Raw genomic sequence first — 55,406 nt, forward strand, 5'->3', positions numbered from 1 at the left:
CCAGCCGATGACGGCTCGCGACCACAGGTCAATCACCACCGCCAGGTAAAGCCAGCCTTCATCTGTACGCAAGTAGGTAATGTCACCCGCCCATTTCTGATTCGGCCCACAGGCGGTAAAGTCTTGTTTCAACAGGTTTTCTGACACCGGCAAACCATGCTCACGGTAACTGACCGGCCTGAACCGGCGCGAGGCCTTTGCGCGCAGCCCCTGACGACGTAGGCTAGCGGCGATGGTTTTGACGTTGTACGCTGGAAGCTCATCAGTAAGACGTGGCGCACCATACCGCTGTTTTGCGTCACTGAATGCCTTTCCAACGGCCTCATCGCAGACAAGACGGAACTGCTGACGCGGGGTTATCTGATGATGACGTAGACGCCAGGCATACCAGCCACTGCGGGCGACACGGAGCACCCGACACATGGCTTTGATGCTGAACTCAGCCTGATGTTTTTCGATAAAGACATACTTCATTTCAGGCGCTTCGCGAAGTATGTCGCGGCCTTTTGGAGAATAGCCAACTCTTCATCACGTTCGGCTAATTGGCGCTTTAAGCGGGCATTTTCAGTAGCAAGAGTCTGTTCACGCTCAGAAGCAGATAGGTTTTGCTGTTGCTTAGTACGCCAAGCGTAGATTTGCGATTCATACAGACCGAGTTCTCGCGCAGCGGCGGCCACCCCAATACGTTGGGCGAGCTTAAGTGCTTCGTCACGAAAGGCGGGCGTATGTTGTTTACGGGGCTTGTTTTTCGTTGTTGATGTTTTAGTCATGAGTCACCTCTGGGTTAAGAGTTTACTCACTTAGTGCCGTGTCCACTATTGCTGGGTAAGATCACATCGCTTGGAAAGAGCCAAAATCGTCTAGATCACTTAATAATTTTCGAATATAGGATTGTGCTTGAGGCAATCCTTCGCAAATTTTCTCGAGGCTTTTGAGTAGTTGGCGTTGCCGTTCGGCTCCACGTAATTTAACTAGAACTTTTTGTACTAAGAGCTGGTCTGTAACATCTGAAGATTCTATCTTAATATGTTCAATGTTAAATGCGTGATAACGAACGAATTCCTCTATGAGTCGGTAGCCAAATCCAAGCCCATACTGCTGCATTATTTCATGGATTTCTGTTAGTTTAGGTTCCGATATCGCACATGCAGTGCGAAGATTTGGATAACGAGTCGCTAGTAGTGTTAAGAAACCCGAAGTATCTACAGTAGACATATCGATTACAGATGCCCTATCCAATACCTTGTCACTAATTGGGTTAGTTGTTTCATCAACATTAATGGTACCAATTATGAAAAGATTTGTTGGCAACGGTAATTCCGCACGGATGCTAGTTCCTGTGCTGCCTTCCAGGGGGACATTATTAGAATGTAACTGAAGGCTCCCTCCAGTTTCCATGCAGGATAGTACATCGGAGAAATAATATTCTATTCGGGCTAAGTTCATCTCATCAAGTACAACAAATACTGGGGATTCACGATGTGCAGTCGCAACTAAAACTGCCTCAAGAAAGGTCGGCACAACATATCGGTTTGTCAGTACGTCGTAATAACCTGTTAGACCTGTAGGATCAGTCCATTCCGGTCGAATTGGGCATTCAAAGAGCAAAGGGTCAATATCTTCACTATTTTTTAGTCCATGAACAGCTCTTGCATATTTCAATGCAAGTTGTGTTTTCCCTGTGCCTGACAAACCAGAAAGTATTACGAAATGTTTATGATCGAGGAAGTTTAGTGCTGCATGAAAGCGCCTTACTTCTCCATTCGGATAGTGTCCTCCTAGAGTTTTAACAGAGTCCTCGATCTCGTTGATTGACACGGATGAAGGCATGCGGAGCATTGAAGGTTTCAATGCCACTACATCATGCCATACTGTTAGTTCGCGAATTTTTCCCCTACCTACAAGTGTACCGAGCCATCCGATAAATTCTCTTGCTAGTAAACTACGTCTAGCAGAAGCTGTAGGGGGATGCAGAGCAATAACAATCTCATCTATTGTTACAGCGGGTTCGTATTGAGAAAGATCAAAATTTAGACTGTTCCAGAAGCCAGCATTACGCATCCAGAGTTGCCCATCCTGTGCTAAGTAGAGCGACACTAAGTTGTTTCTGTCACTATATTTAAAAGTTTTATCTGATTCGCTTGAGTCTGATTCCTCCTGACTATCATCATCCTGCCCTTTACCTGTAGCTTTACAAGCTAATCCTAGGCGTTTCATATCGGCAAGACGGGTAAGAAAATTGGCTTTGTCTTTACGAACGAGAATTGCAAAATAAACCTCATCCTCTGGAGGAAACTTCATAACACTCGCAATAATGAAAGCTTCAGCATCATCTCGGACTGCTTGAAGGTTTGCCACTCCAATCTGCATTCCCCCTTCAACGATCTTTGCACTATTAGATACTCCGAAAAGCTTATTAGTGCGGGTAGCCTTTGTAGCTCCAAAGTGTTTTTGTACTTCACTTAGGAATTTTTGTTGTCGTTCTTCAAGACTCATCTGATGCACCTTTTTCTTTATTTTTAAGTGTTTTCATCATGTGCATAGCTAATGCCTTAGCTAGTAAAGGTGGAACAGCATTTCCAATCTGTTTGAATGCAGGGTTCATTGTACCGCTGAAACGGAACCCATCAGGGAACGACTGTAAACGAGCCGCTTCGCGTACGGAGATCGTTCGTGCTTGCTTGCTATCATAGTGAATGTGACTATAACCGTCTTTACCTAAGTGAGCCATAAGTGTTCGTGCTGGTTGGTTATCCCACATTTTGCGCCATTTGTTTGGAAATTTGCTAGCATCATAAGGCGGAACAATTGAGTCCCATAATGCTTTGTATTCGGCAGTTCCCTCTATGAGTTTTTTTCCATTGGTTTGCACAGCAGCTAAACGTTCTTTAAACATATTAACAGCATGTGCATAAGCTTCAGGATACTGATCACCCTGACTCATCCGGGAAAATAACTCATAATCTCGAGGTAAAAAACGAATTACATGATCTCTTATACCATCAGTGGGGGCTTCATGCCCTGGCCAATTTCGCATTAGATCAGCATATGCGGATGCTTTCTTGGTACTATAGTCGACAGGTGTATCGAAACGGCGAGCTCCACGTGAAATGGCCCCAGTTGCTAGTAATTCACGAGCATTAATTTCTGGTAAGTCACCTAATGCATCTTTTGCGGTAACCACTGAAGGTAGATCATCTAAAGCTGCGGGCGGTTCTATATATGAATGTGTTGCATCTAAGCGGCCGCGTAATGTTTTAAGGGCAACAGAGCGAGAGCCTTCATACCCTGGTGGTAGCACTAACCAGTTCGTCGGTTTTGGGAAAGAAACTTCACTAGAAATTTCTTTTCTATATGCAATCAAGAACATACGTTCACGCATCTGAGGAACACCATAAAACGCGGCGTTCAGTAATGTGTAGCCACAGATGTAGCCTTTTGCTTCTAAAACTTCGCAGGTCTCTTCTGCAATGTTTTGTCCGCCATGATTCAGTATATCGGGTACATTTTCCATGAGGACAGCTAATGGTTGGAAAGCATCAACATACTCTAAATATTTTTTATATAACTGAGCTCGAGGATCATGAATAAATGCCTCTGGATGCTCTTCTATTTCACGTAACTTAGAACGGCCAACACGGGCAAAAGCTTGGCATGGCGGGCCCCCTATAACTACATCAAATGCATCTGAAACAGTACCGAGCTCCAGTTGAGAACATAACTCAGTCGGTGAAGTTTTTGTAATATCGATAGGAGTACTATGTTCTTCAGCGCCATTGTGAAAATTTATGCCATGGGACTTTGCTGCTTCGGGATCAAACTCCACTGCTCCGCGAATTTCGAAACCAGCGGCTTCGAAGCCAAGGGATAGCCCACCACAGCCAGCAAAAAGGTCCAAAACACGAGGTTTTGCCGAAGTCTGCAGTCGTTCCAGCTTACGAAGGATGATGTCATTACTCATTGTGATTCTGAACCTTGTCGGATGGACCGAAGTAACAGTAGCTGTGATTTCCCATGATGTTCATTTAGAAAACATTGTACAGCCATGCGTATGATCCATGCAGACGAAACCTGGTTAGCCTCAGCTAGCGCTTGTACTTGTGAATGAACATCTTCAGATAGCATAACTGAGGTTCTGACAGATTTCTTGTCAGCGTTGATGGGGATGCGAGCCATGAATTAGTCTCCGTCAGTTTTTTTGTTGGCACCATTATGCATCACTATACATCATTTCACACCACGCATATATTCGACGCTACCTTTTTACTGTGTGCAGTGTTTTTTACCCTGGTAGTGTCTCTGGCACAACACGCAGTACCAGGATTTGGTTGCAATCGGTGCCGGTAGCCAGCCCATCGTTTTGCGCAATTCTGCATCCCTGATGCCACTGCCGCTCGTCTTCCTGCTTCTCCGCCGGCAATTAATCCCAACTGATGCTGCATATTTTGCAGTAATGTCGAAGACTGCTGTTGTGGGCCAGCAAAGGGAGCCAGCGATTCAGCAAAGATCTTGCGTGAACAGGATGGGTTACGACAGTACCAGTGCCGGACGGTAAAGATTAACCAGAGTGTCTGGCCTGAGCATGGAAGATGCTGTCTCCGTCGTCGACGGCAACTATGAACAGAGCTGCTGCGCTGAAGACATTCAGGGCATTGCGCTGTTTTACGCGTGGCACGGAGATGTAGGGTGAGCCCATCAGAGCTAATAATTTGTCGGCTGGATTGCCATCCACAAGGTAGCTGCAAAAGTGTCTTAAGTGAGGGCATCTCGTTATCCATAACTTAAAACAGCTTAGATCCTTGTTAACTAAAAAGTTTCATTGTTTTTCTTCCACCTAGGTTGCGGAAGACCCAGCTTTGCATTGTTGGTAACAACAAGGCGATACGCAGACGCTCGGCACTTCCAGCCCTAACCTGACGGCACTCTTCGATGACTTCAGCCCACTGCTGAGCAATACGTGGCGTTTCATTAACAGATGAATTGGCTCTTACTTTTGAGCTCGTTAGATTTAGGTTGGGACCTTGAGGATGAAAATCGGCGTCTCAAACGGATGTTTGCTGACCTCAGGGTACGATGTCAGTCGCTGTTATCTGCCCGAGCTTCGACGCACCACAAAAAGATGTCCCTGTTATAGGGAAAAAGATCGATTGCACCATTTTCAAGCCAATACTTTACTGACCGATAGGTTTTTTATGATGTAGAAACAGTCGACGGTACCAACGTGAATTCGCTCTGCTATAGTGCTAAATACTTTGGCAACCACATACTGGGAAGTTTAACCGAAATGGATAGGACACAACCATCTGAGAAGCTTTGCCTCCGCAACATCTATGAAGTTTTAGGGGAAGCGTTTTACATCCCCGCTTATCAGCGAGGGTATCGCTGGGGTGCTATCCAGGTGAAGGAACTACTGGATGATATTTGGGAGTTCAGTCAACTGGCTGGGGGTAACGACTCTACATTTTATTGTCTTCAGCCTGTGATTGTGGTTCGAGAGGAAGATCGTTGGCAGGTTGTGGACGGACAGCAAAGGTTAACTACGCTTTATCTTATTTTGTATTTTTTAGAGCAAGAGCACCTAAGACGGCCTTTGGCTGATGCTTACAAAAAAAACTTGTATACGTTGCATTATGAGACACGCCCTAAATGTGAAGCATTTTTACAGAGTATTCATGAGCAGTCCGATACTGACAATATTGATTTTTTTCATATGGCTCAGGCATACCAAGCTATTCAAAATTGGTTCTCTGAAAAAGATTATAATGACAATAACAAGTTGCTAGCGACGTTATTGGCCAAGTCGCCTGATGAACGCTCCGTAAAGGTGATTTGGTATGACTTAAGTGAAGAGTGCGCTAATAATGATTATGCCATTGATGTTTTTTCCCGTATTAATATTGGTAAGATTCCTCTGACCAATGCTGAGTTGGTTAAAGCACTATTTTTGCAACAAAACCACTTTTATAGTGACCAAGCGAGATTGAAGCAGTTGCAGATTGCAACTGAATGGGATGCTATAGAAAAGAGGCTGCAGGAGCCTGCATTCTGGTATTTTATCAGCGATTCAAGCAAGCGTTATTCAACTCGGATTGAATACATCTTCGATTTAATGAAGAGGAAAAAGTCTAGTGACGAGGCATTTTTCACATTCCATAAATTTCATGAAGATTTCAAAGCTGGTACGGTCGTTATTGAAAATCTTTGGCAAGGGGTTAAACGTTATTTCCTAACCTTTGATGAATGGTTTCATGACCGAGAGCTGTACCACTTGATCGGTTTCTTAGTGGATTGCGGTGAAAAAGTTGCTGAGTTAAAGGCTGAATCGGAACGTTTGGGTTCAACGAAAACGGATTTCAAAAACTATTTAAAAGATCGCATCCGCCGACAAGTTAATTGTGCCACTACATTGGAAGAGCTTGAGTATAGCGACTTACGCATCAAAAAGTTGCTCCTGTTATTCAATATTCAAACATTATTGTCTACTAAAGAAGCTGACATTCGTTTTCCTTTTGATCGTTATAAGCAAGAAAAATGGGATATTGAACATATTAGATCGCAAACCGGCTTGACTCCTACTGGTACTGCTCGCTTGGAATGGCTAACGGATATTAAAAATTATTTTAATGGAAGCCGTTTTAAAGATGCTTCATTGGAAAAGGAGAAAAAGTATGCTGTCAAGGCAGTTGAACTGTTAGCTCAGGATCGTATCGGTGATGATGAATTTGGCACATTCTACACTGAAGTTGTCAGTTACTTCGAGCAAGGTGAAGTATCTTGGGTAAACCAACTAGGCAACCTAGCTCTGTTAGACCATTCAACCAACCGAAGCTACAAAAATGCGCTGTTTACGATCAAACGTGAACGCATCATAGACAATGATAAGCATGGGATTTTTGTCCCTATTTGTACTAAGAACGTCTTTTTAAAATATTACAGTCAGTCTGTAACCGAGTTTATGCACTGGACAGAGTTGGATGCTAAGGATTATCTGATGGAAATATGTCGAGTCTTGAAGGAGTATTTACCTGAAGGAGAAGAAAATGAGTGATGAAAAAAACAATACAAGCTCGGGTGAACGACTCAGTTTTTATCAGTTGTTTGAACAAAAGAACATGAAGGTAGAGATCCCTATTATCCAACGGGATTATGCTCAAGGGAGAGGCGAAGCCCAAGAGGTTCGGGAAACTTTTCTGCAGGCTTTGCACGACTATCTGGAGAAGGGAGAACCTTTCAGGGATTTGGATTTTGTTTATGGAAGTGTGACTGATAATGTTAATGGTCGGGATTGCTTTATACCGTTGGACGGTCAGCAAAGATTGACGACACTTTTCTTACTACACTGGTATCTTGCACAAATTTCCGATCAGGTAGAGTCATTCCGGCAGGTATTGAGTACGGGAGGATGCTCCCACTTTACCTATGAAACGCGGAGCAGTTCGAGAGAGTTTTGTAATGCGTTGGTCACTAATGATATCGATTTCAGTACGTTATTAAGGGAGTACGGTGCCGAGTGTTTGAGTAAAACGATCAAAGACAAGGCGTGGTTTTATTTGTCATGGGAAAATGATCCTACTATTCGTTCAATGTTGACGATGCTGGATGCGATTCATCGCCAATTTTCTGAGAACACAGATTATTTTGACAAGCTGACAGATAGAGAATACCCAATCATTACATTTCGATTTCTGAATCTTGCTGAGTTTAAACTTACGGATGATCTCTACATAAAAATGAATGCTAGAGGAAAACCTCTGACGGATTTTGAAAATTTTAAGGCGAGACTGGAAAAAATAATTAAGTCATTTACCGGGGAATGGCCGGAGTATCGATTGTGTTTTAAGGATGCGCCTGTATCTTGCTATGAGTATTTCATTCATAAGATTGATACGGATTGGACGGATTTGTTCTGGTGCTACCGAAACGTTGCAACGAAAGATGACACGTTCGATGATGAACTGATGAACTTTATTGCCCTGAGTGTTGCCAACTTTCTGATGCTGAAGGATTCAAGAGGAAGTTATATTTTGCAGCAACGGCTATTTGGTTTAGGCGGTAGAGTCAATCAATTATCCCTGATGGAGTATGAGCAAAATGGGGATCTATCCCAACAACTAATCATTAATTTAATAGCACAATTGGATGTTTTGCAGGGTAATTCCACTTTATGCTCAGGTGTATCGAGGTATCTGGAAAAAAATAAGTACTACGATGAAGATGCTATATTCAAGAAAATTATCACCAACAACTCAAGCTTTGCAGAAAAACTGAGATTTCATGCTTTTTATGCCGGGGTGGGTAATGGTAAAATGGGCTCTGAATTATTGTCTTGGATGCGAGTCGTTTTCAACCTCACTGAGAACACTATTTTTAACACTATAGATGATTACCATAAGGCATTGCTGTCTATCAGTGAGTTGGCCAAAATGGATGGCAATATTTTGAATTTGCTAATTAATGATGTGCAAATAAAAGGTTTCCTTACTGTTCAAATATTTGAAGAGAGACTGAAAGCTCATCTAATTATGAAAACCTCTGAGTGGAGTACAGCTATTATTGAACTGGAATGTCATGAGTTTTTCAGGGGGCAGATTGGTTTTGCATTAAAATTTAGTGGAATTGTCGACTATTTTTATGAACAGGGTAATGTTGAATGGCAGGATGCTAATGAAAGCTACTTTCAGAAATTCAAATACTACGCCATGTGTGGTTCTGTAGTTTTTACTGAAATTGGACTCCGTAGAAGTATTATTAATTATGCTTGGGAAAGAGCTGTTCTTTCAAAAGGTGATTATCTCACAAGATCCAGTGCAAATCGATTTAATCTGCTCAGTACTCGTACATTTAACAATAACATGGCTCGTGACAATTCTTGGCGACGATTTATGAGGCTCTCTTTGCAGCCTAATGACTCGTGGAATCAGCAACAACAGTATGTCAAAGATGTGCTTGATGATCCCGCTTTTGATCCATCTGACTTAAGAGGGGGACTAGAAGCTATTTGTACTAAGGCGTTGACCGAATGCCCATTTGGTTGGCGTTTCATGTTGATTGCTAAGCCTAAACTAATAGGGCTTAGCAATCAGGGTTTTATTGTGAGGACTTCTGATGAAGTCATTCTGTTACACCAGTCTCAACGGAATCACTACCATAGCGAGCTTTACTCCAAATTCCTAGAGTTGGAGCTGAGAGATAGCAGAATAAATACTGCACCTTTCAAAAAAATAGAATATAAAAGTGTTCGTAGTGGTGAGGATATATCTTTTTTGGCCTTCAACGGCTTATTTTTAAATGAGCAGGAGTTTGAGTTAGAGATATCCTACAGTCGCAACCAATATTGCCTTTTGTTCTATCGCGATGGGTCATCCCCTTTTCCATATGAATTGCAGAGTACTCTGCGCTTTTGCGACTTTACTGTTCTTAATGAATTAGAGGGTTTTAATCAAGCCGATTGGGATTGTAACGATGATAATTATGTGTACTACTGCGGCACACCTCAACAGGCGTTTGCAAAGATATCTGAGCTTTGTACTCTACTAGTGGAATTAAGTGATGACTAGTAGAGTTATTATCAATGCAAGAAGGATATACCTCTAATCTGGATTATAGGAATTATTCTTTTATGACTTAATAGGAGGGCCTTTACCGGCTCTCCCGCAACCCTGAGAACTGTTTCATATAGCTTTAGTTGAAATATTGTAGGCCCTACTGGGCCTGAAAAGGTTATACAAGTTTGAGGGTTGGTTTCGCAGCAGGTGAAGAATACCCGCCACCCTCGACAGCCGCAACACCAAATAACAGGCTAGATAGCTCATCCAGCGGAATATTTAGTTTTTTGGCAATCACAGGCAATGTTACACCTTCAGCCTGAAGCATTGATAAAACTCTATCAATGATGAGCGATCTTTCCCTTTCGATTCCACCTGGCTCTCCATAACGGTAACCTCTGGCAGAAGCATCTCTCATGAGGCTGTTGTACTGCCACTCTGATAAACCACAAAGGTTCCGCATACGAACGATAAGCGCAATAGCTGAGACGAGCCAATTCGATTTAAGCTGTATAATCTTATCCAATGTTGGGACAGCCATTTTAACTGCAAGTACGTTCTCTTTTGGCATAAGGAATGCGGAAGCAAATGCATCAGCCTCTTTCTCAATGTCAGCTCCTTGCAATACACCATGGCGATGCATGACCAAATGCCCAAGTTCATGAGCTGCATCAAAACGACTTCTTTCACCTGTTTTTTTTGTATTCAGGAAAATGTAAGGAATACTGTCTTTCCAGAATGAAAATGCATCGATATCAGCTGTGTTCTCTGACAAGAAAAATACCTTAACGCCATTCTTTTCCAGGAGATGAACCATGTTAGGAACACTTTTCTTCCCAAGATGCCACTCTTCCCTCAGAGCTTCAGCCGCAGCCTCTGGAGCTGTGCCTCTCATGTCAGGGAGACAAGGAACTGGTAAATTGAATCTGGTGTTAAAATAAGTCGCAACAATAACCCCGAGGCCTCCAGCACCAATTGCTGCATGTTGATCGACAGCTTTAGTCCTACGTAACGAGCGAAATGACACCGTAGATGGATCTATACTTTCAAGGTCATCACCGAAGAAAAACGACTCTGGATAATGCAGTGCTTTTGAGTAAGCAGCTACAGTGGCTGGAGTGGGTTCATACAGACAATATGATTTTTCATATTCAATGATGATGCGTGAAGATAATCCAGTTACTTCGGCAAGCTCTTTCAGGGTTAACTTTCTCCGGATACGTGCCAGTTTTAGTCTGGAAGGATTAAACAGACGCCTGTTTTCTTTATCGTTTGTATTCATTTCATTTCATTTCATTTCATTTCAATAGAAATAGAAACATCATCCGTGAAATCTTCTTCTGGGAAGATGTCAGCGCCATCAAATGGTAGTGGATTGATAATTAACCTCTCGCTCCAGTAATTAACTTTCGCGAAACCATTCACCATCTTCATGCCTACGGGGAAAGAAATCTCACAGCGGATTTCTTGCTTGCCTGCATCGTAGTAGTAAAGCACGATATATGTTCTAGTGCTGTCAGCAGAAGAAACTGGCAGCAGAGCTAGGCCATCTGTTGAGTGCATAGGATGTTCTGACGGGAACATTTCAATCGTATCGGAGTTACTGCTCACGATACTCATTGTTGCTTCACCTTTCGCATTTTTAGTTTTCGGCCATCCATCAGCTAGCCCTGTATCTTTATCCCCTGATGTGATGATCAGATTGACGCCATGTGTCGGGTTGGATACGAGTTCCATGCGATTCTGACGTACCATTGTCCAACCGCAATCTTTGGAAATTAATACGCTGCGCATTGATGCGACCAACTCACTCCAGAATCGAAAACCACCATCAATAACAGGGTGTAGTTTGGTTGTGCGACGCCTCTCGTAAAGCGCTGAGGTTAGAGCATCAATAATGTCTTGTTCATCAATCCCCATTTTCGTCAAGCAAGCCTGGGAATCCTGCGGAGAAAAGGTCCTGCATTGTGGAACGCTCATAGATGGAACCCTTTAAAATAATCACTTCATGATTTTTACATAAAAATTATGATGAAATCAAGAAGTGAAATATCTAATTTTTTTCTTAGATGAAGATATCTTCCAAGGCAGAAATTCTTAGATAATTGGTTTTTCAGTACAGACTATAAGCGACACTTAGTTTCATTATGTACCAACTTTTTATAAAATGTAATAAAATACAAAGAGATGGCTGTGCACTGTTGGTGATAGTATTGGGTTTATTGGAGACGAAACTCTCGGCGAAAGGAGACTAGCAACTACAGTTCTTTTTTCTACTGCTTGTTTTCTTTCTGGCTTTGCTTGAGGGCGGCTTTATCATCAAGAGAAGGAACCTGCAAAAAGGCCTGTTTCCATTGCACTACCTGTGCAGGGTAAAGCCCCTTTTTACGGCAATATTCTGCGATTTCCGTTTCACTCAATGTGGCGGTTTCCACGATAACCACCAGCCGCGCTTCGGCAGGCCACTGTTCACTGTTTTTCTCTGCACCGGGCACCGGTTTCCCCTCTGTTTTAGCCTGATTACGCCAATTGTAGAGAGTAGCTTCCGATATCCCTTCCATCTGTGCAACAGCTGCGACGGTCATATTGTAAGGGGGCAGTAATTTTGCCAACACGCTGACTTTACGTTCTGAAGAAATTCGTTTCACTTGTCACTCCGTCGCCCTCTGGATCTATGTTTAGAAGGGGGTAACAACTATGCTGACACTGAGGGGAGCTTGTACTAGGTTATCTCAGTAAAGGGCTAAATTTAATGGAGCTTTATGTTGGGAATTTTAGAGAACCGCGTAAGGCTCAAGAAATTTAGTACAACTGACACCACATCGTCGCAAAGCCTACCAGTGTGGTGTCAGTTGATACTAATTTGCAACGTAAATGGTGATAACCTAAATCATATGCCAGTAGCTGTACGAGTACCACCACCGTGCAGAGTAACCCGCGGGCGACAGTTGACCTTGACGGTGCTCCGCGTGAAGGCCGCATCGGTTGCCCTGCTTGCCCACACGAAGGCTTCACCAGGTGCTAAGCGGCTCAAGTCTTCAGGCTCCAGGTGCCGCAGGGCGGAATTGGCCTTCTGGATGTGTTTCAGCCAGGCGGGCGAGTTGAAGCGGTGGAGATAGAGCTGTGTCGACAGCTCTATCAGTGCCACGGGAACGGACGGCGGGTCCTGTGATGCCACCAGAATACTGGTAGCCTTGTGGCGCATCTCACGAACAATTTCTACAAGGCCCGCTACCAGACCGTCATCGCTGATGTACTTGTGAGCTTCATCGAATACCACCAGCTTGCTGAAGGTCTCACCCTGCCAGGTGGCTTCAGCAAATATTTGCAGCATTACGACAAACAGACCCAACGCCTCGGCCTTCTCGATGTACTCGTCACGTAGGTCGACAATAATCAGTCGCCCTGGTCGTAACAGCGTCTGCAGACGCTGAGTGTCATCAATATACTCACTGGCAAAATTCAGGCGCTGTTGTGCCATTTTTTTCTTCTGCGTGCCAAGTTCGGACTCGTTCACGGCCTCACGTAATGTCTCAAGTGTGAGCTCACCACGCAGTGTGCGCATTAGACCGTTGATTTGACGCACATACAGACTTGGGTTGCCCACCGTACCCATTAAAAATTTCCAATGTGATGCATTGAGTTCAGCAGCAGAAAACGCGATGGGGAGAACGGGAATGTCTGGGTGTTCCTCCCGTCGCTGCGCCACCTTGCTGGCCGGTGTCAGAATCAGCACATCCTTCAGTGCTTGTGGTGTAGCCCGGTATTGCTCTCTCAGCCGCGCAATATCCGCCTCTACCGAGTTTGCTTGCCCCATGGAGGTAAACTCGGGAGCGTAATCCTGTGTTGTACTGTAGTGGAAGATAACCCCTGCCCGTGGGGCGGGCAGGGTATTGATATTGTCGATACTGGCCAGGGTCATCTCGATGAGCGAGCCCAGCGTATAGCTTTTACCACTTCCCTGCAGACCGAAAGCGCAGATGGTTTGAGGATGGTTCAGGTCCACACCGATGGTCTTGCCATTGGCTTCGCCGAGAATGCCGTATTGTGCTGACGGTGTTTGATTAATCCCCAAAACTGTATCTACCGTTGGCGGTGGCAGCGGGATAGGTTCAGCTTTGGGCTGTGTCAATGATAAAGGGGCGGAGGGCTTTTCAGGCATCACCGATGGTGGTCGCGGTGTTGTTATCGACCGTACCACCATTGCACTGCTAAAGGTACGCCACTGATTGGGTAGGTTCAGACTGGCGTAGGTGTCTGTCTGTGTCATGTTATCGAGTATCCGGTACAGTTTTTCCGGTGCTGCAGTGTCGCTCTGATAAAACATCATTAATCCTGGATAGGCGTAATCGTCCTGAAGGTCTCTTCGGCAGAAGGATTGCCCTGTTTTCTGAGTAACAGCCTGCCAGCAGGTACCGATATCCACGCCGATACGGGTCTGGAGGTCCACCTGCGCGGCGTTGAAAAAGCACAGCAACTGATAGCTGAATCCTTTGATAGGGCCGTGTTCAAGCTTCCAGGTATATCCTGCGCAATGGCGAAAGTGCGGATGGCTGTGCAGCATGGCCAACAACTGGCGTCGGTGTTGGCGAACCTGCTCCGGTGAAATGTTGTCTTTGACTGCTTGTGCGTAGCTCAGGTCAAGCCCCACCATCATCAGTGATTTGTATTGATGCAGTAGCGAATCAATCACGCGCCGCGCTTTTTGCCGATGGAATTCGTTTTTCATCAAGAACTGTTGTACTTGATACAGGTGCCTCACCGTCTCGATGCTTTCCCGAAAGTCGTAGAATAAGCGCTTCAGCCAATTAGCCTGCTCAGCGGTGTCCTGGTGATAAATGGCGCAGTTATCATTGTGCTGCAGGTAGCTATCGTGGCATCGCTTTGCCATCTGGATGAAGCGGTCCAGTGTGGGGTGAAGTCTACGGTAGGGTGGCAGATTTTCTGCCAACAGAGCGGCTTGTCCTGGGGTTGTTAACCTCAAATTGCATTTTAAGGCATTAGAGCAGGCTAATGAGTCGTGATTGGGAAAGGTGGTTAGCGACGTTTGCTGGACCAGGCGCTGGAGTGCCTGTAGTCGTCCGTAAATATTGTCCAGAGTGTCGTAGTCGTGGGTGGGTAATAGGGTTTCAGAGCCTGACTCCTGTGTTTGCAGTAGTGAGGTGGCGAGCTGCAAATGGGCATGGTACTTATCGGTTTTAAAATGTTTCTGATATTGATTATCCATAAAGGCGCTCATGATTTATGCCTGTAAGGGGCCTGTCAGGCAGATTTGTGGTGAATGTGCGCTGGGTACTTCATTGAGGGGTGGAGTATCCAGCAACACGAAGGGTGAAGAAGGTGTTTCTCATATCCGTGGTCATGGAGATAAAAATTAACTGGAATGCGGTAGTTGCTGCAGGTGGCGGTCGCCGGTTAATGCTCAGGACGAACGGGGACGCCCACGACGAACGGCTGAGGGTTGAGCCATCTCCCCCCGCCCAAAGGACCTGGCACCGTTTGGCAACGCCAGGCGGGCGTAGGTATCGACTTTGCACAGGTAGCGAACCGCGATGTTCAATCCCTGCCGCTTGGCTGTGTCGGTATAGTGAAGCAGGCCAATGCCCGGGAAGCGATAACGTGCCTTATCAGCATTACAGTTGTGGTAATGCCCAGCCCCTGCGGTAATGACATCACGCCAGTATTCGCCCAGCAACCGTGCCAGCGTCACGTCCTGCCGGACCCGGGCCCCGTCATAGAACACCAGGAGGTGATAGTGAAAGCCCCTGTAGCGTCCGTATTCAAGCTTCCAGACATACCCCACACAGGCCTGAAACAGGCGATGTGCCTGCAGGTTCTTGAAGAAACGCTGGCGATGCTGACGGGCCAATTCGGTGGTGATTGTCGTTTTGGTCTCGTTGCGATAAGACAGGTCAACCCGGACAATCAGCAATCTGGCGTGCTGTTCAAACAGGGCGTCAGTGTACCGAAGGGCACCGCACAGATTTTTACTGGCTGCACGTTGGTATTGGCGAGATTGACGCTTGTGTGACGGTGTCTTCAGCCCAGACCTGAATTGTCGAATAAAGGTATTCAAGCGCTCTGCCAACTGTGTTATCGCTTCTGGTGTGTTATCAGTCATGGCCAGATGCTGTTGAATGTTGTGCTGACTCGCCAGTTGATGGAATAACGTCAAGGTGGGGTGAGGCTCACGCCATTCATCGTTTAAAGCATTCAGTGATAGCAATCGCTTCAGAGCGAGTAATATCCGCTTTCCTGTTGCAGTAGGCTTTAATGATGCGTACTGGGCGGATGGAACGACATGTACGCTGAATTCATCTCGGTCTGATTTGGCGATGTATTGTGTTTCATTGAAGAGATAAAGTAGCTCCTCAAGATAATTGACATCGTGGGTGACGTGTATAGACGATGCCTCGTCTTCATTGATGCTGGTCGACAGTGTCAGGTATGTTTCATAATTCATGGTCATGTTTATATATCCCAAGAGTCATGAGTGGAAAGCAGAGTCATGAGCGACTCTGCGTTATTGCTGAAGTGGATGGTGGGTTGTGTATTAAAAAATATCACCAGTCACTCTGCGTTATAAGGTGACATGCTATTCTGACGACTGTCTGTATAGGCAGGCAGTGCAGATTAAATTTACAACCATTGGTGAGAGATTAGGGCTGATTTAATTCGCAAGGTGCTTCGCGCTCTGATTGAGTTTAACCCAAGTTTAATGACTTGACTCAGTCTGACGGTTTCACTCGTTCAAGGGTTAATTGGATGGGTTGAATAACTGAATAAATGTTAATCCAATAGTGCCAATGTAATTACCAATCCAATGGCATAACTCAATCAATATCAATTCAATAATATAGAATCCCTAAATAACCACACCATCACTTAGGGTCAATGGATATCCTTTAGCAATATCCTTTACCCTATGGCAAGAGAAAACAAAAAAGAATCAGCATGGTAAGTTAGTGTGCTTTCTTGCTGGAAATATTAACGAAAATCCGGAGTTGGAAAATACAGAAGGTGAGGTTGATGATTACAGGCCGACAGTAGGCAATTCTTGATAGTCTGGAGGAATATAGTCCGGACGTGATTCTCTTATTCTTTCTACTTCCCAGGCTAACACTTCACTTTTCAGCCAGCGTGAACGACGGCCAAATTTTATGGCAGGCGGAAAGCGCCCAAGAGCAATCAATTTATAAAACCATTTATCCGTCATGCCGGTATGGGCAACGATAAACGCCATATCGACAAACTGGTCATTCAACAGACTTTTGATAGGGGATGACATGTTATTTTTCTCCATGGTGATGAGTGAATGGAGAACGGACTGCGGCAACGTCAGTTGGCATTTTGATTTATGCCAGTGCGCCACAAAGTTCTCTATCACATCAGTCAGCCAAGTAAAAAATAACCTGAATTGCTTAATGGCCTGGTTGCGATTTCATTAAAAATGATAGGGTGGATATATGTACACCCATACAACCAGTACATTTCTGTTGAAATTTTATCAACTCATTTTCTGTTTATATCCCCATCATAACTCAAGCCTCACCCCCCTCTTGGTCACTTGTTTGAGCTGGTTCATGGAGAACTATGTTGCCTCCATTTTTCTGTAAAGCGAATTATTTAGAGTTTAGTTCATGTTTAAATGCATGTAATCAGCCATTCTTATGGGGTTTTTAAATGATAAAAACCACGATTTATCTACTAAAAATCATTACTTTTAATACATAAAAACCACTAAAAATCTCTGGATTATTTCATTTTTTAACAACTGAATCGACACGTGACCTTCTTTGATATAAAGTCATTTTGGGGATTGAGCATTGATTAACAGGTGGAAGCTATGACATTCAGTGAGATGAGGGGCCGAGCAAAGGTAGGTTTTCTTGAATATAAAAAAGAGTTTTTATTTAATGAAAACGCGGCTAATCGCATTGATGTACTTAAACGAGTTGCAGCAACATTTAACCACATGACATTGTCTAAGGTAATGTTTTCACTAAAAGAAAAATGCGTAGCTATGAATTTCGCTAAAATGGTAAGATCAATAGAAAGTATGGCGTTTTGTGTCGCCAATGAGATGTACAGAACATACAAAGATAAGTCTCTGGATAAACTCATAGAGTTAAATACAAAGTTAACAGAAGATGTTTTCCCGAAAAATAAAATGGCATGGTTAAAAAAAGACAAAGAGGCTTGCTATTACCTATGGGTACTCATTATAAATATAAAGTGGAAAGATATTCTGTCATCAAAGCCAGTGGATCTCTATAATAGTTATAATTACAAGGTTGGTGATGGAAATGAAATGGCAGCAATCGACTTGCTTGGGGTTCGCGATTTTTCACCAGATCACTTAAACCGCTATTTTTCATTGGTGAGATTTTTTGAAAAACTACCTTTCCCAAGTGAAATAGGCATCAACTATCTGGATTCTATTTTCGAGGATTATAAAAACACAAAAGAAGAGTGTCGACATAAAATAAATATAAAGAACCTGACAAAAAGCGATGAATTAATAGTCTTTTCACTTGATTATCTTAGAAAGAAAGGGACGGTGAAAAGAAATGGGTTAATGCCAATCACGCATCATGACAACCGGCCTGCATTAATCACGCATATCTATCTTGAGTGTCTAGAAAATGCCGATTTCCCTGGCAGGATGAATTTGCTATTAAAGGCTTGGTCGCAGCATAAAGCACGCAAAGCGCCAAAGAAAACTGTAAAAAAAGCACAGAATCATACGCTTCCCGTTCTCAGTGAATCTGATGCTAAATTACTTCGTGAAATAGCAATGAAATTTGATGTCAATGAAGAGGGCATTTTGAGTGAAGCAATAGGCTTCTATTATGACCAGATGATGAAGTTTTAACTGTTCGCGATAAAGCTATTTTTTAGGGAAGAGGTTTTTTATAGCTTGCTCATTTTTGAGTATGAAAAACCGCCTACAATCTGGTGGTGACATAGATGCTACCAAGATAAAACCAGGTCAAATACTGGTTCGCAATTATTTAATACCTGAGTGCTAAACCAACACATTTTCACACCTATATCACTGAAGGGAATTACGCCACAGTATTAACCGTAGCGTGTGTTTTCCACTCAATGAAACAGGTCCTATCATGCACGATGAGACATCATCCCCTCCGCCGATATCTCGCTGGCTGGAGGCTTTATACACCAAAGCCCTACAAGGTGGCCCTGGCATCAGTTCCGCCTATCAATTGGCAGAGCAGTACCGCAATACCTTCTCAACCCCACAAAGCGCCGCCCTGAGTCTGGTTCGCTGGGAATCAGCCAAAGCGGCTACCAGCGGATTTATGCTGGGTGTGGGAGGCATAGTAACACTTCCCATTACGCTACCTGCCAGCCTGGTTGGGCCACTGTTGCTACAGCTCAGGTTGATTGCTGCCATCGCTTTACTGGGTGGGCAGGATGTCCACGACTTGCATACCCGCCATCTGGTTTATCTCTGCCTCGGCGGCACTGTCGCTAAAGATGGCTTGCAGGCATATGGTACCTATCTGTTCCAACAGATTTCAGCACAGGCCCTTGAGCAGGTGACCGAAAAAACCGCCACACACCTGACCACTCGACTGGCTGGCCGTCTCCCGACTGCCCATGCGAGCCATCTCGTGCCACTGCTGAGTGGCGTGGTCAGCGGTAGCTTGGATTATCTGGCAGTACGGTCAGCGGGCGCATTGGCCTGCGCCGCCTTTTTGCACAAGGACTGAGCCACTTTTTCCTTACCTGCCGCGTCACACCCTGTCCAATTCAGCCCCTCGGTGTCAGGAAAATCACCGTTTTGACCGCCATACCCTGTCAGGCCCCTCCGTTACAGTAGTCGCCAGTTCACGATATACGGCCAACACAGGAGAAATACCATGGCGACCTACCGCATCGACCCCGACCTGACATTTTTAGGGCAGTGCTCTAACGACGACCTGAGCGCACTGGTCTCCGTGCTCACCCACGATACCAAAGACGGCAAAAAGCGCTGGTCAGAAAGCCTGACCAGCACCCCGGAATACACGCTGTTTTACCCCGACCACCAGAAGTATTGGACGGCCATCGGTGCCGAACTGCAGGCCTTTGGGGCCAACAGTCTGGCGACACTGACTCGACTCAACAAAGGCGTGCTCTACCGAGAGTTGCTGACGGATGCGTGTAAAAAGCTCAAGGTCAACTTCAGCAAGGAGAGCTCCATTGAAACGATAGAACTGAACATGCTGTTGAAAGTGATGGAGAAAAGCCTGGCAGAAATGACCGAAGAGGAACTGCAGCAGTTATCTCATGACATGCAGCTCAATCTGTCCAAGCCCACACCTCAACTGGTGTTGATGGCGCTACAGGCGGCCATTCGCACCTCCGGCATGGCTGCGCTGGAGCTGGCCACACTGCTGGCCATTAATATCATCAATACCTTGGGTGGAATTGCCACGATAGGGGCCTACTTTGTTGCACAACGTGCACTGACCGTACTGGCTGGCCCCATTGGCTTGACGCTCAGTTCTGCCTGGCTCATTGCCGACGTTACTGGCCCTGCCTACCGGGTCACCGTACCGGCTTGCATTATCGTGGCCTACCTACGCCAGAAACACCTCGCACAACAATAACCCGCGCCCCTGTACGGTCGTGCAGGGGAACCTTTCACTCAGGGAATCAATTATGTCCGCACAGGAACGTCGCCATGACAGGCTCGCCTACCGGTTGGCCTCCATCATCAGTCGGCTCTTCAATGGCGAATCCCTCTCCGTGGCTGCGTTGGCACGGGAGTTCAATGTCTCGTTACGTACACTGGACCGGGATTTCAACACACGTCTGGTCGGTCTGGATATGGATCACCGTGAGGGCTGCTATCGTTTGGCTGACTCGCAGCGCCCCTTTCGTACCGACAGGGACATCATCCAGTTTGCCAGCATTACTGACGTGAAGCAGTTCTTTCCCGCACTGGATAGAAAGCTGTTGTCCGTGTTGCTCAACAAAGAGCTAGACTCGCCCTACATCGTCTATAACGCGCCCCCCAAGCGGTTGCCATCGTTATTCGGCGGGTTTTATGTCATTACCCAGGCCATTGTGGAGAACCGCATTATCCGCTTTGTTTACGAAGGCCTGAAACACTCAGCCGCAGAACCCTACAAACTGATTTATTTTGCCGGGGACTGGTATCTGTGTGCTGCCATCAACAACATCATTCAGGTGTTTGACATGCATCACCTGAGCGATATCACGCTGACCATCAGCACGTTCGTCAAAAAGGAGGCTATCAATAACATCATTAGCGAAGAGAAGTTCATAACAGCATTACCGCATTTTCAATATATCAAGGCGTTGACCGCAACCGAATCGGGTCAATAGATATCACCTAAAGGTTAAAGAGAGCATCACCATGTCTGTATTTCGTCACCTTGCGACAGCCACAGGAATTATCGCGACCTTGTTTAGCGTCTACCAAGCTCAGGGGGCCATGGCTGAACAAATGCGTAAAGACGCCTGCTCGCCTTGGGCGGTGCGGGTCGGTCGGATTGGCGCTTTGTTTGTTACCTCGTTGCTGATGGGGGGATTGGTAGATGCACTCATCCAACGCGTGTTCCCTCAACGTGGGTAACTCACGCATCCCGATACAGGGAGACGATGTTTATTTCACTGACAATAAAACAGGTACCGGGTTTTCAACTGCCCCGGATAAACAACTATACACTTAGCTTATCAATGGAGAATATCATGCGTAAAATCAGCGTATTACTTATCGGCTTCTCATGGGTATTTTCGAGCGTAGCCACTGCCAAGGTCAATTTGGCAGAGGTTGAGCATTGGAATAATATTGGTAATCAGTATCAGACCTATTCGTATTTTGGTGATGTGAGTGACAAGCTTGTCGCTGAAAAGGGTGACAATGCTGTGATATGGCAGGATGCGGGTACCAGTTGTCCTGCCGGCAGTTTCTATCTGGTCAACAAAAGACTCAAAACCTATAAAGAAATCGATAGCGGCACCTGTGATGACAGGAACTTTGCCATCAAACTGGAAAATAATACCGTTACGTTCACCTCTGAAGGAAAAGTTACTGCCGTCTATCCGGTCTATTAAGCACTGGGAGATACTTATTCTGCTAACGCCCATGGTGGGCAGTAATAGTCCTCACCCATTGAATCTTTTGCGTTAACACCAGGGAAATATTTTCCACACATCAAACAGGCTCCTCCGGTTTTCCGGTGGGGCCTGTTTTGCTTTTATGCCTTTCATCTCAAGGAGTTTATTCAACCATGAACAATGTATCACCCACACCTCAACGCGTGACCGCCACTGTTGTGCCAAACCGCCAGCGCCTCCGTTTCTGGCCACAGCACTTTGGCAACATACCGCAATGGCTCATTCTGGAGCCGCACGCCTTTGGCTGGCTTGACCGCCTATGTACTGATTACAACGGGGGCTCCTGGCACTTTTATACGCTGAGCAATGGGGGGGCCTTTATGGCACCAGAAAGCGATGAGCGGTGGTCACTGTTTAACGACATGAATGGCAATGGTGCCGAAATGGGTGCTGAGGCTGCCGGTATTACCGCTTGCCTAATGACCTATAGCCACCACGCTTGCCGTACCGAAAGCGAGGCGATGACCGAACATTTCTACCGATTGCGTGAATACGCTCTCACTCACTCAGAGTGCAAAGCCATTTTCGCCCTGATTGACTGAGCAACAAGGGACTCTCACCATGAAAATCACCTTATCCCCCATAGTGGCTGAAATGTCACCTGGCGAACAACGGACCGTCCGACGCGCCCTGAATCTGCTGGCTAAACAGTTGCGGGAACCGGGCGTAGCGTTTACCTCCACCAGCGTGACCCGTGACTGGCTGCGCCTGCATCTGACTGGGCTTGAGCGTGAAGTCTTCGTTGTGCTGTGGCTCGATAATCAAAACCGACTACTGGCTCAGGAGACGCTGTTTACCGGCACCATCAACAGTACCACCGTCCACCCGCGCGAGTTGGTGAAGTCTGCTCTGAAGCACAATGCCGCTAAAGCCGTATTGGCCCACAATCATCCGTCCCAGTTGGCCGAGCCCAGCCAGGCTGACCGACAAATCACCGACAGGATAAAGGCTGCACTGGAATTGGTAGATGTGCGAGTGCTGGACCACCTAGTTGTCGGTGGCCTGGATATCGTCTCATTTGCCGAACGTGGCTGGTTGTGAGGAGGACAAGATGACAACAACCACACCGCTTTTACGCTTTGGTCTGCAATGCAGTTCGGCCCATATCACTGAAGATGACAACACCGTGCTGTATCGAGTCTCTCATTGCCACGATGAGTTTAGTGATGGTGAGTGGATCTCATTTTCGGGCACTGGCTATCTGATCCGTCTGGATGCGTGGACCCACCCGATATTGCAACTCAAACGCCTGGGGCTCTCCAAACCCTGCCGATATCTGGTCAGCACCCTGATGAAGCGACACCAACTGACCTACCTGCATATTGATGCACTGGGTGAACTGCTACCCGACTTTGCCACCTTCGGTTGGTAATGACTCACTACACCAAAACCAGCCTTATCTACTTTCTCATCCACGATACACCCCTGCTTCATTGCTGGGCCGTGTCTATTTCAAGGAAACTTAGCGATGACAAATATCGAACCTGATAGCCCCTCCCAGGGGGCAGATATCACCCCACCAGTCTGGGGGTTAAAACGTGCCATCACGCCACAGTTTGGGGCGCGTCTGGTACAGCAAGGCCACCAACTGCATTACCTGGGAGATCGTGCAGATGTCGTGGGGACGTTCAGCGATGCCGAGTTGCGTCATCTCGACCAACAATTCCCGCTCTGGCTTCAGCAGTTGGAGTCGATGCTGATGTCTGGTGAACTCAATCCCCGACAACAACATTGCGTCACACTTCATACAAACGGACTGACCTGCGAAGCCGATACGTTGGGCTCGTGCGGTTATGTGTACATAGCCATTTATCCAACACCGGCGGCAACCGCATAAAACGGCGTTACCTCACTCAGGCATTAACGTTTTCTCCCAACCTTCTATCAGGATAACAATCATGCAAACTGTATCGGTTACCCCGAAACGGGCGGCTCGGTCCTGCCCGTCACCTATCGCCATCTGGCAGGCGTTGCTGACCCATCTGTTGCAACAACACTATGGTCTGACACTGGAAGACACCGCCTTTAGTCACGATGGAGTCATTCAAGAAAACCTTGATGCGGGTATTTCTCTGGCGGATGCGCTGAATTGTATCGTGGAAAAATATGAACTGGTGCGTATTGACCGCACTGGTTTCAGTATCCGCGAACAATCACCGTTTATTACGCCTATTGATATTCTCCGGGCCAGACAGGCTACAGGCTTGATGAAACGCCGAGGTTACAAGGCCATCACCCATATCACCAACGGTAAAAACCAACGACAGGGGACACATCCGTGAAAATCGACTTGAATATTGAAGCCGACAGTATCCTCGTACTGGGACTGAACAGGGGGAGGATAGCCGTTGACGTGGATGGTATCGAGCTGGCTGCGTTGATTAAAGCGGTCAATAACCACGGTTATTCGTTGCAGAAAACCAGTGAACCCGAATACGCCAGTGTGGCATCGCCTTGCTCATTACCCCTTGCAGAAGGGCTACAAATCCTCATTGACTGGTTGCAGGACAATATTGATTGTGACTCAACGCTCATCTTTGATAACGATGAAAAGATGACCGACTCCAGCAAACTGTTGCCTTGTGTTGAACAGGCCTTGAACGTGGTTCTCAACCTTCAGTCCATGGCAAATTAGTCAACGTAACAACCGCCATAACGTATTCCCCCTAAACAAGCATCAACGCTGCCCACTGGGTGGCGTTTTGCTTTTTTATCTCTGTCTTAAATAAAGGAAGTAAAATCATGTCGACACTCACTCACACTGAACCCGAAGTGTTAACCGGCCATATCGAAGTTATCTGCTCCACCAACATTGAACGTATCGTTGTTGGGCGTAATGCCGCGCTGGCGCAAATTCAGGCCATTATCCACCAGCTTGAAGATATCTCGACCATGACCAGTAGTATTGGCGGTGGTGTTGCAAGAGACTGGGCTATGCGTCAAGACTTCCGCTGCGGTAGTTGGCTGATGGAGAAAGTAGAAACCGCCATGAAAGTCATTACCCGCAATCTTGACCGCGAGATATGGCGAGACCTGATGGGAAAATCGGGTATGCTCAGCTTGATGGATGCTCAGGCCCGTGACCAGTGGTATCGAAATCTGGAAGGGGATAACATTCCAGCCATCAGTGAAGAGAATATCTACAGTACCTTTGAGCAACTGCATAAAAATAAAGATGAAGTCTTTGAGCGTGGCGTCATCAACCTGTTCAAAGTATTATCCTGGAATTACAAAACCAATCATCCTTGTAAATTTGGCAAGAAAATTATTGTCAGCGGTTTGGTGTGTTACAACCAATGGGGATTTACGCTAAATCATAACTACCGGCGTGACCAATTGGCGGATTTGGAGAGGATGTTGTTCCTGTTGGAGGACAAGGCGATACCGGATAATCGGAGGGATGTCACCTCTCGGCTGTATGATCATATCAGTGCCAATCGGCAGAGGGCGGAGGTTTATGAAGATGAGTATTTTACAATCAAATACTTTATGAAGGGATCGGCGCATCTGACATTTAAGAAACCGGCGTTGATGGACAAGATGAACGATATCATTGCCAAGCATTACCCAGGCGTATTGCCGGAACGGATAGGCTAGCGGTGCATGTTAGGTTGTATTAGCTGTGACCTGATCTTACCCAGCAATAGTGGACACGGCACTAAGTGAGTAAACTCTTAACCTAGAGGTGACTCATGACTAAAACATCAACAACGAAAAACAAGCCCCGTAAACAACATACGCCCGCCTTTCGTGACGAAGCACTTAAGCTCGCCCAACGTATTGGGGTGGCCGCCGCTGCGCGAGAACTCGGTCTGTATGAATCGCAAATCTACGCTTGGCGTACTAAGCAACAGCAAAACCTATCTGCTTCTGAGCGTGAACAGACTCTTGCTACTGAAAATGCCCGCTTAAAGCGCCAATTAGCCGAACGTGATGAAGAGTTGGCTATTCTCCAAAAGGCCGCGACATACTTCGCGAAGCGCCTGAAATGAAGTATGTCTTTATCGAAAAACATCAGGCTGAGTTCAGCATCAAAGCCATGTGTCGGGTGCTCCGTGTCGCCCGCAGTGGCTGGTATGCCTGGCGTCTACGTCATCATCAGATAACCCCGCGTCAGCAGTTCCGTCTTGTCTGCGATGAGGCCGTTGGAAAGGCATTCAGTGACGCAAAACAGCGGTATGGTGCGCCACGTCTTACTGATGAGCTTCCAGCGTACAACGTCAAAACCATCGCCGCTAGCCTACGTCGTCAGGGGCTGCGCGCAAAGGCCTCGCGCCGGTTCAGGCCGGTCAGTTACCGTGAGCATGGTTTGCCGGTGTCAGAAAACCTGTTGAAACAAGACTTTACCGCCTGTGGGCCGAATCAGAAATGGGCGGGTGACATTACCTACTTGCGTACAGATGAAGGCTGGCTTTACCTGGCGGTGGTGATTGACCTGTGGTCGCGAGCCGTCATCGGCTGGTCGATGTCCTCGCGGATGACGGCACAACTGGCGTGCGATGCGTTGCAAATGGCGTTGTGGCGGCGTAAACGCCCGGAAAATGTCATTGTTCATACAGACAGAGGCAGCCAGTACTGTTCAGCGGATTACCAGGCCTTACTGAAACGCCATAATCTGCGTGGCAGTATGAGCGCAAAAGGCTGTTGTTACGACAATGCCTGTGTTGAAAGCTTCTTCCACTCACTAAAAGTGGAGTGTATCCACGGCGAGCACTTTGCCAGCCGGGAAATAATGCAAACAACCGTGTTTAATTATATCGAGTGCGATTACAATCGCTGGCGTCGCCACAGTGCCTGTGGTGGTCTTAGCCCGGAACAATTTGAAAACCAAAACCTCGCTTAGCCGTGTGTCCATTGTTCGTGGGTAAGATCAATGCGGTGACATATGTCAGAACTGTATATTCAGGCAGAAGGAAGTGAAATTTTTTGGAAAGTGTGGCCTATTCCTGAAACAATTCCTGCTGGCTCAATCAGGGAAGGTAATTCATACCTGTTTGAACTCCGAGGTTGTGAGAATGCATCAATTGCAGATCTCTTTATTGATGATATACCTATTGAAGCTTTAAGATCAAAGCACGCGGATAACGCACGTTGGCGTTGGCAGCCAGGGTTTCATGCAGGTCTTGTTGAAGCCATGTTACATATTCCTGACATAGGTTATTATCGTTTTGAAATAACTACAGATCCCGATCTGCGAAAACTTACACGCAATGATTTTGACACGATGGTGCGTGAAATATTGCAGGATACTTTTTCACTATTCTCACTAAGCGCATTTCGCAAAGGTATCGCGCACCAATCCGGAAACAAAGCCCCCCCTCTCGCTCGACTTGAGTTTCTGCGCTCACGCGTGGAAGAAATAACAGAGGCTATAGATGCAATTTCCCACTCACCTCGACATAGTTTATATGCAAAAGATGTATCAATCCCAGTACATCGTGTAATTCGCGCAACAGGTCCTGAAATTCTTAAATCCTTCCGTTCGGGCACGATACTGACGGAAACTATTACACCTTCAATATTACCAAAAATACTTAGAGGTCGTCTTCCGGCTAAGATTAAACAACGACAGCGTTGTAATAATATCGATATACCAGAACATAGACAAATTAAATCCTGTCTTAAATCATGGGCCGCATGGCTTTCCAATATTGCTGATATATTAGAAAAAACAATAACCGTTAACGCTCTCGAAAAAAATAAAAATATTAATAACTGGGCAATTCGCACTAAAAAAATAGCCCATAAACTCAATAATTCGGCAAACTCTCCATTCCTAATTGAAGTCAGTGAAGCACGGGCAGAATTGTGTATGTCATCATTATTTCGGAATGACCCGAAATATAACCGTTTCTATCGTCTATGGCAAGATATGAATCTTGGGTTAGCTGCATTGTTTGGTGATTTTTTACAAATGCCGCTAGCTAAAACTCACGAACTTTATGAGCTTTGGTGTTTCCTACGCTTATTAAATGCAGCTATAAAGGAATTCGGCCAAAAAGAAGTTGATCTTAGTAAGCTATTTACTCTAAGCAGCAACAACAATGTTACACTTAGTACCGGGGCTATTACTATCCCCATAGGTCCTGATAAGATAATTTGTTTTCAACGTCGATATAGAGAGTATTGGATTGAACCTAATGGAGAGGGGAGCTTTAGTCGAGTTATGATCCCTGATGTTGTTTTTTCTGGTACAGGTTTAGGAGGCCCAGAAAAAAAAATGATCATTCTCGATGCAAAGTATCGAATTGATGAAGGGCTAAATGATGCCCTGAGTTCAATCCATACATACCGGGATGCGCTTGTCCAAGAAGCGAATAATGGCAATATAGAGGAGATAGTTACCGCTGCATATCTACTGACTCCACATACTCCCGTTCTTGACAATAACTTTCAGAAAATGTCAGTGCCGGGTCGATTGTTTCATCCACAATACCGAGGAAAATTCCGATTTGGTGCGATTACATTACGGCCAGGAATGACATTAGATGAAGTGCAGGTTTGTCTGAATAATATTTTTTCGGATGCTACAATACCGGGCAGCGCATGGCCGGTATCATGAGCCTGCTGCAAACCGCCAAACAAAATAGTATCGAGCCTTTTACCTAGTTGCGCTTCGTTCTTACCCATCTTCCGACATGGAAAAATAGCCAACCAGACGAACTGCTACCCTTCGCAAAAAAAACCTTCGCCTGACCAGCGCCAACAGAATAAGCAATAAGGCTACTTACTAAAGGTGAGACCACGGATGCTTACATTGTTAACAATGCGAGTTCATCACTCTCTTACAAAGTAGCGAGGAAACAATTTATGTCGTATTCTCTTCCGCGCTAACGATATCTTGCTCCATTATTATACTATGCCATACTATTGCATGAAATAACGTTGTTATATATTGTATTGCATGCTTATTTACTAATGGAAAAAACAATTCAGCATCATCAATATCATCTAAATTTATATTACTATTATTAGAGTGAGAAAAATGGAAAAACCTATTCCTTAAGGTTATCAAGAAAGTGTGAAACATTGAGAATGGGATTGAAAATACATCAGGTTCACTGTGGTTTTCAGCGTATGCCTCTTGTTTTTTTAAAGGGAGTATTTTTTCCTTTAGTGCATTGAATACTCTTTTTTTATAATTTTCATCACCAATAATATTAATATCAAAGGAGCTATCTAGTAACTCATCATTTTTAAAGACGTCTTTAATGAAATTACTCAAGAACTTAAGCTCACCAGTATTATCAGATGAACCAGAGGAGAACCATTTCCTTAAATTATTAAACGTATTATGATAATTATCTGTCAAAGAGCTATAAATCATTGGAAATGCATACGATATACTTTCATATGCCCTATAAATATGTACAAATGCAAGTGTGTTGTTTTTTACTTGAACATTATAAACCGCACTGCATATTTCTTGATAAAATGACTTGTAGAAATTTCTATTTTTGAATTTATTAACTTTTATGAATGTGTTATAATGCTGAAGTCTCCCACCGTCCTCATAACCATTCAAAAACTCCAAGTGACTTTTAGTTATGCTATCATTTTCCTGTTGTATCGCTTCCGTGTTTCCCTCAATATTTTCGGTGGTGCAGGTTTCAATCTCATTTAAAGGGAAAAAATAATTAATTTCTAGATCAACTATTGTATCATATGCCTTCATTTTACATGTCCCTGAAAGCAGACGAAAAATCCTGATTAACTCTGGGGAACTCTCATCCAGTCTAAATATTGAACTGCAAGGTTCCGATATCTCAATAAGTTCAATTTTCATCCCCATGATTAGTTCGACTCCGTTTCTTCAATAAAATAACCCAAAATCTCATCATAATCATCACGGAGTATATCAGCTTTAGCAAAATATTTGTGGCTCAAGTTGCGTCTAAATTTCCCTAAATTAACTTTTGAAGGGTTGATACTAGCAAATGCTCTGTCAAAGGCTTCAATATGGTTTTTAAATTCCTCTACGGAAAGTTTTTCTATGTATGAATAGCCTTCGGAATACCCAACCGCAAAACCAATCATGTTATTACTAACCCCAAACCATTTTTTATTTGTAGGATCGGAAGCCATTTTATCCATAAACTTTACTACATCATCAAACTGAACCTCTTTTTCAATCACTTCATGGGACATTATTCTCCCTAAGATTATTTCATCCATTTTTTCACTAATTATTTTATTGTTTTCATTATTTACATTACCAGTAAAGAATGCTAAATATGCCTTGGCCACATCAGCCATATCATAACTTCCTTCTACTGAATTTTCTGCCTTTTTCTTTTCAGTTTGTATAGTGATATTAACGGTTTGATAATCCAACATTTCCTCTGTTAAAACTTCGATCTGATGTCTTGGAGACATTTGTTTTTGACCGTTATTGAGAGTAATCATTCGGTAAAGCAACATATCTTTTTTCTTGGATACTATAATGCTCAAATATAACTTTTGACATAAATCAATGTTTGGGTTCTCTTTAACACCATTCAATGTATTTAGCCTTTGAATACCGTCTAAAACATATCCTTTAGATATATTTTCATTTATGAATTTCTCTATTTTATCGATGTCTCGATCACTATATAAATCATTTCCTTGTTCAACAAAAGCTAATGTTAACGCAGGCATTAAGCATCCATTTACTAAATCCTTGCTTAACCTTTCATAGAATTTCTTATTCTGTAATTTTCTCTGCGAATCATATCTGTCTATCAGGGGGAACAGTTTTTCTATAGCAAGCTCATAATTAGCTTCTGCATTGAGAACCAGGCTTTTTATTACTCTATCGTAGCCAATTGATGTTATTTTTATCATGATTTATTTCCTTTTAATTAAAATCAATGAACTTATCAGTAAAATAACTTTTAAAAACACACACAAACTCAAGGTAAAAACATAAGTATTTTTTTGAAAAACAATTTTTGTATAATACGCTCATATCGGTCGTTAAATCCACAATTTTAACTATAAATACGATCGAGGTAACTGCATAACAATCTAATTGATTAAGGCATCATCTTCGGGATATTTAACATGTGCATTGTGTGACTGTGGGAGCAGGGTATGCGGCGTAACCGGCACTGGGAACGTCACACCATTGACTGAAAGATGTCCACAACCTCAGGCGTAGTGCCTTGTTGATGGCTTTCGCCCTCTCCAAGCGACGTTGACGAAACAATGGCAAAAAAACGTGAATCGATTAAAGCCAGCAAAGTCAGATCATCACTGACGTTGTTGGCTTGTTTTCACCTTTTTATCATCCAATAGCAGTAAAGATGGCTAGCCATCTTTACTGCTGATTTAACTCTATTATCTATTAAAACAACGTTCCAACCTCCCTCAACCACACTTGCTCCCTGCTCTAAATAACTTGTCACAATAGTGAGCCACTTTACGCCATACCTTAAACCGTAAGGGTTACAAGCTTCCAACCACAAGGCCGAGCACCGATGCAGAGTACGAGCGCACCATGACAACATGTTTGAAAATACACCAAAATCATCAACTATAGCGGTACTATGAAATGCTATTTGGACTGTCCATATAATCCGCATACCACTGCATCATCTCTCGTCGTTGATCCATATATTGAGCATGATTATAAGTCCCACGGATGCTGTTCTTCTCCACATGTGCAAGTTGCGCCTCTAACCATGTAGGGTACTATTCTCACTCATGCAAGATAGTACTCATGGTACAGCGAAAGCCATCGCCAATCATCGTCCGAACTTGGCAAAATCAAACGGACTAATCATCTTCTATCTATTCACATCCAAGAAGTCAGCCCACCATTGCAGCATTAGCTTGCGTTCATCCAGATGCTCAGCCTTATGGATATAAGTCTCCCACACAGAGTTGCGTTCCATATGGCTCATCTGCCGCTCAACGGCATCTTTCGACCATAAACCCGACTCGATCAATGAACTACAGGCCATGGTTCTGAAGCCGTGGCCACAGACTTCAACCTTGGTGTCATACCCCATCGGGCGTAACGTGTTATTTGATAGTTTTCTTACACACCGAGCGGCATTGACAGCAAAAAAATGACACTTACTAGAAACCAACAGCACCAGTATTATCACTGGTGCTGTTGGCTTTTTTACGTTCTATTACTGAGCTACAGATAGCATTAGTATTACGCTCCCGCTTTCCAGGTTATCGATGTAGTTTGCATACCACTGCAACATGTCCCTCCGTTGCTCCAAATACTGCGCATGGTTATACGTGCCACGAATGGTGTTCTTATCCACATGCGCAAGCTGTAACTCGATCCAAGCCGTGTTATAGCCCTGTTCATGCAGAATAGTACTCATCGTATGCCGGAAGCCGTGCCCTGTTGCCTTCCCGTGGTAACCAAGCCGTTTCAGTACCTGGTTGATACTCGCTTCGCTCATCGGTTTAGTGATGTCGTTGCGGCCCGGAAAAACCAAGTTGTAACGGCCAGTCACCGCTTGAATCTCACGAAGTGACGCCACAACTTGGTCGGATAAGGGGACCAAATGCGGACGACGCATCTTCATCCTTTCTACCGGCACTTCCCAAACTCGTTTATCAAAATCAAACTCTTTCCATTCGGCCTGGCGTAGTTCGACAGTACGAACACCCGTCAGCATCAAAATACGTGTCGCAAGTCGGGTTATAGGGCTACCAGAATACGCGGCAAGGGCTTGCAAGAAATTGGGGAGTTCGTCAGCTAACAAATGGGGATAATGGATGGATTTAGGCGCGGTCAAAGCGCTTGCCAATTCAGAAGCTGGGTTAGTCTCAGCTCTACCGGTAACAATCGCATAGCGAAATACCTGATTACAGGCTTGGCGAATTTTACGCAGTTTATCGAGCACCCCGCGTTTTTCGAGTTTTCTCAGCGAACTGAGTACCTCAAGCGGCTTGATTTCAGCAATGGGCCGTTTACCGATATCAGGAAAAATATCATTCTCGAACGCTTCCATTAGATCTTCGGCATAGCCTTTCGACCAGTTGGGTCGTTTATACTCATGCCACTCTAACGCAATGGCTTTAAAGGTGTTTTCTACATTGGCTTTTTTAGCCAGCTTTTCTGCTTTTTTCTCCTCTCCTGGATCACCGCCTAAAGCGACAACCTTACGTGCGTCCTCACGTTTCTGTCGAGCGTCAGCCAGAGAGATATCAGGGTAGACACCAATAGAAAGCTTTTTCTCTTTACCCAAAACACGGTACTTCAAACGCCAGTATTTCGCGCCGTTGGGTTTTACTAACAGGTACAGCCCTCCACCATCGGTAAGCTTGTACTCTTTCTCTTTTGGTTTAGCGGTCTCAATCTGTCGTGCATTTAGTGGCATAGGGGGCCCCTAATTTCCATTGAACGAGATGAGCCCCCTCAAAGGCCCCCAGTCACCTCTTGATTTGGGTATAACTGGGTTGACCTCGATAGAGCTCGTGACAGAAAAATTCAGTAGTATCAGGGAGTATAAAGGATAAAAAGAGAATTCAGTAGAGTCTGGTTTACTTCAAAATGGTACGCCCTACAGGATTCGAACCTGTGACCTACGGCTTAGAAGGCCGTTGCTCTATCCAACTGAGCTAAGGGCGCATTGAGAAATGGATGCGGCAACCGAGGTTGCGGGTTGGGATTATACGGTCAGTGGTTATTGAGTCAATGCCTTTTCATAACCTGACGGCAATAGGCGTGTTTTATGGTGATTTTTCGTGCATAACATTCTGATATAACCGATGTTCACTCAAGTTGCCGCCCTCCATCTTTGATTGTATAGAAAGGAAAATACCAGGGTTCTCTGGTTGGTTTTCGCACTAACGCCGATTCAAAGCCTGACAGCGCGCCTCTCTTCTGACAAAATAGGCCTATTCCCCCCGCTTTTGTTAAATGATGGATTTCCTCACTGATGTCAGCAAAGATTATTGATGGTAAAACGATTGCGCAGCAGGTTAGAAATGAAGTGGCTGCACAAGTTAAACAGCGCCTTGCCGCCGGCAAACGGGCTCCAGGCCTGGCGGTGGTGTTGGTGGGCGAGAACCCGGCTTCACAGATTTATGTCGCCAGCAAACGCAAAGCCTGTGAGGAAGTGGGCTTTATCTCGCGCTCATACGATCTCCCCGCGTCTACTACCGAGCCAGAGCTGTTGGCGCTGATCGATAAATTGAATGCTGATACTGAGATCGATGGCATTCTGGTGCAACTGCCGTTACCGGCAGGGATTGATAATGTAAAGGTGTTAGAGCGCATCCTGCCGGATAAAGATGTTGACGGTTTCCACCCTTACAATGTTGGCCGGTTGTGTCAACGCGCCCCCAAACTGCGCCCTTGTACCCCACGGGGGATCGTCACCTTGCTGGAACGCTACAATATCGATACCTATGGCCTGAATGCCGTTGTGGTAGGCGCGTCCAACATTGTCGGCCGCCCAATGAGTATGGAGCTGTTGCTGGCTGCCTGTACCACCACCGTGACCCATCGTTTCACCAAGAATCTGCGCCACCATGTGGAACATGCGGATCTGCTGATTGTCGCCGTCGGTAAACCCGGGTTTATTCCTGGCGAGTGGATCAAACCGGGTGCAATTGTGATCGATGTCGGTATCAACCGCCTGGAAAGTGGTAAAGTCGTCGGGGATGTAGATTATGAAGCCGCCAGCCAACGGGCAGCCTATATTACGCCGGTGCCGGGTGGTGTCGGCCCAATGACGGTAGCAACACTGATCCAAAATACCTTGCAAGCCTGCGAGGAATATCACGACATTCAACCTAACTAAGTTAAGGCAGTATGGACATTTTTAATCTGGAAAATCACCCTCACGTCGAACTGTGTGATCTATTGAAGTTACAGGGCTGGTGTGACAGCGGCGGTGGTGCTAAAGAAGTGATCGCTGAAGGGTTGGTAAAAGTTAACGACCAGGTGGAAACACGTAAACGCTGCAAAATTGTTGATGGCCAAAAGGTCAGCTACCGCGGCATGAACGTGATGGTTAAAGCCTGATATTACCTGCCCGCTAAATCATGCCGGGCTAATCTATAGCCCGGCATGGTTATTTCGTTACCCTAACGCGCTAAAACGCGGCCCGATAGAGTGCTGCAATCTCTTCCAAGGTGGCGGTGCGCGGGTTACCACCGGTACAGGCATCATCAAATGCCGCCTGCGCCAGTTGTGCAATATCTTCTTTTCGTACACCTATCTGTTCAAGCGAAGCGGGGATGCCCACATCCTGGTTGAGTGCTTCAACCGCGTTCACCGCTAACTCACGCGCCTGATCCAAGGTCGCTTGTGAAACATCCACCCCCATTGCCTGGGCGATTTGGCGGTATTTTTCCCCGGTAAATTGCGCGTTATAGCGCATGATATGAGGCAGTAAAATCGCGTTAGCCACGCCGTGTGGCGTGTTATAAAACGCCCCCAGTGGGTGTGCCATACCGTGGACCAACCCTAAGCCCACATTAGAGAACCCCATCCCGGCAATGTATTGCCCTAACGCCATATCTTCTACGGCATCTGAATTGCCAGCCACTGAATCCCGTAATGAACGGGCGATAATTTCAATCGCCTTAAGGTGCAAAGTATCGGTTAATTCCCATGCGCCACGGGTAATGTACCCTTCAATGGCGTGGGTCAGCGCATCCACACCGGTCGCCGCTTTCAGCGCGGCGGGCATGCTGTCCATCATATCGGCATCAATAAAAGCCACTAACGGGATATCATGAGGGTCAACGCAAACAAATTTACGGCGTTTCTCTTCATCGGTGATGACGTAATTAATCGTCACCTCTGCCGCCGTACCGGCAGTGGTAGGAATCGCTAAAATAGGCACGCTGGGGCGTTGAGTGGGCGCGACACCTTCCAGGCTGCGGACATCGGCAAACTCTGGGTTGGCAGTAATAATGCCAATCGCTTTACATGTGTCCTGTGGTGAGCCGCCGCCGATGGCGATCAGGTAATCCGCCCCACTCTCCTTAAATACTGCTAACCCTTGCTGTACTACGCGGATGGTCGGATTGGGCATAACTGCATCAAATATCTGATAATCAAGGCCAGCTTTATCCAGTTTCGAGGTCAATTTTGCAACCACACCACAGGCCACCAAGGTGGTATCGGTGACAATCAACGCTTTACGGTATCCCCGGCGTTTAACCTCGGGTGCCAGTTGGTTGACCGCGCCACGCCCAAACCATGCGGTTTCATTCAAGATCATTCGATTTGCCATAATGAAAAGCTCCGTAGTAAGAAAAACAGTGTCCCGCCGTTTGCGTTTTACTCTTCAACCCGCAGGCCATAGCTCTTAAATTTCTCCAATACAATGGCTATTTCTTCATCAGATAACACTGGTACGGGATCAACAATCGGTAAGATTGACAGATAAAGTTCCGCCAATACTTCAACCTCATGAGCCAGCCACAGCGCTTTTTGCAGATTGGCTTCACACGCGATCATCCCGTGGTGTTGTAATAGCGTGGCTTTACGGTTTTTCAGCGCAACGGCAACTTGCTCAGAAAGCGGTTTTGAGCCGAAGGTGGCATAAGGAGCGCATGGGATAGAGTTCCCCCCGGCGGCGGCAATCATATAGTGAATAGCCGGGATGGGCCGGTTAAGAATCGAGACCGCGGTGCAATTTATAGCGTGGTTATGCACCACTGCATTGGCATCTGGCCGTGTTTGATAAACCGCCTGATGAAAACGCCATTCACTGGAAGGGACCTTGTCTGCTTCATGTTTGCCGTTGCCATCAATATAGACGATGTGCACAGGCGTCAGATCCTCATAGGGAATACCGCTGGGGGTAATCAGCATACCGTCTTGGTAACGCACACTCACATTACCCGCCGTGCCTTGGTTAAGCCCCAAGCGAGTCATCTCTAAGCAGGTGTGAATAATGTCGTGAGCGAGTTTATCTCTTGCCATTTTTTGCCTCGTTGCTCAAATTAAAAATCAAGTGAAGGTATGCACTGATATTCAACCGGCCTCAGTTAATAATAAAATTTCAGATAAAAATATGTGACAAAGCTCAATATAATCGCCCTATTTATTTAAAAACAGAATCACAACAGCAATAAAAAATGCCCGTTTAAGGTTAATTAATCGCAAACGGGCATTTGTTAGCTGGCGTTTTAAATAAATGGGTGCCTGCCGGTAAAAATAAGGTCAATAAATAGGGTTAACCGGCAGATTTAAGGCGAGAATAATGATCAGAGGTTACAACGACGCTTAATCAGTTTCATGGTCACTTTTTCTGTACGTCGTGCGGGTTGACCATCAATGGCCTGTTGCATTAATTCAAATGCTTTTTCTGCCCAGGTATCTTCATCCTGTTGCATTGACCAGACATTATTGGATAAAAAGCCCAGCATCGGGTGTTCATCAAAGGTACCGATATTAATATGATGTGGGATATCACCACAGTGCTCACGAAGCGCTTTGATCGCCCCTTCCAACATGGGTAACGATGAAGCAATAAAGGCTTCTGGCACACCGCCGCGAGCAATAAGTTGCTTCATCAATTGTGCGCCACCTTCAGGGGTATTTTCATCCGTTTGCTCAACCCATTGTGGCTCACCGGGGTGCTCCTGCTGTAATGCGTGCAGATAACCCTGTAGTCGATCATTAATGCTCGGCAACGCGGTATCTCCCACTAAAAACCACAGCGGGGTTTTAGCTGCTTGCAACATCGCTTCGGTTAGCATGACCGCCCCGGCAAAGTTATCTGACTCAACCAGGGCGTTATCGGTAAATTTAAAATCGCGATCCAGTAACACCAGCGGTTTTTTTACCTGCCGTAAATGATGCTGCTGATTTTCCAGTGTGGAAGGGGTAATAAACAGGCCATCAACATTACGGGCAATCAACGCGGTGACCAATTTATTTTCATAATCGACATCATTATAAGTACAACTGATCATTAACTGAAAGCCGGATTTACGGCAACGTAATTCTAGTTTTTCTGCCAGTGTGGCGAAGAATACGTTTGAAATACAGGGAATAATTAACCCTAAGGTGTCGGTTTTATTTAATTTCAGGCTACGGGCAGAATGGTTAATCGTATAGCCATAACGCTCTACATGCTCATTAATCCGGGCTTGTGTTTTAAGGCTAATGCGATACTGCTGCGCTTTATTACTTAATACCAGCCTCACGGTTGTAACTGACAAATTCAGGTCAGTTGCAATCTGTTCTACTGTCTTGGCCATTACTGTTTTTCCCGGAGATATCTGTTATTGAAAATTATGGTCATTATATAACAGATGTTCAATACATATAGCCAAGTTAACTCAAACTAGCGGATTGTTGGTTACGCAGGGGGTACACACCGGTGTATCCCCTGCGAAGGTTGCTGAACGGTTTGCCGCCCATAGGTAAATCAGATGATTCAAGGCAACGCTATTGTTTCTTACCAAATGGGTGCAGTAACTTATCTACCGCTGGCTCGTTAACATTCTTCATGCTGACGTATTTCACCGGGATATCGATCACTTTGGCCACCGTTTTTCCATTGATGGCGTCATCAAGCGCTTTAATCCCCTGATAGCCGATCTGGTAGGCATCCTGCACCACAAAGCCCTGAATAACCCCCGACTTCAAGAAGTTGATGATGGCTTCGGTACTGTCAAACCCTACTACTTTCACCTTGCCTTTAATGCCTAAGCTATCCACCGCGTTTGCCACCCCTAAGGTAGACCCTTCGTTGGTGGCATAGACCCCCGCCAGATCCGGGTTGGCTTGCACCATGTCGATGGTTTTATCCATCGCTTTCTGTGGATCACCATCACTGTATTGAACCGCTAGTACTGTTACCTGCGGATACTTCTCCTTCATCTGCTTGGCAAAGCCTTCGGTACGTTCAATGGCCGAAGTGGTGCCAGCAACATGCGCCACCACCCCGACTTTACCTTTGCCACCAATTTCCGCCGCCAGGGCATCGGCTGCCTCGGCACCTGCTTTTACGTTGTTGGTCGCGACAAAGCTAACCGGTAATGAAGAGTTCACACCGGAATCAAAGGTGACCACTTTGATGCCATTTTTATTGGCGGTTTCTACCAAAGGCGCCAAGGCGTTGGCATCCAGCGCGGCTAGCAGAATGCCATCTGGATTTTTCGCCATAGTATTTTCCAACAACTGGATTTGTTCAGCGATTTGCGTTTCATCCGCTGGGCCAACAAAACTGGTGGTGACACCAAGCTGTTTCGCGGCATCTTCCGTCCCCATTTTCACTGTCTGGAAAAACTCGTGCTGATAGCCTTTACTCACCACTGGAAGTGATAATGTTTTGCTGTAGGCGGTGCTGGCCAGCAGCGTGGTCAGTAATACGGTACTTAAAATAGTTTTATTCTTCATGTAACTAGCTCCGTATGTTGTGGTTTTTATTGCCGAGTAACGCGGTTTTTTCTGCTGTTATTTCAACAAATGTTATTTCATCAGGGTTAACGCATTTTTTTACGTAATGTATCGAGATAGACCGCAGCCACGACCACAATGCCCATCGCCACCATTTGCCAGAATTGAGAGACGCCCATCAGGTTAAGGCCGTTTTTCAGCACACTCATGATAAATGCACCAATAATCGTGCCGCCGATGGTACCCACGCCCCCCATCAGGCTAGTACCACCAATAACCACAGCGGCGATGGCTTCAAGTTCATAGCCTACCCCCACGGTGGGTTGCCCAGAGTTCAAGCGCGAAGCGAGGATCACGCCTGCAATACCAGTCAACAAACCACAGAAGGCATAAACGAACACTTTCACCCGCTGAACTTTAATGCCGGATAAATGCGCTGCGACTTCATTACTCCCCACCGCATAGACATAACGGCCAATCACTGTTTTCTTAAGAATGTAGGCGGCAATTAATGCGATGATCACCAGGTAAAATACCGGGTAAGGCAACACGTCGAACAAGCGCCCTTGGGCAAGCAGTTTAAAAGTTGGATAATCAGAGAAGTAAATGGCTCGCCCATCCGTCATCACCATATTGATGCCGCGCACGGACATCATCAGCCCGAGGGTGGCGATAAACGGCGGAATGTTGCCACGAGTCACCAGCAGCCCATTGACGCAACCGCAAAGCCCACCCGCTAGCATGCCGGCAATCACACAAACTATCAGCGGCATACTAAAAGAAGCACACAGCCCAACCACCACACCGGCAAACGCCACCACTGAGCCTAATGAAAGGTCAATGCCGGAGGTGATGATCACGTAAGTCACGCCAATCGCCATTATGCCAATCACCGAGGTTTGCAGGGCGATGGTCATAATATTTTCAGTTTTAAAAAAGTACGGCGAGCTGAAACTAAAAAAGATCACCAGTAATACCAGACTTAATAAAGGTGCCAAGCGCATCAGCAGGGCTTTATTGATTTTACGCGGTTTCGCCAACGGGGTGGCGGGAGTTAATGAGTCGGTCATGATTCAATCCTCTAACGTCGCATATTTCATGATACTTTCCTGTGTGGCGCTGGCGTTATTTAACTCGCCAGTAATGCGGCCATTGCGCATCACTAAAATACGGTCACACATGCCAATAATTTCCGGTAATTCTGAGGAGATCATGATGATAGATTTCCCTTTTTGTACTAATCGGTTCATTAATTCATAAATTTCCAACTTTGCACCAACATCAATGCCGCGTGTTGGTTCATCGAAAATTAAAATATCGGTGTCTTTGCACACCCACCGGGCAATAATTATTTTTTGCTGGTTCCCTCCACTTAAATAGAGCGCAGCCTGTTGTAAATGGGGCGTTTTAATCCTCAGCGTTTTCACTAATTGCTGGCTGACCTCATGGCACTGCTTTTCTTTAACAATCCCAAATTGATTGGAGTATTCAGGGAAGTTACCCAGCATGATATTCAATTCAACTGACAGGCCAAGCGCTAACCCCTCTTTTTTACGGTCCTCCGTCAAGTAGCCAATGCCCTGCTCAATGGCCTGAGAAACATGGTTAATGTGGGTTAATTTCCCATTGAGCCACACTTCGCCACCATCAATTTTATCGGCACCAAATATTGCTCTGGCCAGTTCCGTCCGCCCTGCGCCCATTAGCCCAGACAGGCCGAGGATCTCACCGCGATAAAGGGAGAAATTGATATCCCGCAATACCTCTTTACGCTGCAGGTTTTTCACTTCCAGCACTTTATCTTTGCCGGTGAAAGCCGGGCGACGCGGGTAAATATCCCCCAGTTCGCGCCCCACCATCATCGCGATCAGGTCGCTAATCTGTACCGAGTCATAATCCACCGTGGCGATAAACTTGCCATCGCGCATCACCGTGGCCCGGTCAGCAATCAGCGCCAACTCCTCAAGGCGGTGGGAGATATAAACCACACCAGTACCCTGTGCTTTGAGTAAGCGCGTCACCTGGAACAGGCTATCGATTTCACTTTCTGTCAATGCGGCAGTGGGCTCATCCATGATCAACACTTTGGCATTAACCGAAATCGCTTTAGCAATTTCCACCATTTGTTGCTGAGCCACAGTAAGGTCCGCCACCCGCATTTCCGGTTTTACTTTCAAATTTAACTTCGCCAGGATATCAATCACCTGGGCGCGTTGTTTTCTGACATCTAATTGCCAACGGTTATTCTTGCAAAACTCCCGGCCAATAAAAATATTCTCTTCCACCGTTAAGTCTGGGAACAGATTAAACTCCTGGTGAATAATGGTGATCCCTAAGTTTTGCGCTATCAGTGGGCTGGGGAATGCCACCTTATTACCTTCAAAAATAATTTCCCCTTCATCTTGCTGATAAACTCCAGAAAGAATTTTCATCAGTGTTGATTTACCCGCACCATTTTCCCCTAGCAGTGCATGAACTTCTCCACGACGTAAATTAAAACTGACGTTATTTAATGCCACCACACCGGGAAACCGCTTGGTAATATGATTCATCTGCAAAAAATTATCTGACATGGCGCTTTCTTTCCCTTGAATCAAGTGTCGCAATAGGTAGAAAACGGGAAAGACACATGCCCATCAGATCAGGGGTTGGCTGGCATGGAGACTATTTTTCGCCAGAACCTGGGGCATAGAACCCGCTCGACATTTTTAGCTAACTCGAATTAGCAATTTCTAGATAAACCTATGCAAACTCCGTCATCCAGACAAACACTTTGACGTCAAATTGTGATGACGCTCAACTGAAATAGTTTATTCCAATGAAAATAAACAACTTTTTTTATTTACCTCGGTTTATGCCTTTTCCCTATTAACCGATATTGCGCCGAGTCGTGAAAGACATCACAGTTTACGAATAAAAATATTGTCTATATCACTGACAGATATCTATGCTACATCGAGTTAGCAAAACAAAAAGCAGTGCTATTTCACGCTATTTATGCTGTCAGCAGCGCGAAATGCTATCACCTAAAACAGTTAAAAGATTTATCAGCGCGAGGGATCACAATGAACCGTTTAACGACTTTACCCAAGATTGGTATTCGCCCAGTGATTGATGGGCGCCGTATGGGGGTACGCGAGTCACTCGAAGAGCAAACCATGAAAATGGCACAAGCCACAGCTCAGCTATTGAGTGAACAGTTACACCACCCCTGTGGCGCTCCTGTTGAGTGCATTATTGCCGACTCTTGCATCGCCGGTATGGCGGAGTCTGCCGCCTGCGAAGAAAAGTTCAGCCGCCAAAATGTCGGGCTCACCATCACAGTGACCCCCTGCTGGTGTTATGGCAGTGAAACCATCGATATGGACCCATTACGCCCCAAAGCTATCTGGGGGTTTAATGGCACAGAACGCCCAGGCGCGGTCTATTTGGCTGCAGCACTGGCTGCCCATAGTCAGAAAGGCATTCCGGCCTTCTCCATTTACGGCCATGACGTGCAGGATAGTGGCGATAACCAGATCCCTGCTGATGTACAACAAAAACTGCTGCGCTTTGCCCGCACTGGCTTGGCTGTCGCCAACATAAAAGGCAAAAGTTATCTGTCAGTTGGCGGTGTTTCAATGGGGATTGCCGGTTCCATTGTTGACCACAATTTCTTTGAATCCTGGCTCGGAATGAAAGTACAAGCGGTGGATATGACCGAACTACGCCGCCGCATTGATCAAAAAATTTACGATGAACAGGAACTGGCACTGGCGCTGGCATGGGCAGATCAACATTTCCGTTTTGGACCAGATTTGAACTCGGAACAGTATCGGCGCTCACCAGAAAGCAACCGCGCGGTTCTGCGTGAGAGTTTGCTGATGGCCATCTGTATCCGTGACATGATGCAGGGTAACCCGGCTTTGGCAGAAAAAGGTTTCACTGAAGAATCATTAGGCTACAACGCCATTGCTGCCGGTTTCCAAGGTCAGCGCCACTGGACAGATCAATACCCTAACGGTGATACCGCAGAAGCCCTGCTCAACAGTTCATTTGACTGGAACGGGGTGCGTGAACCCTTAGTTGTCGCCACCGAAAACGATAGTCTCAACGGTGTTGCCATGCTGTTCGGCCATATGCTGACCGGCACCGCACAGGTGTTTGCCGATGTCCGTACCTATTGGTCACCTGAAGCGGTTAAGCGTGTCACCGGTAGTGAACTGACTGGTCAAGCCAAAAACGGCATTATCCACCTGATTAACTCCGGTTCGGCAGCGCTGGATGGCACCTGCCGCCAATCAGACAGCCAGGGTAATCCCACCATGAAGCCGCACTGGCAAATCAGCCAGCAAGAAGCCGACCAGTGCCTGCAAGCAACTCAATGGTGCCCGGCAATTCATGAATATTTCCGTGGCGGTGGTTACTCCTCCCGTTTCCTGACCCGGGGTGGCGTGCCATTCACCCTGTCACGGGTCAATATCGTCAAAGGTGTTGGGCCAGTGCTGCAAATTGCCGAAGGCTGGAGCGTTGAATTACCCGCAGAGATGCACAACGCTCTGGACAAACGCACCAACGAAACCTGGCCAACCACTTGGTTTGCCCCACGCCTGACAGGCAACGGGCCTTTTACTGATGTCTATTCAGTAATGGCTAATTGGGGGGCCAACCACGGCGTACTGACCATCGGGCATGTTGGCGCTGATCTGATTACCCTGGCCGCCATGCTGCGTATTCCCGTCTGTATGCATAACGTGGAACAGAGTGACATCTATCGCCCGTCCGCCTGGGCGGCACATGGTATGGATCTAGAAGGCCAGGACTACCGCGCCTGCCAGAACTATGGCCCGCTGTATAAGCGCTAACACCGTCATTGCCAAATAGTGGCGTGGTGTATCCCCGTTGAGGCAAGTTGCAGCCAAGCTCGTCTTCTGCAGCTTGCCTGGCAACGGGTAAACGAGGAATCATAATGAACCGTGATATTGTCATTGTCCTGGATTGCGGTGCCACCAATGTGCGCGCTATTGCGGTAAATGCGCAGGGAGAAGTGGTCGCCAAAGCGGCCACCCCCAATACTAGCCAACCCGCAATGGAAAACGACCAGTGGCATATCTGGTCACTGGACGACATATTGCAGCGTTTCGCTCAGTGCAGCCAGCAGATCGCCCCACAGTTGCAGGGGGATCGTATTCATGCACTCACAGTGACCACTTTCGGTGTTGATGGGGCGCTGGTGGACGCAAACGGGCAACTGCTCTACCCGATTATTAGCTGGAAATGCCCACGAACAGCGGCGATTATGGCAAATATTGCTGACTACATTACGCCAAGCGAATTACAAACCATTTCAGGCATCGGCCAATTCAGCTTTAATACCTTGTACAAACTGCTGTGGTTAAAGCAGAACCATCCTGAATATCTGGAACAGGCCCACGCTTGGCTATTTATCTCTTCTTTGATCAACCAGCGCCTCACCGGGGAATTTACCACTGACCGCACCATGGCGGGCACCAGTCAACTGCTTGATGTGCGTGAAGAACATTTCAGCAGTACCATTTTGCAGCGTATCGGTCTGCCCGCAACGCTATTCCCTCCGTTAATCAGTGCGGGTGAACAGATTGGTCGTCTGTTGCCACACATGGCTGAACGTTTAGCGCTGCCTGCCGGTATTCCGGTGATTTCCGCCGGGCATGATACTCAATTTGCCCTATTTGGCTCCGGTGCCGGGTTACAGCAACCGGTGTTATCGTCCGGCACCTGGGAAATTCTGATGGTGCGCACCCCGCAGGTAAATACCTCGTTATTACCGCATTTTTCAGGTTCAACCTGCGAGCTGGATAGCTGCCAGGGTTTATTTAACCCCGGCCTGCAGTGGCTGGCATCGGGGGTGCTGGAATGGGTGCGGCAACTCTACTGGCGCAATGAGGCGTTGCCTGAGGTTTATGGGCAGATGATTGCTGAAGCGCGTGCAATCCCCCCCGGTTCAGAAGGTTTGCGTATGAATTGCCACTTGCTCGATCAGCAGGCACAAGCGGGCTGGTACGGTGTTGGCTTACATACCAATCGTGGCCATTTTTATCGCTCTGCACTGGAGGGGCTGAGCTGGCAACTGCGCCATAACCTGTCGGTGCTGGAACGAATTGGTGGCTTCAAGGCCGAGGCATTGCAACTGGTTGGCGGCGGTAGCCGTAATGCCTTGTGGAACCAAATCAAAGCAGATGTGCTGAATATGCCAGTCAAGGTGCTGCAAGAAGCTGAAACCACCGTGCTTGGGGCCGCCATGTTTGCCTGGAGTGGCGCGCGGTTCTACCACTCGCCGGAAGAAGCCCGACAGCAGGTGAATTATCGCTATCACACTTACTATCCCGGTGAGCAAAGCGCTTTATACCAGAGTTTCGCTGCTGAGCACTGATGATTTTAGAAGGAACCGACGATGCTAAAAAATATCTCCCCATTGATTTCGCCCCAGTTATTAAAAACCCTCGCCGAAATGGGCCATGGCGATGAAATCATTTTCTCTGATGCCCATTTCCCAGCTCACAGTTTAGGGCCGCAGGTGATCCACGCAGACGGTTTAGCCGTAAGCGATCTACTCGTTGCTGTTATTCCCCTGTTTGAGCTCGACAGCTACGCGCCACCTCTGGTGATGATGGCCCCGGTAGCGGGCGATGCTCTGGACCCTAGTGTAGAACAGCGTTATTTGCAGGCACTGTTTGGTGCTGGGCCTACGACGCCACAGCCGATAGTGCGCATCGACCGTTTTGCGTTTTATCAACGAGCAAAAACAGCGTTTGCGATTGTTATCACTGGGGAAAGGGCAAAATATGGCAATATCTTATTGAAAAAAGGGGTTACCCCTGCATGAAAATGGCGCGTCATCAGCGTATCGTACAACTGCTGCGGCAGCATGAAACCTTGGCGACCGAAGAACTCGCCACACGTTTATCTGTCAGCAAGGAAACCCTACGACGCGACCTGAATATGCTACAAGCGCAAGGTGAAATCATTCGCCAGCATGGGCGAGCCAAGATCATTAAACGCGATACCCAAGACAGTGGCGACCCCTTCAGTGCCCGGTTGAAAAGTCACCTCAGCAGCAAAGCGGATATCGCCCGCCAGGCTCTCTCGTGGATCGAACCCGGCATGCTGATTGCGCTTGATGCCAGCTCAACCTGCTGGTATCTGGCGAAACAACTGCCTGATATCGACCTCACCGTGTTCACTAACAGCGTGCGTATTTGCCAGGAACTGACCAAACGCCAGCATATTCAACTGATCAGTTCAGGTGGTCTGCTGCAACGAAAATATGCCTGTTATGTTAATCCGGCCCTGGTTTCCCAGCTCAAAGCCTTGGAAATCGACCTGTTTATCTTCTCTTGTGAGGGTCTTGATAAACAAGGTGTGTTATGGGATTCCAACAGCACTAACGCCGAATTCAAATCCCTGCTGCTCAAACGCGCCCTGCAATCGTTGCTGCTGCTAGACAAAAGTAAAATCAACCGCACCAGCGAGGTAAAAATTGGCAACTTGGCAGAGGTGATGAGCGTGATTTCCAACCTAGAAGATATCACTGCCAGCAACTAAAAAACGGCGGCACTCGTCGTGCTGACTTCGTTGTTCCTGCCTCGTCTTACCCTACTCGCCGCTGGTAACAGCTACAGAAGAAATCACTCACCAACATCATATAGTCAATTGTATTGGGATAATGAAAAAACCCCGGGTGAACTACGCATGAAACAGACCTGTATAGCAAAAGAGCTTTTTTATTAACCCGTTCATTTACTTTTCTATACCTTGTCTTACGCTTAATGATGCGCAATACATCAACTTTTATTGATCTTACTGAGTAAGCACCGTTCAAAGATGAGCAAAATCTTGCTTTTTTTTCTAACTGGTTGTTTTTATTAACTGAATGGTTTTATTCACTGAATGTTTATCCCAATAAGTGTCATAAATACAGTCAGTTAGGGTCAGAAGTCAACCTGTACGCGCAACTTGTCAGGGGTCGATTCAGACCAAAATCAAGGTAGTACGTGAAATAGCTCCGCTGGAAGCGGTTTTTATAGTTGGCTTTATTTCACATATAAAAACAAATGGTTATCAGAAATAAATCCATTATGTCTAAGAGGCTTGTGTATGAACAAAGTTTACAAGGTGATCTGGAACGCGGTATTACGTATTTTTGTGGTTGCCAGCGAGTTAGCGAAGAATAAACAGAAAAAATCCTCTTCTGGTAACAGTCTATTGCCTGATAACCCCCAGCGATTGCACTCTCTTAACAATAAAAAAAGTAAGCTATTTAAAATCAGTGCGATAACCGTAACATTGTTGAGCGTATTCGCGCCTTTCAACCCAGTTTACGCCATTACACAACAGCAATGTCTTGATATGGGCACCGCTTGCGCCTTGATAAATAACCGGGCAGATTTACTCGAAGCTCTAAGCCCAACCGGCACCGCCACCACGTTGTTATTAACTCAAAATGTCAATTATGCTGGAGCAGCCGTAGTTCCTATTTCTCAAAACCGTTCTAATCGGCAAAACATCATTATTGATGGTGGTGGCCATTCGATAACCTTTGGAGTCATGGCCTTCGAAGTTCCTGCTGCGGATAACGTCCCCCCTACTAACTGGCCCGGTCAAAACGCCACACTCACTTTCACAAACTTCAGTAACTTTATCTCTACCACAGGGACAACGGGTAGTGCTCACCTGGTTTCAGCACAGATTGTCGCGCTCAATATGACCGTGATTATGGAAAATAACGCTATACTGCTGAATAACAAACTGGTGGCATTTGGCCCTGATACACCCTCTGGTACCCCTAATAATAACAGTATTCTACGCTTGGGGGATAATGGCCCCAGTGTGCTGAATATGGGGGCGTTCCGCCAATGGGGCGTCGCCAGTAAAGTTGAACTGACCGGTACATTAGCCCTAACAATTATACCGGGCGCTTTCCCTGCAGTATTTTGGAGTAACGCTAACGCCGCAAACAGTATCATTCATTTTACTAGCACTTCCGATGCAAGCTTCCTGAGCTCCGTTGCCGGGAACGCCAATGTCCGTTTAACCAATGGGCCGGCTAATAACACCATCAACGCAGATAATGCCACCTATAATTTTATTATTGATGATGGTGCCAAAGTTAACCTGAATATTACCGGGCAGAATGTGCTGGGGATCTCTAACTTTGGTGTACAAATTGGCTCTTACGACCCACTCACCGGGTTTGGCCCTGGAGCCGTTGTCCAGCTTAACAACTGGAGTAATACAACTGTCCCCGCCCCGGTGATTAACCATCAGATCAGTAATCTTCCTAGCACTAATGCCACCGCAGCCATATTCAACGGCCCAACCTCACCGTATGATGTTATTTATAATTTGGCAACAGGTTCAATTATTGTTGCTGCCAACAACACTCTTGTCTCGGGCATTATCGCGCGAAAAACCACCGGCACGGGGAATATTTATATTCGCTCTGGCGCACTGATTTCAGATGGTACCGCGAATGTTTCTTTGGGTACCGGGATTACAGCAGAAACCACCGCCACAACAGCAACCGGTAATATTTTAGTCAAAAACGAAGGCACCATTCTTAAAGCCACCGGTATTTTGCAAAGAATCAGCTCTACGGTTGGCACGGGGAAAGTTATTAACCAAGGAGTTATAACCAGTACCGTAGCGGGTATTAACTTGCTGAGTAATATACCAGACAGAATCGCCATGAGTATTGATAATACCAATGGGGTTATCAATGCCAATACTGGCTCAGCAATTAATATAGGCAGTGCCAACATTGATCTGGATTTGCTCGGTGGAGAGCTTAATGTTAATGGCACTGACCCTGCGATTAACGTTAACCCAGATAACGCTGGAACTCACACGATCACTGGCGTCAATGTTAACATTAATAGCGATGCTACTGCGATCACCTCAGGTTCGCTGTCTACCTTTAACCTTTATGATAATACTTTTTCTACTATCGACGGTGCATTATTTAAAGAAATAAGCGGGTTAAACTTCCTTTATGGCACCCGAAACAACATTATTAATATTTCAGGTGCAGGAAGGGGGATTTACCGGAGTTTTAATGGCATCGACCTTACTAATGCCTACTTAACCATTAATGCTAACGGTGCGGGAAGTATCGGTTTAAGTACCGCAGGTGTTCAGGATGGTGATGCAAATATTATTGTGGGTACCAATACCATTATTAATTCTACCGCAGGCAGTGCCATTGATTTTCAGAATGGGATACCCCAAAGCCTGACAAACTATGGTGAGATCAATGGCAGTGTTTCCATGGGGAACAGTGGGAACACCATTATCAATAATGGCACATTATACTCGCTTGATAGCGGAAGCGGTGATGATACCTTAACCTTCAACCCTAATTCTATCAGTCAGGGGTTAATTGATCTTAGCGATGGTAATAATACCGTAAATATTTATGATGGTTCTTATGTCAATTCAATTAATACCGCCAGTGGCGATGATATTTTCAATATCATTGATTTAACGCCCAATAGTAACACCATGTTAGGTGGCCTTGATGCCGGGGCTGGGAATAACACGCTTAACTTTATTAATTCTATTCGAGCCCTTAACCTTGCCACCCGGTTAGAAAATTTCAATAATATTAATATTGATGCCACATCAATCATTACCTTAGCCGATAGCAACAATATCAGTAGCGGTAGCCAAGTTAATTTAACCGACACCACCAGTCAGTTATTATTTGGCGATACCTACAATGGACAATTCGGCGGCATTCTGGCGGGCACTGGGGCCGCCACAGTACAAAATGGGGCCAATGTCACCTTGGTCAATGCCAGCCCCTTCCTCGGTGACTGGACCGTTGATAACGGTGGCATACTCAATGCCAGCCAGGAAGATCAATTAGGTGCAGGTTCAGTTTATTTAGCTGGGCTGTTGAACTTAACCACCATCAGCAACTTCAATAAACAGTTAATCGGTAGCGGCACACTGCATGTTGATGCCAACAATAACAGCTTTGGCTTTGGTGCCAATGTCGGTTTAGGCTTTACTGGCCTGATGGACATGAACAACGGCAGCTTTGCCCTAACGCCAGCCAATGCGCAAGTGCTCTCTAATGCAACATTGCGCGGATCCGCCAACAGCCTGATTACCGTGCCAACGGGTAACAGCCAAATAGGTAACCTCAGTTTGAATGGTGGCACCATCCAGTTTGCCGATGGTGGCGTCATCACCACTGGTCTACTCAATGTTGAAGCTGCCTCGGTGGTGCAACTGGATACGGCTAGCCTCACCGACGGTAATTTATTAGATCTGGATGTTGGCGACCTCACCACGCTGGTTGATAGCAGCAATACTCTCAGTGCTGGCCAACTGAACAGTCTTTATCTGCAGGATCTGTCAGGCAATGCCCTGTCAAACGGATCGCTGATTGACTACCTGCAAAATGGCAATCTGGTGGCAATCAATACCTATAATTTCGCCTTGTCCAGTGATCCTGGTTTGAAAATATCCTATGCACCCACGCAAATCGACCTTCAGACTGCACAGACACTCACTCTCAGTTCCGTTGGTGCAACCGATAGCACCCTATCCGCCCGGGTCACTGGCAGCGGTAATTTGGCAATTGGCAGCGATAATATCGCACTAACGCTAAATAACACCCTGAATGACTATACGGGGAATACCTCAGTCAATGGCGGTATTCTTAATGTCGGGGCAAACCAGGCGTTGGGTAACACCAATACCCTCACTGTCGCCAACACAGCTACCCTGAACCTGTCTGGATACAGCCAAACCGTGGATTCCTTGGTGAATGACGGTAGCTTTAACTTTGCTGGTGGCACATTAACTCTCCGTTCCGGGGGAAGTAGCAATAGTGTTGGTGGGCTCAATGGCGGTGGTGTGTTAAACATCAATGGCGGGACCTTTACCGTCAATGGGGCTAACAGCTTATTCTCCGCGCAAACAACCATTGCCACTGGTGCCAATGCGACACTCAACGCAGCAGATGCATTAGGCAACAGTAATATTGTGGTGGATGGCACCCTTAACCTCAATGGCGCTGATACGGCCTTTGATAACACCTTGTCTGGTGCTGGCCTGGTTAATATCAACAATGACCTGGTGTTCACAGGGAATAATCAGGCACTCTCGGGTGCTATTGATATTAATGCCAACTCAAGCCTGACTATTGATCAAACCAACCAACTCGGCACCGCTGACATTGATTTAACCGCCGGGTCATCACAGCTGATTCTGGATAATTTACAAGGCAACCTCGCCAATACCTTAAGTGGCGTAGCGGGTGCTACCGTTAGCGTGGAAAATGGTTCAAACACCACCTTGATCGGGACCAATACGCTGTTTGATGGCCTGTTTGCCATTGATGGTACCAGCCAACTTATTGTAGCCAGTGATCAACCGCTGGGTACTGCAACCATTGATATTGCCACCGGCGGGCAGTTTATTTTTAACAATTACCTTAGCGGTGTGCTCTCTGCATTAAATAACGATATCACTGGCACCGGTACTTGGTTATTAAACGGCAGCAATATCGACCTTGCCAATAATAGTCATCTCTCCACGTTCGGCGGTACGGTGAGAATTAATGATGGCTCATCCCTCACGTTAGACAATCAAACCGCACTCAACGCCAATACTATCTTTGACGTCGTCAATGGCCTTGATAGTCTCAATATTCAGGGTAATGCTGCCTTTGCTCTGGCCAATCAACTCACTGGCAACGGATGGGTCTATGTCGATAACAATGGCCAGTCATTTGATTTCACTAATAGCAATAATCAATTCACCGGCAACCTGGTGTTGCAAAACACCCAATTTGTCCTGAACGGTCTTAATACATCCACGTTAACTAATGCTGATTTAACGCTGGATACCGGCAGTAACACTACTGTGGGTGTTACCGGGGTGGCCTCTAATGAGACCATTGGCAATTTAAGCTTGAACGGCGGCACCCTCAATTTCTACGGTGATCTTCTCAACGAAAGCACCATTACCACCGACAATCTGCTCGCCAGTAGTGGCATTATCAATATTGCAGGTGGGATAACGTGGAATGACGCCGGCAGCAGCCTGTTAAATCAAATGGCGAATAACGCCTCAATGGCGCTGATTTATGCCAATATCGCGACCGGCATCGATAACCTCACCCTGCATATTGATGACACTGAGGTGACTAACCAATCGGTAGCATCTGACCTGATCCAGAACAACCTTAGGGTGGCCCAAGGGCTCTATAACTACGCACTGTCGAATACCCGGGGCGCAGACAACGGGTTATTCCTCAATTTTAATCTGATCCAGCTCAACCTGATTGAAGATGGGCAAGATGCCCTGCTGGTGGCCACCGATGCCACCCCTGGCAGCAATCATGACCTGTTAGCGCTGGTTACCGGCGCTGGGGGCATCGTTCTGGATGCGTCCGCAGCACCGCTCACTATCTCCAACAGTGGCAACAACTACAGCGGTACCACCCGGGTGACCGGCGGCACGGTGCTGTTAGGGGCGAGCAATTCCCTGGGGCTGACCCAACTGTTAACGGTGGATAGCAACGCTCTGTTGAATATGGCTGGCTTTACCCAGACCGTGGGTGAACTGAATAACCTCGGTGCCCTGACGCTCAATGGCGGTACATTAACCAATGATGGCCTGTTGACCAACGCTGGTACCCTTAACTTGGCGGGCGGTACCCTCAATCTGCTGGGTGGTGGCACCTCCACCGCCACCGATGGCCTGGCGGGTGCGGGTAACCTGAATGTGTCGGGCGGCAGCTTAATCCTGAGTGCCGATAACAGCACCCTGTCTGCTATCACTACTATAGCGGCGGGTGCCGATGTCACCTTAACCAATACCGGTACCCTGGGGAACGGTGACATCAACATCGCCGGGGTCCTGAATTTTAACCGTGATGGCAGTTTCGGCAATCGACTCCGTGGTAACGGGATGGCCAATACTAATGCCAACGTCCAACTGACCGGCAACAGCGACTTTATCGGCACCCAGTCGGTCAATGCCGGCGGTACCCTGACGGTGACCGAGGCCCACAATCTGGGGGCCGACAGCGCCACGGTGGATTTAACCACCACTAGCTCTACGCTGGTGTTTGACGGTCTTGCCGGTATCGTTGCTCAAACCCTGCAAGGTATCGCTGGCTCCACCGTCAGTATTGATAACAGCGCCGATATGTCTCTAACCGGCAATAACACCGCCTTCAACGGGCTGTTTGCTATTGATGGCGACAGCCAATTGACCGTCGGCTTGCAACAAAACCTGGGCAATGGTGCGGTAGATATCGCCAACGGCAGCACCTTGCAGTTCCTGAACTATGCTGGCAATGTGCCCACAGATCTGGCCAATACCCTGACTGGCAGCGGGACTTGGTGGATCAACAATAGCAATATCACCTTGGCAGATAACACTACTCGGTTGACTGGCTTCGATGGCCTGATAGACATCAACGGCAATGCCCGCTTGACCCTGAATGAGCTCACCAGCCTCAATGCCGCTACCCAGTTTAATGTGCAGGGAACGGGCGATAATCTCGATATCACCACATCTGGTCTGTTCAATTTCAATTATGCGCTGACCGGCAGCGGTACAGTGAATGTGGATACCGCCGGCCAGGCCTTCAGCTTTGGCAATGCGGTAGGGGCTCTGTTTGGCGGTGATGTACACCTCAACAGCAGCACCTTCTCACTGGCTGGGGCCAATACCGCGGCGCTCACCGCTGCCACGCTGGTGCTGGAAAACGGCAACACCACCACCGTCGGGGTATCCGGTACTGCCAGCAACCAGACTATCGGCAACCTGACCCTCAACGGCGGCACCCTGCAGTTTTATAGTGGCACGGCTACCAGCGCCGAGAGTACCCTGACCACCGACACGTTCACCGCCAATAGCGGGATCATTGACATACTCGGGCCGCAGTCTGCCCCGAACACTGGGGGGTCGTTACTCAATCAGATCGGTAATAACTCTGGCAAGGCACTGATTTTCTCCAACAATGCCACCAATATCGACAACCTGACACTGCACCTCAATGGCGCGGCTGTGCCCAATCAACCACTGGCTTTTGACCTGACCCAGAACAGCCTGACCGTCGCCCAGGGGATCTATGATTACGGCCTGTCGAATACCCGTGGCACAGACAACGGGTTGTTCCTCAATTTTAGCCTGATCCAGCTCAACCTGATTGAAGATGGGGCAAATGCTCTGGTGGTAGCCACCGATGCCAACCCGGGCAGCAATCATGACTTGTCGGTGCTGGTGACTGGGGATGGGGGGATCGTTCTGGATGCGTCCGCAGCACCACTCACCATCTCCAACGGGGGCAACACCTACGGCGGTACCACCCGGGCGACCGGCGGCACGGTGCTGTTGGGGGCAAGCAATGCCCTGGGGCAGACCCAACTGTTAACGGTGGATAGCGACGCCCTGTTCGATATGGCCGGTTTCACCCAGACCGTCGGTGCACTGGATAACCTCGGTGCCCTGACGCTCAATGGCGGCACCCTTAATCTACTGGATGGGGGCACTTCCACCGCCGCCGATGGCCTAGCCGGTGCCGGCAACTTGAATGTGCTGGGGGGCAGCTTAATCCTGAGTGCTGATAACAGCACCCTGTCTGCTATCACTACCATTGCCAGTGGTGCCGACATCACCTTAACCAATGCCGGTACCCTCGGTGACAGTGATATCACCGTTGCTGGCGCCCTGAACTTCAACCGTGACGGCAGCTTCGACAACCAACTCAGTGGTGACGGAGTAGTTAATACCAACGCCAACGTCCAACTGACTGGCGAGAGCGACTTTATCGGCACCCAGGCTATCAATGCCGGTGGCACCCTGACGGTAACCCAAGCTAACAATCTGGGGGCCGACAGTGCCACGGTGGATTTAACCACCGATACCTCCACTTTGGTGTTTAACGGCCTGCAGGGTATCGTTGCTCAAACCCTGCAAGGTATCGCTGGCTCCACCGTCAGTATTGATAACAGCGCCGATATGTCACTGACTGGTGATAACAGCAGCTTCAACGGGCTGTTTGCCATTGATGGCAATAGCCAATTGACCGTCGGCTTGCAGCAAAACCTGGGTAATGGCGTGGTAGACATCGCCAGCGGCAGTACCCTGCAGTTCCTGAACTTTGCCGGTAATGTGCCGTCGATGCTCGCCAACACCCTCACCGGCAGTGGTACCTGGTGGCTCAACAACAGCAATATCAATCTGGCGGGCAACACTACTCGGTTGACTGGCTTCGATGGCCTGATCGACATCAACGGTAATGCCCGTTTGACTCTGGATGAACTCACCAGTCTCGATCCCGCTACCCGGTTTAATGTGCAGGGAACAGGCGATAACCTGGATATCACCACCGCTGG

42 protein-coding genes, 1 tRNA gene and 4 pseudogenes are annotated in these 55,406 nt (G+C 46.8%); 24 read left to right on the plus strand and 23 right to left on the minus strand.

Annotated elements, in window-relative coordinates; translation table 11 throughout:
• From IO95_RS25010 to IO95_RS24665, 5 genes and pseudogenes are all read right to left on the minus strand, one after another.
• Positions 1-770, minus strand: a pseudogene (locus IO95_RS25010) (IS3 family transposase); the annotation flags it as partial.
• A 61-nt stretch (positions 771-831) separates the two neighbouring features.
• Positions 832-2,496 carry an McrB family protein gene (locus tag IO95_RS04070; protein WP_037383983.1) on the minus strand — a complete coding sequence of 555 codons (1,665 nt, stop codon included), beginning with the start codon at positions 2,494-2,496 and terminating at the stop codon, positions 832-834.
• A complete protein-coding gene (locus IO95_RS04075; protein WP_037383987.1) occupies positions 2,486-3,961 on the minus strand; it encodes a DNA cytosine methyltransferase in 1,476 nt (491 codons plus the stop codon). The genes IO95_RS04070 and IO95_RS04075 overlap by 11 nt, the downstream gene beginning before the upstream one ends.
• Positions 3,958-4,176 (minus strand): CopG family transcriptional regulator, encoded by a 219-nt coding sequence (locus tag IO95_RS26400; protein ID WP_023492482.1) that lies wholly within the window; start codon positions 4,174-4,176, stop codon positions 3,958-3,960. Before IO95_RS26400 ends, IO95_RS04075 begins: the two co-directional genes overlap by 4 nt.
• A 194-nt stretch (positions 4,177-4,370) precedes the next feature.
• Positions 4,371-4,778 (minus strand): annotated as a pseudogene (locus tag IO95_RS24665) (transposase family protein); the annotation flags it as partial.
• 506 nt (positions 4,779-5,284) lie between these two features.
• Between IO95_RS24665 and IO95_RS04085 the strand changes: the two are divergent.
• Positions 5,285-7,048, plus strand: a complete 1,764-nt coding sequence (locus IO95_RS04085; protein WP_037383990.1) for a DUF262 domain-containing protein — start codon at positions 5,285-5,287, stop codon at positions 7,046-7,048.
• The gene (locus tag IO95_RS04090) at positions 7,041-9,557 is read left to right on the plus strand and encodes a DUF262 domain-containing protein (protein WP_037383993.1); all 2,517 of its coding nucleotides are present in this window, start codon (positions 7,041-7,043) and stop codon (positions 9,555-9,557) included. The genes IO95_RS04085 and IO95_RS04090 overlap by 8 nt, the downstream gene beginning before the upstream one ends.
• Before the next feature lie 163 nt (positions 9,558-9,720).
• On the opposite strand, the gene IO95_RS04095 is transcribed toward IO95_RS04090, so the two are convergent.
• From IO95_RS04095 to IO95_RS04120, 6 genes are all read right to left on the minus strand, one after another.
• Positions 9,721-10,827, minus strand: a complete 1,107-nt coding sequence (locus tag IO95_RS04095) for an ImmA/IrrE family metallo-endopeptidase (RefSeq protein WP_023492399.1) — start codon at positions 10,825-10,827, stop codon at positions 9,721-9,723.
• 11 nt (positions 10,828-10,838) lie between these two features.
• Positions 10,839-11,525 carry a hypothetical protein gene (locus IO95_RS04100; protein ID WP_037383996.1) on the minus strand — a complete coding sequence of 229 codons (687 nt, stop codon included), beginning with the start codon at positions 11,523-11,525 and terminating at the stop codon, positions 10,839-10,841.
• Between the two features lie 293 nt (positions 11,526-11,818).
• Positions 11,819-12,193, minus strand: coding sequence for a transposase (locus tag IO95_RS04105; protein WP_037384028.1), 375 nt, complete (start codon positions 12,191-12,193; stop codon positions 11,819-11,821).
• Positions 12,194-12,435: 242 nt separating this feature from the next.
• Positions 12,436-14,784 carry an inovirus-type Gp2 protein gene (locus tag IO95_RS04110; RefSeq protein WP_023491999.1) on the minus strand — a complete coding sequence of 783 codons (2,349 nt, stop codon included), beginning with the start codon at positions 14,782-14,784 and terminating at the stop codon, positions 12,436-12,438.
• Positions 14,785-14,967: 183 nt separating this feature from the next.
• Complete coding sequence (locus tag IO95_RS04115) at positions 14,968-16,014, minus strand: inovirus-type Gp2 protein (RefSeq protein ID WP_081878512.1); 1,047 nt, start codon at positions 16,012-16,014, stop codon at positions 14,968-14,970.
• Between the two features lie 564 nt (positions 16,015-16,578).
• Positions 16,579-16,833 (minus strand): AlpA family transcriptional regulator, encoded by a 255-nt coding sequence (locus tag IO95_RS04120; RefSeq protein WP_023492888.1) that lies wholly within the window; start codon positions 16,831-16,833, stop codon positions 16,579-16,581.
• 558 nt (positions 16,834-17,391) lie between these two features.
• Here IO95_RS04120 and IO95_RS04125 point away from each other — a divergent pair.
• The 15 genes from IO95_RS04125 to IO95_RS04200 all read left to right on the plus strand — a co-directional run bounded on the left by IO95_RS04125 (position 17,392) and on the right by IO95_RS04200 (position 28,263).
• On the plus strand, positions 17,392-18,420 hold the full coding sequence (locus IO95_RS04125; protein WP_037383999.1) for a hypothetical protein: 1,029 nt from the start codon (positions 17,392-17,394) through the stop codon (positions 18,418-18,420).
• Between the two features lie 250 nt (positions 18,421-18,670).
• Positions 18,671-19,282 (plus strand): EcsC family protein, encoded by a 612-nt coding sequence (locus tag IO95_RS04130; RefSeq protein WP_023491186.1) that lies wholly within the window; start codon positions 18,671-18,673, stop codon positions 19,280-19,282.
• Positions 19,283-19,432: 150 nt separating this feature from the next.
• Entirely contained in the window at positions 19,433-20,164 is a 732-nt protein-coding gene (locus IO95_RS04135) for a DUF3944 domain-containing protein (RefSeq protein ID WP_023491185.1), read from the plus strand.
• A gap of 52 nt (positions 20,165-20,216) precedes the next feature.
• The gene (locus tag IO95_RS04140; RefSeq protein ID WP_023491184.1) at positions 20,217-20,906 is read left to right on the plus strand and encodes a YafY family protein; all 690 of its coding nucleotides are present in this window, start codon (positions 20,217-20,219) and stop codon (positions 20,904-20,906) included.
• Positions 20,907-20,937: 31 nt separating this feature from the next.
• A complete protein-coding gene (locus IO95_RS04145) occupies positions 20,938-21,156 on the plus strand; it encodes a hypothetical protein (RefSeq protein ID WP_023491182.1) in 219 nt (72 codons plus the stop codon).
• 116 nt (positions 21,157-21,272) lie between these two features.
• A complete protein-coding gene (locus IO95_RS04150) occupies positions 21,273-21,638 on the plus strand; it encodes a hypothetical protein (RefSeq protein ID WP_023491181.1) in 366 nt (121 codons plus the stop codon).
• A 176-nt stretch (positions 21,639-21,814) separates the two neighbouring features.
• On the plus strand, positions 21,815-22,243 hold the full coding sequence (locus IO95_RS04155) for an antirestriction protein (RefSeq protein WP_023491180.1): 429 nt from the start codon (positions 21,815-21,817) through the stop codon (positions 22,241-22,243).
• 19 nt (positions 22,244-22,262) lie between these two features.
• Positions 22,263-22,742, plus strand: coding sequence for a DNA repair protein RadC (gene radC, locus IO95_RS04160; RefSeq protein ID WP_023491179.1), 480 nt, complete (start codon positions 22,263-22,265; stop codon positions 22,740-22,742).
• A 10-nt stretch (positions 22,743-22,752) separates the two neighbouring features.
• Positions 22,753-23,073 carry a DUF5983 family protein gene (locus IO95_RS04165; RefSeq protein WP_023491178.1) on the plus strand — a complete coding sequence of 107 codons (321 nt, stop codon included), beginning with the start codon at positions 22,753-22,755 and terminating at the stop codon, positions 23,071-23,073.
• 96 nt (positions 23,074-23,169) lie between these two features.
• The gene (locus IO95_RS04170; RefSeq protein WP_023491177.1) at positions 23,170-23,538 is read left to right on the plus strand and encodes a type IV toxin-antitoxin system YeeU family antitoxin; all 369 of its coding nucleotides are present in this window, start codon (positions 23,170-23,172) and stop codon (positions 23,536-23,538) included.
• Positions 23,539-23,599: 61 nt separating this feature from the next.
• Positions 23,600-23,983, plus strand: coding sequence for a TA system toxin CbtA family protein (locus IO95_RS04175; RefSeq protein WP_023491176.1), 384 nt, complete (start codon positions 23,600-23,602; stop codon positions 23,981-23,983).
• A complete protein-coding gene (locus tag IO95_RS26295; RefSeq protein WP_023491175.1) occupies positions 23,980-24,336 on the plus strand; it encodes a DUF5983 family protein in 357 nt (118 codons plus the stop codon). The genes IO95_RS04175 and IO95_RS26295 overlap by 4 nt, the downstream gene beginning before the upstream one ends.
• A gap of 107 nt (positions 24,337-24,443) precedes the next feature.
• A complete protein-coding gene (locus IO95_RS04185; protein ID WP_023491174.1) occupies positions 24,444-25,298 on the plus strand; it encodes a DUF4942 domain-containing protein in 855 nt (284 codons plus the stop codon).
• A gap of 95 nt (positions 25,299-25,393) precedes the next feature.
• Positions 25,394-26,544 (plus strand): IS3 family transposase gene (locus IO95_RS04195; protein WP_369794329.1). Its coding sequence is split into 2 segments (ribosomal slippage): positions 25,394-25,655 and positions 25,655-26,544, totalling 1,152 coding nucleotides; the frame shifts between segments, so codons are not numbered across the junction.
• A gap of 42 nt (positions 26,545-26,586) precedes the next feature.
• Positions 26,587-28,263: a DUF2357 domain-containing protein gene (locus tag IO95_RS04200; protein ID WP_037384007.1), complete on the plus strand. Its 1,677-nt coding sequence runs from the start codon at positions 26,587-26,589 to the stop codon at positions 28,261-28,263.
• Between the two features lie 246 nt (positions 28,264-28,509).
• On the opposite strand, the gene IO95_RS04205 is transcribed toward IO95_RS04200, so the two are convergent.
• From IO95_RS04205 to IO95_RS04225, 6 genes and pseudogenes are all read right to left on the minus strand, one after another.
• Entirely contained in the window at positions 28,510-29,376 is an 867-nt protein-coding gene (locus IO95_RS04205) for a hypothetical protein (RefSeq protein ID WP_152554895.1), read from the minus strand.
• A 119-nt stretch (positions 29,377-29,495) separates the two neighbouring features.
• Positions 29,496-30,527: a hypothetical protein gene (locus IO95_RS04210; RefSeq protein ID WP_051791100.1), complete on the minus strand. Its 1,032-nt coding sequence runs from the start codon at positions 30,525-30,527 to the stop codon at positions 29,496-29,498.
• 702 nt (positions 30,528-31,229) lie between these two features.
• Positions 31,230-31,427 (minus strand): annotated as a pseudogene (locus IO95_RS23865) (tyrosine-type recombinase/integrase); the annotation flags it as partial.
• Positions 31,428-31,471: 44 nt separating this feature from the next.
• Positions 31,472-31,714: pseudogene (locus tag IO95_RS25775) on the minus strand (tyrosine-type recombinase/integrase); the annotation flags it as partial.
• A 108-nt stretch (positions 31,715-31,822) separates the two neighbouring features.
• Positions 31,823-33,031 (minus strand): tyrosine-type recombinase/integrase, encoded by a 1,209-nt coding sequence (locus IO95_RS04220; protein WP_023489233.1) that lies wholly within the window; start codon positions 33,029-33,031, stop codon positions 31,823-31,825.
• A gap of 174 nt (positions 33,032-33,205) precedes the next feature.
• A tRNA-Arg gene (locus IO95_RS04225) sits at positions 33,206-33,282 on the minus strand.
• Between the two features lie 310 nt (positions 33,283-33,592).
• Here IO95_RS04225 and folD point away from each other — a divergent pair.
• The gene (folD, locus tag IO95_RS04230) at positions 33,593-34,459 is read left to right on the plus strand and encodes a bifunctional methylenetetrahydrofolate dehydrogenase/methenyltetrahydrofolate cyclohydrolase FolD (RefSeq protein WP_023489232.1); all 867 of its coding nucleotides are present in this window, start codon (positions 33,593-33,595) and stop codon (positions 34,457-34,459) included.
• Between the two features lie 11 nt (positions 34,460-34,470).
• On the plus strand, positions 34,471-34,683 hold the full coding sequence (gene ybcJ, locus IO95_RS04235) for a ribosome-associated protein YbcJ (RefSeq protein ID WP_023489231.1): 213 nt from the start codon (positions 34,471-34,473) through the stop codon (positions 34,681-34,683).
• Positions 34,684-34,753: 70 nt separating this feature from the next.
• On the opposite strand, the gene fucO is transcribed toward ybcJ, so the two are convergent.
• From fucO to IO95_RS04265, 6 genes are all read right to left on the minus strand, one after another.
• A complete protein-coding gene (gene fucO, locus IO95_RS04240; RefSeq protein WP_037384019.1) occupies positions 34,754-35,902 on the minus strand; it encodes a lactaldehyde reductase in 1,149 nt (382 codons plus the stop codon).
• A 47-nt stretch (positions 35,903-35,949) separates the two neighbouring features.
• A complete protein-coding gene (fucA, locus tag IO95_RS04245; protein WP_023489229.1) occupies positions 35,950-36,597 on the minus strand; it encodes an L-fuculose-phosphate aldolase in 648 nt (215 codons plus the stop codon).
• Positions 36,598-36,881: 284 nt separating this feature from the next.
• On the minus strand, positions 36,882-37,880 hold the full coding sequence (locus tag IO95_RS04250) for a LacI family DNA-binding transcriptional regulator (RefSeq protein ID WP_037384022.1): 999 nt from the start codon (positions 37,878-37,880) through the stop codon (positions 36,882-36,884).
• A 190-nt stretch (positions 37,881-38,070) separates the two neighbouring features.
• Complete coding sequence (locus tag IO95_RS04255) at positions 38,071-39,024, minus strand: ABC transporter substrate-binding protein (protein ID WP_023492323.1); 954 nt, start codon at positions 39,022-39,024, stop codon at positions 38,071-38,073.
• 86 nt (positions 39,025-39,110) lie between these two features.
• Positions 39,111-40,094, minus strand: coding sequence for an ABC transporter permease (locus tag IO95_RS04260; RefSeq protein WP_023492325.1), 984 nt, complete (start codon positions 40,092-40,094; stop codon positions 39,111-39,113).
• Positions 40,095-40,097: 3 nt separating this feature from the next.
• Positions 40,098-41,597 carry a sugar ABC transporter ATP-binding protein gene (locus IO95_RS04265; protein WP_023492326.1) on the minus strand — a complete coding sequence of 500 codons (1,500 nt, stop codon included), beginning with the start codon at positions 41,595-41,597 and terminating at the stop codon, positions 40,098-40,100.
• Between the two features lie 492 nt (positions 41,598-42,089).
• Here IO95_RS04265 and fucI point away from each other — a divergent pair, with 492 nt between their 5' ends.
• The 5 genes from fucI to IO95_RS04290 all read left to right on the plus strand — a co-directional run.
• Positions 42,090-43,868, plus strand: a complete 1,779-nt coding sequence (gene fucI, locus IO95_RS04270; protein ID WP_023492328.1) for an L-fucose isomerase — start codon at positions 42,090-42,092, stop codon at positions 43,866-43,868.
• Positions 43,869-43,972: 104 nt separating this feature from the next.
• Entirely contained in the window at positions 43,973-45,415 is a 1,443-nt protein-coding gene (gene fucK / locus IO95_RS04275) for an L-fuculokinase (RefSeq protein WP_023492330.1), read from the plus strand.
• Positions 45,416-45,436: 21 nt separating this feature from the next.
• Positions 45,437-45,868: an L-fucose mutarotase gene (gene fucU / locus IO95_RS04280; protein ID WP_023492332.1), complete on the plus strand. Its 432-nt coding sequence runs from the start codon at positions 45,437-45,439 to the stop codon at positions 45,866-45,868.
• On the plus strand, positions 45,865-46,587 hold the full coding sequence (gene fucR / locus IO95_RS04285; RefSeq protein WP_023492334.1) for an L-fucose operon activator: 723 nt from the start codon (positions 45,865-45,867) through the stop codon (positions 46,585-46,587). The genes fucU and fucR overlap by 4 nt, the downstream gene beginning before the upstream one ends.
• A 552-nt stretch (positions 46,588-47,139) precedes the next feature.
• Positions 47,140-55,406, plus strand: an 8,267-nt coding sequence (locus IO95_RS04290; RefSeq protein WP_037384025.1) for an autotransporter outer membrane beta-barrel domain-containing protein, incomplete at its 3' end; no start/stop codon positions are given.

The sequence above is a fragment of the Serratia sp. DD3 genome, from assembly GCF_000496755.2.

Excerpts from the sequence above, each read along its gene's own strand:
- folD (WP_023489232.1), top strand. The coding sequence starts at position 33,593 with ATGTCAGCAAAGATTATTGATGGTAAAACGATTGCGCAGCAGGTTAGA.
- fucR (WP_023492334.1), top strand. The coding sequence starts at position 45,865 with ATGAAAATGGCGCGTCATCAGCGTATCGTACAACTGCTGCGGCAGCAT.
- IO95_RS04165 (WP_023491178.1), top strand. The coding sequence starts at position 22,753 with ATGACAACAACCACACCGCTTTTACGCTTTGGTCTGCAATGCAGTTCG.
- IO95_RS04070 (WP_037383983.1), bottom strand. The coding sequence starts at position 2,496 with ATGAGTCTTGAAGAACGACAACAAAAATTCCTAAGTGAAGTACAAAAA.
- fucK (WP_023492330.1), top strand. The coding sequence starts at position 43,973 with ATGAACCGTGATATTGTCATTGTCCTGGATTGCGGTGCCACCAATGTG.
- radC (WP_023491179.1), top strand. The coding sequence starts at position 22,263 with ATGAAAATCACCTTATCCCCCATAGTGGCTGAAATGTCACCTGGCGAA.
- fucU (WP_023492332.1), top strand. The coding sequence starts at position 45,437 with ATGCTAAAAAATATCTCCCCATTGATTTCGCCCCAGTTATTAAAAACC.
- IO95_RS04110 (WP_023491999.1), bottom strand. The coding sequence starts at position 14,784 with ATGAGCGCCTTTATGGATAATCAATATCAGAAACATTTTAAAACCGAT.
- fucA (WP_023489229.1), bottom strand. The coding sequence starts at position 36,597 with ATGGCAAGAGATAAACTCGCTCACGACATTATTCACACCTGCTTAGAG.
- IO95_RS04115 (WP_081878512.1), bottom strand. The coding sequence starts at position 16,014 with ATGACCATGAATTATGAAACATACCTGACACTGTCGACCAGCATCAAT.
- IO95_RS04120 (WP_023492888.1), bottom strand. The coding sequence starts at position 16,833 with ATGTCATCCCCTATCAAAAGTCTGTTGAATGACCAGTTTGTCGATATG.
- fucO (WP_037384019.1), bottom strand. The coding sequence starts at position 35,902 with ATGGCAAATCGAATGATCTTGAATGAAACCGCATGGTTTGGGCGTGGC.
- IO95_RS04185 (WP_023491174.1), top strand. The coding sequence starts at position 24,444 with ATGTCGACACTCACTCACACTGAACCCGAAGTGTTAACCGGCCATATC.
- IO95_RS04200 (WP_037384007.1), top strand. The coding sequence starts at position 26,587 with ATGTCAGAACTGTATATTCAGGCAGAAGGAAGTGAAATTTTTTGGAAA.
- IO95_RS04205 (WP_152554895.1), bottom strand. The coding sequence starts at position 29,376 with ATGAAGGCATATGATACAATAGTTGATCTAGAAATTAATTATTTTTTC.
- IO95_RS26400 (WP_023492482.1), bottom strand. The coding sequence starts at position 4,176 with ATGGCTCGCATCCCCATCAACGCTGACAAGAAATCTGTCAGAACCTCA.
- IO95_RS04140 (WP_023491184.1), top strand. The coding sequence starts at position 20,217 with ATGTCCGCACAGGAACGTCGCCATGACAGGCTCGCCTACCGGTTGGCC.
- fucI (WP_023492328.1), top strand. The coding sequence starts at position 42,090 with ATGAACCGTTTAACGACTTTACCCAAGATTGGTATTCGCCCAGTGATT.
- IO95_RS04090 (WP_037383993.1), top strand. The coding sequence starts at position 7,041 with ATGAGTGATGAAAAAAACAATACAAGCTCGGGTGAACGACTCAGTTTT.
- IO95_RS04135 (WP_023491185.1), top strand. The coding sequence starts at position 19,433 with ATGGCGACCTACCGCATCGACCCCGACCTGACATTTTTAGGGCAGTGC.
- IO95_RS04220 (WP_023489233.1), bottom strand. The coding sequence starts at position 33,031 with ATGCCACTAAATGCACGACAGATTGAGACCGCTAAACCAAAAGAGAAA.
- IO95_RS04095 (WP_023492399.1), bottom strand. The coding sequence starts at position 10,827 with ATGAATACAAACGATAAAGAAAACAGGCGTCTGTTTAATCCTTCCAGA.
- IO95_RS04260 (WP_023492325.1), bottom strand. The coding sequence starts at position 40,094 with ATGACCGACTCATTAACTCCCGCCACCCCGTTGGCGAAACCGCGTAAA.
- IO95_RS04130 (WP_023491186.1), top strand. The coding sequence starts at position 18,671 with ATGCACGATGAGACATCATCCCCTCCGCCGATATCTCGCTGGCTGGAG.
- IO95_RS04155 (WP_023491180.1), top strand. The coding sequence starts at position 21,815 with ATGAACAATGTATCACCCACACCTCAACGCGTGACCGCCACTGTTGTG.
- IO95_RS04100 (WP_037383996.1), bottom strand. The coding sequence starts at position 11,525 with ATGAGCGTTCCACAATGCAGGACCTTTTCTCCGCAGGATTCCCAGGCT.
- ybcJ (WP_023489231.1), top strand. The coding sequence starts at position 34,471 with ATGGACATTTTTAATCTGGAAAATCACCCTCACGTCGAACTGTGTGAT.
- IO95_RS04150 (WP_023491181.1), top strand. The coding sequence starts at position 21,273 with ATGCGTAAAATCAGCGTATTACTTATCGGCTTCTCATGGGTATTTTCG.
- IO95_RS04255 (WP_023492323.1), bottom strand. The coding sequence starts at position 39,024 with ATGAAGAATAAAACTATTTTAAGTACCGTATTACTGACCACGCTGCTG.
- IO95_RS04125 (WP_037383999.1), top strand. The coding sequence starts at position 17,392 with ATGACATTCAGTGAGATGAGGGGCCGAGCAAAGGTAGGTTTTCTTGAA.
- IO95_RS04250 (WP_037384022.1), bottom strand. The coding sequence starts at position 37,880 with ATGGCCAAGACAGTAGAACAGATTGCAACTGACCTGAATTTGTCAGTT.
- IO95_RS04210 (WP_051791100.1), bottom strand. The coding sequence starts at position 30,527 with ATGATAAAAATAACATCAATTGGCTACGATAGAGTAATAAAAAGCCTG.
- IO95_RS04145 (WP_023491182.1), top strand. The coding sequence starts at position 20,938 with ATGTCTGTATTTCGTCACCTTGCGACAGCCACAGGAATTATCGCGACC.
- IO95_RS04175 (WP_023491176.1), top strand. The coding sequence starts at position 23,600 with ATGCAAACTGTATCGGTTACCCCGAAACGGGCGGCTCGGTCCTGCCCG.
- IO95_RS04265 (WP_023492326.1), bottom strand. The coding sequence starts at position 41,597 with ATGTCAGATAATTTTTTGCAGATGAATCATATTACCAAGCGGTTTCCC.
- IO95_RS04075 (WP_037383987.1), bottom strand. The coding sequence starts at position 3,961 with ATGAGTAATGACATCATCCTTCGTAAGCTGGAACGACTGCAGACTTCG.
- IO95_RS04085 (WP_037383990.1), top strand. The coding sequence starts at position 5,285 with ATGGATAGGACACAACCATCTGAGAAGCTTTGCCTCCGCAACATCTAT.
- IO95_RS04170 (WP_023491177.1), top strand. The coding sequence starts at position 23,170 with ATGACAAATATCGAACCTGATAGCCCCTCCCAGGGGGCAGATATCACC.